Origin of the sequence: Pseudomonas sp. SCT (genome assembly GCF_003864275.1) — a bacterium.
GTDB lineage: Bacteria > Pseudomonadota > Gammaproteobacteria > Pseudomonadales > Pseudomonadaceae > Stutzerimonas > Stutzerimonas stutzeri_AE.
This window is the reverse complement of the sequence record NZ_BDJA01000001.1, coordinates 336868-394538: the sequence shown is the minus strand read 5'-3', so window position 1 is coordinate 394538 and position 57671 is coordinate 336868. Positions and strand designations below refer to the sequence as shown.

The following is a 57671-nucleotide window of genomic DNA, read 5'->3' as shown; positions in this document are numbered from 1 at the left end:
ACGCGCGATCGCGGTGCTTTTCGCCGGTACGCGAGGTGATCATGACGATCGGCAGATCCTTCAGGCGTTCATCGTGACGTACCAGCGTGGCAACTTCGAAGCCGTCCATGCGTGGCATTTCGATGTCCAGCAGCATGATGTCCGGCTTGCGCTCCTGCAGTTGCGTAATGGCATCCACACCGTCCTTGGCAGTCAGCACGTTCATGCCGTTGCGCTCCAGTAGGCGACTGGTGACCTTGCGCACGGTGACCGAATCATCGACCACCATGACCAGTGTCGGCCGCTCGCTTTCCACCTCGACCGGCTCATGAGTCTGATCGAACAAGCGCGGCTGTTGCAGCTGAGTGAGTTGATACGCATGCAGCACACGAATGGTCGCCAGCAGGTCGAGAATCACCACCACGCGACCGTCGCCGAGGATCGTCGCACCGGAGATCCCGTGGACGCCGGCGAACTGCGGGCCGAGGCTCTTCACCACGATCTCGCGAGAGCCGGCAAGGCTGTCGACCTGCACCGCAACGCTGTGCTCCTTCGAACGAACCAGGATCACCGGCAAGGGCAGGCTCTGCCCGACCAACTTCGGCTTCTGCCCGTTGTTCAAGAGATCGCCGAGATAACGCAGCTCGTATGCCTGCCCGGCATATTCGAAGCGTGGCGCGTCCGGCTGGTAGTAGGCCTCCAGCTCGTAGGGCGAGACACGCACGATACCTTCGATGGTATTCAGCGGAATCGCATAGAGATCCTCGCCGGAATACACCATCAGCGCCCGGTTGACGGACACCGTGAACGGCAGGCGAATCAGGAAGCGCGTGCCCTGGCCGAGGGTCGACTCGATGGTCATCGAGCCGCCGAGTTGCTTGACCTCCGAGTGCACCACGTCCATGCCCACGCCACGCCCGGATATCTGGGTAACACGCTCCGCCGTAGAGAAACCGGCTTCCAGGATGAACTGCAGAATCTCGTGCTCGGTAAGGTCGCTATCGGCCACCATCAAACCGCGTTCGATCGCCTTGCGCCGTACCGCGTCCAGATTGATACCGGCGCCGTCATCGGCCAGCGTCAGGACGATATCGCCCCCCTCGCGCGCTAGATCCAGGCGGATGGTACCCTGCTCGGGCTTGCCGACAGCCCGACGGCGCTCCACCGACTCGATGCCATGGTCGACGGCGTTACGCAGCATGTGCTCCAGCGGCGCGACGATTCGCTCGAGTACGCTGCGGTCCATTTCACCGGTGGCATTGCCGACCATGAATTCGACCTGTTTGCCGAGCTCACCCGCAACCTGCCGCACGATACGCCGCAGACGCGGAACCAGCCGCTCGAACGGCACCATGCGGGTACGCATGAGGCCTTCCTGAAGCTCGGTATTGACCCGCGCCTGCTGCAGCAGCAGGGTTTCGGCGTCGCGGTTACGCGCAGCCAGGGTTTCTTTCAGGTCGAGCAAGTCGGACGCCGACTCGAACAGTGCGCGCGAGAGCTGCTGCAACTGTGAGTGGCGGTCCATTTCCAACGGATCGAAATCGTCATAACCGGCGCGTTCGGCCTCGGCCTGATAACGGCTGAGGATCTGCGCCTGGGTTTCAGTATCCAAACGACGCAGTTGGTCGCGCACCCGCTCGATGGTCGCTTCCATCTCACCGAGGGTGAAACCCACGTCACTGACCTGCTGCTCGACCCGCCCGCGGAAGATCGATGTCTCACCGGCCAGGTTGACCAGACCTTCCAACAGTTCTGCAGGAACCTTGACCAACTCCTGCGGCGCGCGGCGCGCTGCCGCCTCCTGGGCTGCCAGCTGTGCACGTCGAATAAACGGCAACACCTTGGCCGGGCTGCTGCTCGGCGCGGGCTGGGTGCTGGCTGCGACGATCGGCTGCGCCCACATCAGCGGCTCGCTCGGCAGTTGCGGTTCGAGGTCCTGCGCTTCTGGCTGCGACACTTCGCTGCTATCGCTGCGTGTCTCACCGTCACTCGCCAGGTTCGCGCGAAGCTGCTCGACATCTTTCAGCAGCGCGTCGTAACCCTGCTGGACATCGAGGAACAGACTGTCCGGCCAGGGAGCGCCTTGCTGCTGAGCCTCACCAAGCATCTGCTCCAGATCATGGGCCATGTTGCCCAGGTCAGTCTGCCCAGCCAGGCGCGCTCCGCCCTTCAACGTGTGCAGCACGCGCAGCATGTCAGCCAGGGGCGCTGCGTCTTCACGGCCGGCATCCCAACGACCGAGTGCCGACTCCATTTCCTCCAGCAGATCATCGGCTTCCTCGACGAAAATATCGAGGATTTCAGCTTCGGCGGACTGCTGTGCATCGTCCTGAGCCGCCTTCAGCGAAACGCTGCTGGGAATGCTCAACTGCTCTTCGGGGTTATTGCGAAAACGCCGGATCGTTTCGATCAGGGCTTCACCGCTAGGAACTGGCTGGTGGGCACGCACGGCTTCGAGCATTTCCGCCAGGCGGTCCTGACAGGCCTGCAGCAAGCCGAACAACTCAGGACTGGCACGGTAGTTACCTGCACACAAGCCTTCGTAGAGGAACTCGAGTTCATGGGACAGATCGCCGATTTCGCGGATATCCGCCATCCGCGCGCCGCCTTTGAGGGTATGCAGATCCCGCTGCAGCGCCTCGAGCTCGAAGCTGTTATCGACGTCCGCCATCCACCGCTGCAAACCACCTGCAGCGCTTTCGATGAGATCGAAACCTTCTTCGAGGAATATCTCCACCAGCTCGGGATCACGCTCGACGTCGGTCTGTACCGGACTCGAAATGTCGTCGAACGACGCCGGCGTCTCCGCCACGTCTGGAAGGCTGAATTCGATTTCGTCGAGGTCTTCGACGAGCGGAGCATCGACAGCGTTAATTTCTTCCGCTACGGCTTGCCCCTGCGCCTCAGGTAAATCGTCCTCGCTTTCCACCAGCGAAATATCAAGCGAGTCCGAGGAAAGCGGCTCGTCCTGCGGCTGGTCGGTCTGGTATTCGATCGTGAGCAGTTCTTCGTTCAGGATCGGGTCATCGGCAGGGAGGGGCTGACTGGCGTCGTCCTCCTCCACAGACTCGAATACCGGCAGGACGCCTTGGCGAAAGGCTTGCATCGATTCGATCAGCGCATCGGCGCAACTCATGGGCGTTTCGCGCTGCAACTGCTCTAGCTGCAATGCCAGGTGGTCATGGCTTCGCTGTAGCAGAGTCGCGAGTTCTTGCGAATGGACGTAGCGACCGTCAGAAAGCCCTTCGTAAAGCGATTCCAGCTCATGCGCCAAATCGCCGATGGGGCGAATGGCAGCCATGCGGGCACCACCTTTGAGGGTATGAAGATCCCGCAGCAGAGCCGATAGAGCCATTTGATTGGCTGGGTCAGCAAGCCAGCGATCAAGCGCATGGCCAGCGCTCTCCATCAGATCGACCGCTTCGTCGAGGAAAATCTCGACCATCTCATGGTCCAGCTCGTCCTGCGCCTCGTCAGCGGGCGCATCTTCCATCGGCCAAGCTTCGGCTTCGGCTTCGGCTTCGGCCGGCAACAGTGTCAGTGGCGCTTCGATCGCTACTGCAACCTGATCCGGCTCGACTGATCGCTCAAAGGGTTGCTCCAGCGACAACGGATCAATGGCTTCGGCAAGCAGCGCCTCAAGCCGCGCGACCAGTTCCGACTGTTCGCTGACCTGCAGCGCGGCAGCGACCTGGTCCATCATGCCGACCAGTGCCTCGTGCCCTTGTTCGACATCGTCGAAGAATCGTTCACTGACCGCCAGCCGACCCTCCTCCACCACGGCGTACAAACGCAGCAGCACCTGACACAGCGCCTCCATCTGCGGCAGATCGGCCATCTTCGCGCCCTGCCCGAGCGTCGTCAGCTCCTGTAGCAGCGCCGATAGCTCCTGACGCTCGGCCGGATGCTCGCGCCAGCTGCGCAGCAAATCTTCAGCATCCAGCAGGATATCCATGCCTTCGGAGAGGAACAGCGCAATCATGTTCGGATCGCGAGTCTCACCCGCATCGTTGTGCTGACGGGCACCGGCTTCCACCAGCCTTGCCTGATGCAGCGCATGGACCTTGAGCAGAAATTCGGCGGCACCCTCGATCGGCGCCAACGGCTCATGGTCGAGATTGGTCAGCCCTTTGCGCAGCAGCAGCTCGGCTTCATGCAACAGTTCAGCTTCAGCCAGATCCATCTGAATCAGGTTGGTTTTGAACTCCTTGGCCATCTTCTCCAGCGGCGTTGCAATCTCCGCGACCGGCAGAATGCCGGCCATGTGCGCACTGCCCTTGAGCGTATGCAATGCGCGCTGCAGCGCATCGGTAACCGGCTGAGGGAGTCGCTGAGCGCAATCGGCAAGGAAACTGACCAGCGTAGTCAAATGCGCCTCGGCTTCGTTGCGGAAGATTTCCAGCAACTGAGGGTCGAGTGCGTCATCGTCGGCCGAGAAGGTCTCTGGGGACGAGTCTTCCGCTGGCGTCGCAGGCATCACCGCAGGCTGTGACAGCATCGCCGGCTGCCCCTTTGCCAGCGCATGCGCAGCCGCCGCCAGTTGATCGACATCGTCACGCTGACGCTGTGCCTTGGCCGCAAACTCATCGACCAAGGCAGGCATCAGCGCGATGACTCCGGTCACCACCTGCTTGACTGGATCGGTGACCTGGATGCTGCGATCCAGAACACGGTTGAGCAGATTCTCGATAGACCAGGCAAGCTCGCCAATGATCAGCGCACGCACCATTCGCCCACTGCCTTTGAGCGTATGGAAGGCTCGGCGGACTTCACCCAGCACCTCCTTATCTTCAGTATCGGCAAACCAGCGTGGCAACTGTTCGCCAATGGTCTCCAGTACCTCGGCAGCTTCCTCGATGAAAACCTCAAGCAGATCCTCGTCGACCGGCTCCTCGTCGTCGGGTGGCGGCAAGAGGCTGGGAGGGACATCCTGGGCTGGTGGATTTATGGCTGCGACCGGTGCCGCCATGACCTGTTCCAGGCTGAGCGCGGGCTCGGTCTTAGCAACCGACGAAGGCTCAGCTTCGCAATATTCCGGCAGCGTCACGTCAGGTAGATCGAGCTCGGCGACCTGTGCCTCGCTCCAGTCACTCAGGACGGGCTCATCATCCATGGGCAGCGGCCCAGGCGCCTGGACGTCGTCAGGCAGGCTGAAGATGATTTCTTCATCATCAGGCAGCTCTTCCAGCGTCCATTCGGAGCCGGTTTCAGTTTCTTCGTCGACGACGTCGGGGTGCGCATCAACTCCAAACAGTGCGTGCGGCTCGCTCGCAAGCTCGGGCTGTGTAACAGGCTGAAACTCATCCTGAGCGGCCGGGGCAAACTCGAACTCATCCAGAGCCGGCTCTTCGGGTAGCACTTCTATTTCATCCAGCGGTTCGACCAGATCGGCCACCACCGGCGCAGCCTCAGCGCCAACAGACCGTGCACTTCCAAGCGAATAGCCAAGGTTCTGCAGGCTTTCTTCCGCCACATCCAGAATCAGGTCACCTTGGGTACCGCAATCCTCGGACAGGCGCTCGAGGTAATACTCGACGCTGGTAATTGCATCAGCCAGGGTATCCAGACTCTGCCAATCTGGTACAGCCTTGCGGGCCAGGAGCTGGTCCTGGATATAACCATTGCACGCCTGCAGCAACGCTGCGGCGCGCTCCAGAGGGATCATCGCCAGACCGCCACGAACCTGCGTCAGCAACTCCGGCACCCGTGCAAGATGCTCATGGTTCCACTGGGACGCGATGAATTCGATGATCGCGTCCTTGGCCTGCTCCAGGCCATTACGCGCCTCACGAATCACCAGCTGGTGGATCTGAGCGACATCGGTGGTCGGCAGGTGGCTGGCTTCGTTGCGTTCCTCAACCGGGCCTCCAACCATGCCGGCCAAGGTAGCTTCTACGTACAGCAGGGCTCCGGCGATATCCATCAGCACAGCGTCATCAGGCGCCTGCCTACCCTGTGCGACGGACTGCACGAGGACGATCTGGTCGAGCACGATCTTGCGTGGTTGTGCGAAGCCAAGAACAGCCAAGGTGTCGGCGATCTGCTTGAGCGGCACTTCAAGGCTGGCGAGATCGCCAATGATCTTGCGATCGCTGCGCACGAACAGATCAAGACTGTCCTTCACTCGCACCAGTTCTTCACAAAGCGCAGCCACCACCGAGCGCATCGCACCGCGGTCCGGGCCTGCCAGTTGGGCACGCTCCTGATCGACCACGGCACTGTCCGGCAGAGCTTCGTCGAGGCGATATTGCTGCTTGAGCGACTGGATACGCGGCGTCTGCCCCGGCGCCTTGGCGACGTAGAACAGCAGGTTCTTGATCAGTTCATCGGGAGCAGCCTGATTCAGGCCATCGGCACCTTCCTCGACCAGCCGCTTGAGCTGCTTGTCGACCTGGCGCAACAGGGTGCGGACCGAAGTCCCGTGGCTTACCTCTCCGCTGGCCAGGCCCTCGACCATACCTGACGCGATCTGCCATAACGCTTCCAGTGGCGCATCCTTGCAGAGCACTTCCAATCGCGCGAACACCCGGGCCATGTAGCCCAGGTTGGTCGGCAAGTCCTGATTACGGATCACTCCGACCAGAGCTACCTGCAGCATCTGCCGCAACTTGCGCAGCAGCGCCGGCAGCTCATTGGTGCGCAGACGTTCGACCGATTCCTGGGGCAGCGCTGGAGCTCGCCCGGAAAGGTCAGGGGAAAAAAGACTGGTTTCGGAAAGAAGCTTCTCGCCGCGAGCGGCACGAAGATCGTTTAGCAGCGGGAGGACCACCATCGGCAGGTCGCGCCGGGCGCTCTGAATGCGATCCAGATAGACAGGCAACTGCAGGATCGCCTGCATCATGACCTCGAGCGCTTCGCCCTGGTTCGTGACGCGGCCCTCCAACAGCGCGCGGGCCAGCTGCTCCATTTCCTCGGCGAGCAAGGCTGCACCAAAGAACTCGACCATCTGCAGAGTGCCATGGACCTGGTGCACGTAGGTCAGGCAAAAGCGCATCCGAGTTGGGTCCTGAGGGTTCTCGACGAACGCCTCCAAGGCCTGACGCGCCTGCTTAAGCGTCTCGGCAATTTCGCCTTTCACCCACTCCAGGGCGACATAATCGTGCCGATCACCCATAGCGACTCCGCTCATAAACTTTTCCGGGTAAAAGCCAGAACCTGATCGTTGGCCACCGGAAGCAATTCCGGATGCTGCCAACCAACCACTTCACCTACGCCAATCACCAGTAATCCCCCCGGGGCCAGGCAATCCGCCAGGCGATTGAGGATTTCTCGGCGACGCCAGCGGCGGAAGTAGATCAGCAAGTTCTGACAAAAAATGACGTCCATGCCGGACACTGGCGAGTTGGCCAGCTCCAGCACATTGAGCCTGGCAAAGCACACACGCGCAGCCAGACCGGGAATGATTTGAAAACGGGCATCGGGCAGCGGTAGGAAATAGCGCTCACGCAGCGGCGTCTCGACCTGCTCCAGTTTGCGAGCGCCGTAGATTCCGGCACGGGACTTGGCCAGGGCGCTCAGACTGATATCGGTTCCGGTAACGCCGAAGCCACCATTGAACTCCCGTCCGGCCAGTACCTCCGCAGTCGCCATGGCCAGCGAAAAGGTTTCTTCGCCGCTAGCGCAACCTACACTCCACAAGGCCAGGGGTCGCTCGAGCGTGCTCTGCTCCACGCGCTGCCGTAGATAGGCGTCGAGTAGTTCAAAAGAAGCAGGGTGCCGAAAGAAACGTGTTTCCTGCACGGTCAACCTGTCCATGAGCGTCGACCACTCAACCGCACCACGGGGACCAGAGGTGACCTGCCGGTAATAGCTGGCGTAGTCGGGAGCACCAACCTCGCGCATGCGAGCACTCAGATTGGTCTGCAGGAAGCTGCGCCTGCGTTCGCTAACGACCATGCCGGAGCGCTCTTCGAGGAGCGTCTGCCAGTCATGGAACTCCGTCGGCGACATATCGGCCAAGGGCTCCAATGCCCAGTCAAACCTCGGCTGCATGCCCTGCCCCTCGCTCGTGATCATCGGCGGCAGCCATTAAATGACTGCCGCACCCTCAAATCAGGCCTGATCCGGAGCATCCGGCAGGGTAAAGCCGGAAACGGAATGGCGCATCTCGTTGGCCATCTTGGCCAAATTACCGATGCTTTTCGCCGTTGCGGTAGTACCCGATGAGGTCTGCGAGGTGATCTCCTGGATCACGTTCATGGTGTTGGAGATGTGACCAGCCGACGAAGCCTGCTGGCGGGCCGCGTTGGAGATGTTCTGGATCAGCGCCGCAAGCGTCTTGGATACCTTTTCGATCTCTTCCAGCGCCACACCGGCGTCCTGCGCCAGACGCGCACCGCGCACTACTTCCGAGGTGGTCTGTTCCATCGAGATGACCGCCTCGTTGGTGTCGGTCTGAATGGTCTTCACCAGCGCCTCGATCTGCTTGGTCGCGGCCGAAGAACGCTCTGCAAGGCGCTGAACTTCGTCGGCTACCACCGCGAAGCCTCGACCTGCGTCGCCAGCCATGGATGCCTGGATTGCCGCGTTAAGTGCGAGGATGTTGGTCTGGTCAGCAATGTCGTTAATCAGGCTAACGATGTCACCGATCTCCTGAGACGATTCACCAAGACGCTTGATTCGCTTGGAGGTGTCCTGAATCTGCTCGCGGATATTGTCCATGCCGGTGATGGTGTTGTGCACCACCTCATTACCCTTGTTGGCGATTGCTACGGAGCGCTCCGCTACCGCCGAGGACTCCGCGGCGTTGGCCGATACCTGGTCAATGGAAACGGCCATTTCGTTGATTGCCGCGGAGGCGCCGGCGATCTCTTGGGCCTGATGTTCGGAGGCCTCAGCAAGATGCATGGCTGTCGCCTGGGTTTCCTGGGCTGCACCCGAGACCTGAACCGCGGTCTGGTTAATGGTGGCTACCAGTTCGCGCAGCTGGTCGATGGAGTAGTTGATCGAGTCAGCGATCGCACCGGTGAAGTCTTCGGTTACCGTGGCGGCTACTGTCAGGTCACCGTCAGCGAGATCGCCGATTTCGTCGAGCAGTCGCAGAATCGCGGCCTGGTTACGCTCGTTTTTCTCCGCAGTTTCGCTAAGGCGGCGACGCGCCTCCTGAACCATCACCAGACCGATCAGGATGATGGAAGCCAGCGCCAGGGCACCGAGCACATAACCAAGAATGGTGTTCAGGTAACGGGCATCGGCACGGTTCTGCAGGCCTTGAGACAGCGCGGAGGTCTTGTCCAGCAGGGTCTGAGAGACTTCGAAGATACTGTTCGCCGACTCGCGCACTTGGAACAGCTCGGGTGACGTTTCGAGAATCTCATCCACCGAGCCAGATACGAACTGGAAGAGTTCGGCAATCTCGGAGAGACGATCCCGTGCCTCGTCATCGGCTACAGCGGTGATACCCATGGCGACGTTGCCTTCGATCATCGCGTTCAATACGCGACCGAACAAACTGGCATCACGGCCGAACATATCCGCCGCCTGAACCGAGTCCTGGTCACCGGAAAGGACCTTGTTTACCGAGCCGAGAATACGTTCGGCCAGCAACGACTGGCGCTGGGCCACCGAAACCTGAGCAGCTGGCGCACCACTTTCCAACAGAATATCGACGACTTCCTCGTACTCGACCTGCAGCTGGGGAATGGTTTCGGCCAGAGTACTGGCGACCTGGTGCAACGAAAGTACGGTCTGTTCGCTGGATAGGATGGCGTCGGTATCTCGACGCAGCGTGTTCCAGTCCTGCTCCACCGCGTTGACTTCCGTGCGCAGCGACTCAGGCACGGCGGGTAGGCCGATGCTTTCGTTGCCTTGCGCCAGATAGCCCCAACGCTGGTTGAAGTCGTTACGGGCCTGCTTCAGAGAAGCGAACGCGTCCTGGGTGCCCGTTGCCGCTTCCACGGCATCCTTGGCGATCTGCTGGGACAGTACGCGCAGCTCTCCCGCGTGAGCAATATATTCGTTGTCGTGATCCGCCTGCGTATTGACGTACGCGAAGTTCGCGAACAGCAATACGATCGAAACGACCAACACGACGAACAAACCGGTGGTCAGCGTGTTGCTGCGCACCCCGCTCAGTAGAGCATTAGCATTTATTTTGATCATTATCCGGCCCCCGCCTGGACCCCCGTGCGCTTCCATCCAAGAACCAAAAGGCCGACCTCGGTCGACCCACCTACAACTAAAAAGCGACGTCTAAAAACGCCTGATGCGTCGCCAGCGCGTGCGGGCTGAAGACCAGCCAGGGCTGCTCGCGCTGAAACACACCATGAATAAATGGCTGAATCGATGCTTCGATCGGAGGCAACTCCTCCGAAAAAGCTTCTACCGGGAAGTGTTGCATGCCGAAGACTTCGTCAACGGTAAGGCCGGCAAACACTTCCTGATGATCGACCACCAGCACCCTGCGCTGCTTGCGCAAAGGTGAAAGCTCCAAGCCGAAATAGCCGCAAAGATCCATCACCGGCAATAGCCTGCCGCGGACATTTGCCACCCCCTTGACCCAGCTCTTGACGCCCGGAAGCAGGGTGTAACGAGGCTCATGAAGAATTTCGCCGACCTCGCCCATTGGAGCGACGAACAAACGCCCTCCCATTCGGAAGCCGACCCCCCCCCAGGTCTGTACGGCTTCCTGTTGAGAAGGCAGGCCCGCCGCGTACCGGCGGCATCGCTTATCTAGCTCCAGCAGCTGCTGAAACGGCGTTTGCATGTCAGCCATGCTGGCCACGTCCCTTTGTCCGAGTGTTGGCTACCCCGGCGTCAGCCCGCCAGAACGGCATTCAGGGTTTTCAGCAATGTGGCTTCGTCCACCGGCTTGGTCAGGTAATCCTTCGCCCCTTGGCGCTTGCCCCAGACCTTATCGGTTTCCTGATCCTTGGTGGTAACGATGATCACCGGAATGTGACTGGTTTCAGAATCTTTGGTCAGCTGACGCGTGGCCTGGAAACCATTCAGCCCCGGCATGACGATATCCATCAGCACGGCGTCCGGTTTTTCCTGGCGCGCCAGCGCAACGCCGTCGGCACCGTTCTCGGCTTTCAGCACCACATGGCCGTGCTTCTCCAGCATGGCGGTGAGCTTGTACATTTCGGTCGGCGAATCATCAACAATCAGAACGCGAGCCATGATTTCTCCATAGGAAGGCTTCAGCGGCAAACAATGCCGAACTTCAGGATGCTTGCTCCACCGGCGCGAAGTCAGGGACATGAGCCTTGATCGCACCGAGCAGCTCTTCTTTGCTGAACGGCTTGGTGAGGTATTGATCGGAGCCGACAATACGCCCTTTCGCCTTGTCGAACAGGCCATCTTTGGAAGACAGCATGATGACTGGCGTCGACTTGAAGGAGCTGTTGTTCTTGATCAATGCGCAGGTCTGATATCCGTCCAGCCTGGGCATCATAATATCGACGAAGATGATGCGGGGATGAGTATCCGCAATCTTGGCGAGCGCATCGAAACCGTCAACTGCGGTGATCACATCGCATCCTACTTTCTTCAGCAGGGTTTCAGCGGTGCGACGAATCGTTTTCGAATCGTCGATCACCATGACCTTCAAGCCCTCGGAGTGCTGTTCCATTTCGCCCTACCATCGCCTCGGTGAGTCGTAGTTTATCGTTATGTCAGTGCGCCGGAGGCCCTGCCACCGATGGGCTGCACCCAATCGCCGGACCTTTTTAGCACACTCCTCATGCACGCGCTATCAACCGGAAAAGCATCCGGATTTTCCTTGACCCAGTGCACAACCACGGCCAATCTGCAGCGACATTTTGAGCCACTGGCGGCCCGCTGCCGCCCACTGCCGGAGAACACCTCATGACCGTTCGCGTCGGGATCATCATGGACCCTATCGCGCAGATCGCCTTCAAGAAGGACAGCTCGCTGGCCATGCTGCTGGCGGCTCAGGCGCGCGGCTGGACACTGTTCTATATGGAGCAACGCGACCTTTATCAGCTCGGCGACCAGGCTCGTGCACGCATGTGCCCGCTACGGGTATTCAACGACCCGCAGCACTGGTTCGAGACGGATGAGGAAATCGACGCAGCCCTAGCTGACCTGGACGTGATCCTCATGCGCAAGGATCCGCCCTTCAACAGCGAGTACATCTACGCAACCTATCTGCTGGAGCTGGCGGAAAAGGCCGGAACGCTGGTAGTCAATCGCCCGCAGAGCCTGCGCGACTGCAACGAGAAATTTTTCGCCACGCAATTTCCGCAATGCACGCCTCCCACACTGGTCAGTCGGCGCTCGGACATTCTCCGCGAGTTCGCCCGCGAGCACCGTGACATCATTCTCAAACCCCTCGACGAGATGGGCGGTGCCTCGATCTTCCGTCATCGCGAAGGCGACCCCAACCTGTCCGTCATTCTCGAAGTGCTGACCGAACACGGCAGCAGGCAGATCATGGCGCAGCGCTACGTCCCGGCTATCAAGGACGGCGACAAACGCATCCTGATGATCGACGGCGAGCCGATTCCGTATTGCTTGGCACGAATTCCCGCAGCGGGTGAAACGCGTGGCAATCTCGCCGCGGGCGGCCGAGGTGTGGCACAACCGCTATCCGATCGTGATCGTGAGATCGCAGCAATCGTCGGCCCGGAGTTGCGTAAGCGCGGCCTGCTGTTTGTCGGCCTGGACGTAATCGGCGACTACCTCACCGAAATCAACATCACCAGCCCCACCTGCATCCGCGAAATCGACAACGCCTTCGATACCCGAATCGGCGAGCGCCTCATGGACGCGATCGCGGGCAAGCTGCAAGCTTGAACCAGCTAACAGCTTTGAGCTTGGAGCTTGCGGCTCCCAGCTCAAAGCCGGCAGACTGCGCGGCACTTCGAGCCGACCCGACCTGCGATGAACGCCGCTATCCGCCAACCTGCGCCTGAAACCACCCGAGTCCGCCCGGCGGACCGGCTCGGCTTCACGCTTTTTTTAGCTGCCGCATTGCACCTGGCCCTTATTCTCGGCCTGGGCTTCACGCTGTCCGAACCGAAACAGATCAGCAAGACGCTGGAAATCACTCTGTCAACGTTCAAGAGCGAGGAAAAGCCCAAGGAAGCAGACTTTCTCGCTCAGGACAACCAGCAGGGCAGCGGCACGCTGGAGCACAAGGCGTCGCCAAAGACCACCGAGCAGGCGCCTTTTCAGGACACCGAGGTGCGCAAGGTGACGCCACCGGCAGCACCACCGCGCAGCACGCAACCGGAACCGGCGAAAACAGTCGTCACCACCCGCAGCCGGCAGCCGGACAAGGCTGATACCAAGCAGCAGACCCAGCCGCAGCCCGAGCCGCAGGCCGCTCCGGCGTTCGACAGCTCTCAGCTGAGTGCCGAAATCGCCAGCCTCGAAGCTGAGCTGGCACATGACGTCGAGCGCTACGCCAAACGGCCGAGGGTCAGCCGGCAGAATAGCGCTGCCACCATGCGCGATATCAGCGCCTGGTATCGCGATGAATGGCGCAAGAAGGTCGAGCGCATTGGCAATCTCAACTACCCGGACGAAGCGCGTCGCCAGCAGATCTACGGCAGCCTGCGCATGCTGGTGACCATCAACCGTGACGGCACCGTACAAGAGTTGCGCGTGATCGAGTCCTCCGGGCAGCCGGTGCTCGACGAAGCCGCGCTACGAATCGTGCGTCTGGCCGCGCCCTTCGCGCCGTTTACCGGGGAACTGGCGCAGAAATTCGATCAGGTCGAGATCATTCGCACCTGGCGCTTCGAGCGCGGCGACAAGCTTTCCAGCCGCTGACCATCGCTGGACCAACCGTCGCACCTGTAGCCGGAAAGCAGAGCAACGCTTAAGCTAGCGCGCATGAAAAGCACCGCGCCCAGTTACCTCAAGCATCACTTTCTGATCGCCATGCCGCAGATGGCCGATCCGAACTTTGCCCAAACGCTGATCTACCTCATCGAGCACGGCGCAGAGGGCGCCATGGGCCTGATCATCAATCGACCGAACGGACTCAGTCTGGCCGATGTGCTGGAACAGCTGCGCCCAGACGAACCGATTCCATCGCTGTGCCAGAACCTGCCGATCTTTTCCGGCGGCCCGGTGCAGACAGACCGCGGTTTCGTCCTGCATTCTGCCGATCAGCAATTTCAGGCCACGCTGGCGCTCGGTCCGCTCGGCATGTCCACGTCACAGGACGTGCTGTTCGCCATCGCCGATGGCCAAGGCCCCGCCCGGCATTTCATCGCCCTGGGCTACGCCGGCTGGGAAGCCGGGCAGCTGGAGGCCGAACTGGCTGACAACACCTGGCTCAGTTGCCCGGCGAGCACGGAAATCCTCTTCGATCTGCCCTATGACCAGCGCCTGAACGCAGCGGCCGCATCGCTGGGCGTCGACCTGCGCCTGCTCAGCACCCAGGTCGGCCACGCATGAGCGCGCCTCGATTGCTACTCGGCTTCGATTACGGCACCAAACAGATCGGCGTTGCCGTCGGCCAGATGATCACCGGGCAGGCGCGCGAACTCTGCGTGCTCAAGGCGCAGAATGGCGTGCCGGACTGGCAGCAGATCGAGGCCTTGATGCGTGAGTGGCAGCCGGATGCGCTGGTCGTCGGCCTGCCCCTTAATATGGATGGTACGCCAAGCGACATGAGTGCCCGAGCCGAAAAGTTTGCGCGCCGGCTCCATGGACGCTTCAACCTGCCGGTACACACCCACGACGAGCGCCTGACCACGTTCGAAGCCAAAGGCGAGCGCCTGCGCCAAGGCCAGCATGGCGGCTACCGCGACCGCCCGGTGGATGCCCTGGCCGCAGCTCTACTACTGGAAGGCTGGCTGAGCGATCACCCCGCCGCCTGATCCGGACCCTGAAGGAGATCTCATGATCCTGCCCAACCCCGAACAGCTGCTGCCCGAGATGGTCGCCGCACTGAAGCAGTACCTGAGCGACCGTGACATCCAGGAGCCACGTTTCATCGGCATTCGTACCGGCGGCGTCTGGGTCGCCCAGGCGATCCTAGCGGCGCGAGCGCAGAACGAACCGCTCGGCATCCTCGACGTCTCCTTTTATCGCGATGACTTCACCCAGAAGGGTTTGCACCCCCAGGTTCAGCCATCGGAACTGCCATTCGAGATCGAAGGGCAGCACCTGGTTCTGATCGACGATGTGCTGATGACCGGCCGCACCATCCGAGCCGCGCTCAACGAACTGTTCGATTACGGTCGCCCCGCCAGCGTGACGCTGGTCTGCCTGCTCGACCTGAACGCCCGCGAACTGCCGATTCGCCCAGACGTAGTCGGCGCCACTCTGTCGTTGGCGCCGGAGCAGCGCATCAAGCTGATCGGGCCGGAGCCCCTGGCCCTCGAGCAACAGACGGAAACCAGCCCCTCCTGAGCGAGTCGGTAGCTTCCGCACTACAGTCCATCTCTAGCCGACCACCGAGATCCTGCGATGACGCCCACCGACGCCAAGCGCCCGCTACAGCTGAACGACCAAGGCCAGCTGCGCCACTTCCTCTCCCTCGACGGCCTGCCCCGCGAGCTGCTAACGGAGATCCTCGACACCGCGGACTCATTCCTCGAAGTCGGCGCTCGGGCCGTGAAGAAGGTTCCGCTGTTGCGCGGCAAGACGGTCTGCAATGTGTTCTTCGAGAACTCCACACGCACCCGCACGACCTTCGAACTGGCGGCCCAGCGCTTGTCGGCAGACGTGATCACGTTGAACGTGTCGACCTCCTCCACCAGCAAGGGCGAGACCCTGACCGACACCTTGCGCAACCTGGAAGCCATGGCCGCGGACATGTTCGTGGTGCGCCACGCCGATTCTGGTGCCGCGCACTTCATCGCCGAGCATGTCAGCCCCCAGGTCGCGGTCATCAATGGCGGCGACGGGCGCCATGCACACCCGACCCAGGGCATGCTCGACATGCTCACCATCCGCCGGCACAAAGGCAGCTTCGAGAACATCTCGGTCGCCATCGTCGGCGACATCCTGCACTCGCGGGTGGCGCGCTCGAACATGCTGGCGCTGAAGACGCTTGGCTGCCCGGATATCCGCGTCATCGCACCGAAAACCCTGCTTCCCGAGGGCATCGAACAGTACGGCGTGCGCGTGTTCACCGACATGAACGAAGGCCTGCGTGACGTCGATGTGGTGATCATGCTGCGCCTGCAGCGTGAGCGCATGCAGGGCGGCCTGCTGCCCAGCGAAGGCGAGTTCTACAAACTCTATGGCCTGAACACTCAGCGCCTGGCGCTCGCCAAGCCCGACGCCATCGTCATGCACCCTGGCCCGATCAACCGCGGCGTGGAAATCGAGTCCGCGGTGGCAGACGGCCCGCAATCGGTGATCCTCAACCAGGTCACTTACGGCATCGCCATCCGCATGGCAGTGCTGTCCATGGCAATGAGCGGGCAGACTGCGCAGCGCCAGATCGATTCCGAATCCGTATCCGTATCCGAGGAGCAGCAGTGATGGTGGCAATTCGAATCCTCGGCGCGCGCGTGATCGACCCCGTCAGCGGGCGTGACGAAGTCGCCGATATTTTCCTGCAACATGGCAAGATCGCCGCCATCGGCCAGGCCCCGGCTGGTTTCGAAGCGCAACGGACGATCGATGGCCAGGGACTGATCGCCGCACCCGGCCTGGTCGATCTCGCCGTGGCGCTGCGCGAGCCTGGCTACAGCCGCAAGGGCAGCATTGCCAGCGAGACCCTCGCAGCAGCGGCCGGCGGCATCACCAGCCTGTGCTGCCCGCCGCAGACGCGCCCGGTCCTGGACACTGCGGCAGTCACCGAGCTGATCCTCGATCGTGCCCGCGAGTCGGGCCACGCCAAGGTATTTCCCATCGGTGCGCTGACGCGCAATCTGGCTGGCGAGCAGCTGTCGGAACTGGTCGCGTTGCGCGAAGCCGGCTGCGTCGCTTTCGGTAACGGCCTCACCGAATTTGCCAGCAATCGCAACCTGCGCCGCGCCCTGGAATATGCCGCCACCTTCGATCTGACGGTGATCTTCCACTCTCAGGACCGCGACCTGGCCGAAGGTGGGCTTGCCCACGAAGGCGCCACCGCCAGTTTCCTCGGCCTGTCGGGAATCCCCGAAACCGCGGAGACCGTAGCGCTGGCGCGCAATCTGCTACTGGTGGAAAAGTCCGGCGTTCGCGCTCATTTCGCCCAGCTGACCAGCGCCCGTGGCGCGGAAATGATCGCTCAGGCACAGGCTCGCGGCCTGCCGGTAACCGCCGACGTGGCGATGTATCAGCTGATCCTCACCGACGAAGCGCTGCATGGATTCTCCAGCCTGTATCACGTACAGCCGCCACTGCGCAGCGCAGCGGATCGCGATGGTCTGCGCGAGGCGGTCAAGGCCGGCGTGATCTCGGCGATTTCCAGCCATCACCAGCCACACGAAACCGACGCCAAGCTGGCCCCGTTCGGCGAAACCGAACCGGGTATCAGCAGTGCCGAAATCCTGCTGCCACTGGCACTGACATTGGTGGACGACGGCCTGCTCGACCTGCCGACCCTGCTGGCGCGCCTGACCAGCGGCCCCGCCGCCGCGCTGCAACTGCCCGCCGGCAGGCTGCAGGCCGGTCAGGCCGCCGACCTGGTGCTGTTCGATCGACACAGCTCGACCCTGGTTGGCGAGCGCTGGTATTCCAAAGGCCGCAATTGCCCGTTCATGGGCCACTGCCTGCCGGGCTCGGTGCGCTACACCATCGTCGACGGCCACGTCAGCTTCGAAGGCTGAAGCGCCAGATCTGTGCAGGCTGGACATCGATACGTCCATGCCTGCCAGAAGTTTCTGCCCTACTCCTTCAGCTCCGCGCCAGGTTGCGCTCGGATATCTGCGAATTCAGCGTCCAGAAGTCGTAAAGCACACCGATGAAAAACAAACCGCCGGTGAACAGGTAAATAATCCCCGTGATCCACTTGCCCTGATACATGCGGTGTACGCCGAACACACCGAGAAAGGTCAGCAGTATCCAGCCGACCGTGTAGTCGATGGGCCCCGGCTGGAAGCGCATGTCCGCTTCACGATCCATCGATGGAATCAGAAACAGGTCGATGATCCAGCCGACGAAAAACAGGCCGAGGGTGAAGAACCAGATGGTGCCGGTGATGGGTTTGCCGTAGTAGAAGCGATGGGAACCGAGAAAACCGAATATCCACAGGAGATAGCCGATCAGCGTGCTATGGGTGTTCTGCTGCATCCGAACCTCGATGTGCGCTTGATGAGTGATGTCCAGCTTATCCGATAATGCGCCTGAACCGCCCCGCCAGACGGCCCTTGATGCAATGCATCGACGTGATACTGTATATACGAACAGTATCACGGTCACCGTCATGCAATTGATCGACAAACTCAGCGTGCTTGCCGACGCCGCCAAGTACGACGTCTCCTGTGCCAGTAGCGGCGCACCGAAGCGCAGCTCGAAGGGCAAGAGCGGGTTGGGCGCTACCAATGGCATGGGCATCTGTCACAGCTTCACGCCGGATGGGCGCTGCGTGGCGCTGCTGAAGATCCTGCTGACCAACTTCTGCCTGTACGACTGCCAATACTGCGTCAATCGCCGCTCCAGCGATGTGCCGCGGGCGCGCTTCACGCCCGAGGAAGTGGTCAGCCTGACGCTCGACTTCTACCGGCGCAACTGCATCAGCGGCCTGTTCCTCAGCTCCGGCATCATCCGCTCGGCGGACTACACCATGGAACAGCTGGTGCGGGTTGCCAGGCTGCTGCGTGAGGAGCACGAGTTTCGCGGTTACATCCACCTCAAGACCATTCCCGACGCCGACCCGCTGCTGATTGCCGAAGCCGGCCGCTACGCCGATCGGCTCAGCGTGAATATCGAGCTGCCAACCGAAACCAGCCTGATCCGCCTGGCACCGGAAAAGCAGGTGCTGACCATCAAACAGACCATGCACACCATTCACCAGGGCGAAACCGAAGCCAGCGCGGAGAAGCGCGCGCCGCGCTTCGCACCCGCCGGGCAGAGCACGCAGATGATCGTTGGCGCCGACAACACCGACGACAGCACCATCCTGCACACCGCCCAGTCGCTGTACGGCAGCTATCGCCTGCGCCGGGTCTACTATTCGGCCTTCAGCCCGATTCCGCACAGCCCCAACACCGTGCCCTTCGCGGCACCACCGCTGATGCGTGAGCACCGGCTGTATCAGGCCGACTTCCTTATGCGGGGCTACGGCTTCAAGGCCGGCGAACTCCTCGCTGGCCCAGGCAACCTCGCGCTGGATATCGATCCGAAGCTGGCCTGGGCGCTGGCCCATCGCGACCAGTTTCCAGTGGATCTTAACCGCGCCGAACCGACGATGATCGCGCGCATTCCCGGAATCGGCATGCTCAGCGCGAAACGGCTGGTGGATCTGCGCCGGCAGAAGCGCATCCGCTTCGAGGATCTGACCCGTCTACGCTGCTCGCTCGAGAAAGCCAAACCCTTCGTCATCACTCAGGATTACCGGCCAAGCCTGGCAGGGCAGGAGTCGGCCATGCTGCGCCAGCACCTGCGCGACACGCCCGCACAACTGGCGCTCTGGTAATGCTCACGGTGCGCTTCGATGGAAGCTTCCAGGAGTGGCGAAGTCGCGCTCGGACGCTGCTGCAGAGCCACGTCGCACCACATGAAGTGAACTGGGCCAGCGACGATGAATCGACGGGGTTGTTCGACGATCCTTCGCCTGCACCGTCAACGGAATGCGGACAGCGGATTCGCGTCCCGAGGCAACTGCTGGACGAGCTCGAAATGGCGGCGCGCTATCGCACCGAGCAGCGCTGGAGCCTGCTGTATCGCGTGCTTTGGCGGGTCGCCCAAGGCGATTCAAGTGCGCGAATGGTCGGCGACATCGATGGCAGCGAGCTACATGGTCGAATCAAGGCAGTCCGCCGTGAGGCCCATCATCTGCATGCCTTTCTGCGCTTCAGCCCACTGCAGACCAGTGATGGACCGCAGCACGTCGCCTGGTTCGAGCCCGCGCACGACGTACTGCCCTGGGCGGCCGGGCATTTCGCCGAACGGATGGGTGGCAACCGCTGGCTGATCGCGACCCCGGAAGAAGCGGTTTGCTGGGATGGCCAGGAGATGTATTACATCCGACCCTGCCCACCTCAGTGGCGGCAGCTGGCGCAGAACGCCGCGGACCCGGGCGGCGAGCTATGGAAGGCATATTACGAAAGCACCTTCAACCCGGCCCGCTTGAACCGCGGCGTACTGGAGAGCAACCTGCCAGTGCGTTTCTGGAAGAATCTGCCCGAAGGCATGTTGATCCCGCAGTTGATGAGTCGCGCGCGGGCCGGTGCGCAGCGTGACGGCCAGGCCGAGCGCGTCGCCGCGAGAAGCGGAAAGCGCATCGGCCGTGAGGCAAAACCGGCCGACTAGCGGAAGCTGCGGCCCGGATCGTCGTCGCTGACCTCGAGGCTCAGGCCCTGCGACACGCTGGTCAGATGTTCGCCATCGGTTTCCGACCCCAGCTTGATCAGCAGCCGCAGGTCGTTGGCCGAATCGGCGTGCAGCAACGCATCTTCGTAGGTGATCTCGCCCTGCACATAGAGGTTGTACAGCGCCTGGTCGAAGGTCTGCATACCCAGCTCGGTGGAACGCTTCATCAGCGACTTGAGCTCATGCACCTCGCCCTTGCGGATCAGATCGGCCGCCAGCGGCGTATTGATCAGCACCTCGATCACCGCACGGCGCCCCTTGCCGTCAGGCGTCGGCACCAGCTGCTGGGCGACGATGGCCTTGAGGTTGAGCGACAGATCCATCCACACCTGGTTGTGCCGGTCAGGCGGGAAGAAGTTGATGATGCGATCCAGCGCCTGGTTGGCGTTGTTGGCGTGCAGGGTCGCCAGGCACAGGTGACCGGTTTCGGCGAACGCTACGGCGTAGTCCATGGTTTCACGGGTGCGGATCTCGCCGATGAGGATCACGTCCGGCGCCTGGCGCAGGGTGTTCTTCAAGGCCACCTCGAACGAGCTGGTGTCGATACCGACCTCGCGCTGGGTGACGATGCAGCTCTGATGCTGGTGGATGAATTCGATCGGGTCTTCGATGGAGATGATGTGCCCGCTGGAATTCTTGTTGCGGTAGCCGATCATCGAGGCCAGCGAGGTCGACTTGCCGGTACCGGTGGCACCGACGAACAGCACCAGCCCGCGCTTGGTCATCGACAGCTTCTTGAGGACGTCCGGCAGCTTGAGTTCTTCGATGGTCGGAATGTTGGTTTCGATACGCCGCAGCACCATGCCGGCGAGGTTGCGCTGGTAGAAGGCGCTGACCCGGAAACGGCCGATACCGCGGGCGCTGATGGCGAAGTTGCTCTCGTGGTTCTCGGTGAACTCGCGGCGCTGCTGCTCGTTCATCACGCCGTGCACGGTCTCGCGGGTCATTTCCGGCGACATCGCCGTCTTGCTCACCGGCATGATCTTGCCGTTGACCTTCATCGAAGGCGGTACGCCTGCCGTGATGAACAGATCGGAGCCGCCCTTTTCCACCATCAGGCGCAGAAGTTTCTCGAATTCCATCGTTTTACTCGCAATCGTGGCAAGCGCCGCGTCGGGCGGCGCCAGGGGTTGTCAGGCGTTTAGAAGTTCTCTGGCTGCTTGGCCTTTTCCTTCGCGCTGTCTCGCGAGATAAGCCCTTTGGCGAGCAGTCCCTTGAGGCATGAGTCGAGGGTCTGCATGCCCAGCGAGCCACCGGTCTGGATCGAGGAATACATCTGCGCCACCTTGTCCTCGCGGATCAGGTTACGGATCGCCGGCGTGCCGATCATGATCTCGTGAGCCGCCACACGGCCGCCGCCGACCTTCTTCAGCAGCGTCTGCGAGATCACCGCCTGCAGCGATTCGGAAAGCATCGAGCGGACCATGGACTTCTCTTCGGCCGGGAACACGTCGACCACGCGGTCGATGGTCTTCGCCGCTGAGGTGGTGTGCAGGGTGCCGAACACCAGGTGACCGGTTTCCGCAGCGGTCAGCGCCAGGCGGATGGTTTCCAGGTCGCGCATTTCGCCGACGAGAATGATGTCCGGGTCTTCACGCAGTGCCGAACGCAGCGCCTCGGAGAAGCCCAGGGTGTCGCGATGGACCTCACGCTGGTTGACCAGGCACTTCTTCGACTCGTGGACGAATTCGATGGGGTCTTCGATGGTGAGGATGTGGTGATACTTGGTGTTATTCAGGTAATCGAGCATCGCCGCCAGAGTGGTCGACTTGCCCGAACCGGTCGGCCCGGTGACCAGTACCAGCCCGCGCGGCACATCGGTGATCTTGCGGAACACCTCGCCCATTCCCAGGTCTTCCATTGTCAGCACCTTGGAGGGAATGGTCCGGAACACCGCGCCGGAACCACGGTTCTGGTTGAAGGCGTTGACCCGGAAGCGCGCCACGCCCGGCACTTCGAAGGAGAAGTCGGTTTCGAGGAACTCCTCGAAATCCTTGCGCTGCTTGTCGTTCATGATGTCGTAGATCAGCGCATGCACCTGCTTGTGGTCCATGGCCGGCAGGTTGATGCGCCGCACGTCGCCATCGACGCGGATCATCGGCGGCAGGCCGGCGGAAAGGTGCAAATCCGACGCACCCTGCTTGGCACTGAAGGCCAGCAGTTCTGTGATATCCATGGGACTCCCCAATTACAAGCAAGCAGGTAGAATGCCGCGCAGACCCCAAGGCGGCGGGCGCAAGTAATGTCCACGATAGAGAAGAATATTGCAAAGGTCGCAGCGCGCATCCGTGAGGCGGCGCAAGCTGTGGATCGCGACCCGGCCACGGTCGGGCTGCTGGCAGTGAGCAAGACCCAGCCGGCCGCCGCCATTCGCGAAGCTGCGGCTGGCGGCATCCTCGATTTCGGCGAGAACTATCTGCAGGAAGCGCTGGACAAGCAGGCCGAGCTGAGCGACCTGTCGCTGGCCTGGCATTTCATCGGTCCCATCCAGTCGAACAAGACCAAATCCATCGCCGAGCGCTTCGACTGGGTGCACTCGGTGGATCGCCTGAAGATCGCCCAGCGCCTGTCCGATCAACGTCCAGCCGAACTACCACCGCTGAATATATGCCTGCAGGTGAATGTCAGCGGCGAGGCGAGCAAGTCCGGCTGCGCGCCAGAAGAGTTGCTACAGCTGGCGCAGGCCGTCGCCGCGATGCCGCAGCTGCGCCTGCGTGGCCTGATGTGCATTCCCGCACCGAGCGAAGACCCCGCCGAGCAGCGCGCCGCCTTCGCCCGCCTGCGCGCATTGCGCGATGAACTGCCACTGACGCTGGATACGCTGTCCATGGGCATGAGCCAGGATCTCGAAGCGGCGATCGCCGAAGGCGCGACCTGGGTCCGCATCGGTACCGCACTGTTCGGTGCTCGTGATTACGGGCGCCCTCAATAAAGGAATTGCTATGATCTCTCCCCGCATCGCCTTCATCGGCGCCGGCAACATGGCCGCCAGCCTGATCGGCGGGCTGCGCGCCCAAGGTGTCGCCGCTGAAGCCATCCGCGCCAGCGATCCAGGCGCCGAGCAGCGCGCGAAGATCAGCGCCGAGCATGGCATCCAGACCTTCGCGCAAAACGCCGACGCGCTGGCCGGCGCCGATGTGGTGGTGCTTTCGGTCAAACCTCAGGTCATGCAGAGCGTCTGCCGCGATCTGGTTCCCCATCTGGATCACGCCCCCTTGATCGTCTCGATCGCCGCTGGCATCAGCTGCGACAGCTTGCAGCGCTGGCTGGGGCCGCGTCCGCAGGCGATCGTGCGCTGCATGCCGAACACCCCGGCATTGCTGCGCCAAGGAGTAAGCGGCCTCTTCGCCAATGCCCAGGTCAGCGCCGAGCAAAAGCAGCAGGCCGAGCAACTGCTGTCGGCCGTCGGCATTGCGCTGTGGCTCGAAGAGGAACGCCTGATCGACGCAGTGACGGCAGTTTCCGGTAGCGGCCCGGCCTATTTCTTCCTGCTGATCGAAGCGATGACCGCCGCCGGCGAGCAGCTCGGGCTGCCCCGCGATACCGCCGCGCAACTGACCATGCAAACCGCGCTGGGCGCAGCGCGCATGGCTTGCGAAAGCGATGTCGATGCCGCCGAACTGCGGCGTCGCGTCACCTCGCCGAACGGAACCACCGAAGCGGCGATCAAAGCCTTCCAGGCCGGCGGCTTCGAGCGACTGGTGCAGCAGGCGCTAAACGCCGCCGCACAACGCTCGGCCGAGCTGGCCGAACAACTGGGCCAATAAGGAGCATTCATGTCCCAACTCTCGCAAGCCCTGATCCTCGTCATCCAGACCTTGGGCAGCCTTTACCTGCTGATCGTGCTGCTGCGCTTCATCCTGCAACTGGTACGCGCCGACTTTTACAACCCGCTGAGCCAGTTCATCGTCAAGGCGACCCATCCGCTGCTGCGGCCGATGCGCCGCATCATTCCGAGCATGGGCACGCTGGACCTTTCCTCGCTGATCCTGGCGCTGATCGTGCAGATGGTGCTGATGACGCTGATTCTGCTGATCGCCTACGGCACCACCGGCAATCCGTTGCTGCTGTTGGTCTGGGCGCTGATCGGCATCACCGGCCTGTTCCTCAACATCTTCTTCTGGGCGCTGATCATCAGCGTCATCCTGTCCTGGGTAGCACCCGGCAGCCACAACCCGGGAGCACAGCTGGTCAGCCAACTCTGCGAACCGGTCCTGGCGCCGTTCCGCCGCCTGCTGCCGAACCTCGGCGGGCTGGATATCTCGCCGATCTTCGCTTTCCTGACGATCAAGCTGCTGGACATGCTGGTGGTGAACAACCTGGCCACCATGACCCACATGCCCAACATCCTGCGCATGCTTATCTGAGACGCCGTTCATGCTTTGCTGCCAAAGCGGCACCGAGGAGCAAAAAGCGCCTCGGAATGCCGCACGGCAGTACGTAGACTGCACTTTCTCGGCTGTTTCCATCCAGTCTCGTACTCAGCTGCGGGGTATGAACGAGGACATCGGCTCGAACTTGAGCCGATCATGACCGTCCATGCCGTGATCGTGGCCGCTCGGTCACGCCAGGCTTCGATTGAATTGACCTTGCACCGACGGGTCCGATAATTCGCCGAACACACTTCCAGGAGTTGGATGAGCATGGAACGCCTCGATCGACAAGTGGACGCCTACGTCACCTGGAAGCGCGACCTCATTCGCGAGATCACCCGTTATCGCAGTTGGCTGGCGCACAACCGGCTCAGCAGCGAGGCCGTAGAAGCGCGCCTGGAGCGAGCGCTGCGGGTGTTACGCACCGATCACATCACCCTGGCGTTCGTCGGCGAGTATTCGCGCGGCAAGACCGAGCTGATCAACAGCCTGTTCTTCTCCAACTACGGTCAGCGCATCCTGCCTTCGCGGGCGGGCCGCACCACCATGTGCCCCACCGAACTGCTGTTCGATCCGCGTTCGGAACGCTCCTACATCCGCCTGCTGCCCATCGAGTCGCGCCTGGAAGACACCAGCATCGCGCAGCTCAAGCGCACACCGCGCCTCTGGCTGAACCTGCCACTCGATCCGCACGACCCTGAAAGCATGGCTGAAGCCTTCGCCCAGGTGGCGCTGACCAAAGCCATGCCGGTGGAGCAGGCGATCCAGCTGGGTTTCGACCCAGCCAGCCTGGAAAGCGCCGGTAGCGCCGACACCGTGCTGGTGCCGGCCTGGCGGCACGCCATGGTCAACTTCGATCATCCCCTGCTGCGCCAGGGCCTGCGCATTCTCGACACGCCCGGGCTGAACGCGCTAGGCAGCGAACCGGAACTGACCCTGTCGATGCTGCCCAACGCTCAGGCGATCATTTTCCTGCTCTCCGCCGACACCGGCGTTACCGCCAGCGATATGCAGATCTGGCAGCAGCATATCCGTCAGCTTGACGAAGACACCCAGAGCAGCCTGTTCGCCGTGCTCAACAAGATTGATGTGCTCTGGGACGATGTCGCCGGCGAAACCTTCGTCCAGAAGGCTATCGAAGACATTCGCGCAACCACAGCACAGCAGCTCGGCATCGACTGTGCCGACGTACTGCCGCTGTCGGCCAAGCAAGCGCTGATGGCGAAGATCCGCGGCGACCAGGTACTGCTCGAACGCAGTCAACTGGAGCAGCTGGAGCAGCTGCTCAGCCAGCGCATCCTGGCGCAGAAAGAGCGCTTGCTGGAAGACCAGGTGGTGCTTCAGGTGCTGGCGCTGGTGCAGAACAGCCAACACGCGCTCAAGCTACGTCTGGAAAAGGTCATCGAACAGCGCGACGTGCTGGCCAGTCATCAGGAAGGCAGCGGGCAGATGCTGCTGGAACTCACCGCGCGCACCCGGCATGACCACAATCGTCATCACAAGCGCCTGCTGGACCTGAAGACCAATCAGCGCCTACTGCAACGCCAGGGCGAGCTGCTGCGCGCAGCCATCCGTGCAGAACGTCTTGAAGAACACCTGACGCGACTGCGGCGAAGCCTGACCGGTAGCCTGACCACGCTGGGCATCAACCTGGCCATCCTGCACTTCTTCCGCTCGGTGGAGCAGGACCTGGGCATCCTCGAACAGGAGGCCGAGCGCGCCAACAAGATGGTTTCGGCGATCTACCGCCGGCACAGCGAAGAAAACCCGTTGAATGGCATCGACCCACCGCTGTTCCAGCTGCTGCCCTACCAGCGCGAGCTACGCAGCCTGCAAGGCAAGGCCGACCAGTTCCGTCTGCAGCTCAAGACGCTGCTCACCGAGCAGCGCACGCTGACCCGGCGTTTCTTCGCCACCCTGGTGCAGGAAGTCATCGGCATGCACCAGCGGCTGCGTCAGGAAGCCGAGCAATGGGCTGGCGACGCGCTGACGCCACTGCTGCAGTTTTCGCTGGAGCACAAGCAGCAGCTGGAAACACACATTCTGCGGCTCAAGAGCCTCGCCCAGGAAAGCCAACAGAACAGCCAGCGCGGGCAGCTGCTGACCCGCTACAGCGGCGAACTGGAGCAACAACTGGCACAAGCCGCGGAAATGCTGCGCGCACTGCGTCGGCCAGCACCGCTGCGACGCCAAGGCAAAGTGGTCAGCCTGGCCAGCGTTCAGAGCAGTTGATCCGCTTGCCATTTCCGCCGCGCAAGCGTCGAAATGGCAAGCGACCCGCCCGCCGTTGCATTTCAGGATGAATTGCAGCGCGCTTACCTTTAGACTTTGCCGCCTTCTTCAAGCAAGAGCCAGGGTCGATGCCCACTGCAATTCCCGCCGATTCCGTTGGCCTGGTGAGTCCGCAGATCGCGCACTTTGCCGAGCCATTGACACTCGCCTGCGGCCGCACGCTGGCCGATTACCAGCTGATCTACGAAACCTATGGTGAGCTGAACGCCGCACGCAGCAACGCCGTGCTGATCTGCCATGCGCTGTCCGGTCATCATCATGCCGCCGGCTATCACAGCGAGGACGACCGCAAGCCCGGCTGGTGGGATTCGTGTATCGGCCCGGGCAAGGCCATCGATACCCATCGCTTCTTCGTCGTCAGCCTGAACAATCTTGGCGGCTGCAACGGCTCGACGGGCCCGAGCAGCACCAACCCGGCCAGCGGCAAGCCCTACGGCGCCGATTTCCCGGTGGTCACCGTGGAAGACTGGGTACACAGCCAGGCACGCCTGGCCGATCGGCTCGGCATCGCCCAGTGGGCAGCGGTGGTCGGTGGCAGCCTGGGCGGCATGCAGGCGCTGCAATGGACCATCAGCTACCCCGAGCGCGTGCGTCACTGCCTGGCCATCGCCTCGGCGCCCAAGCTGTCGGCGCAGAACATCGCCTTCAACGAAGTCGCGCGCCAGGCGATTCTCTCCGACCCCGAGTTCCACGGCGGGCATTTCCAGGAGATGGGCGTGATTCCCAAGCGCGGCCTGATGCTGGCGCGCATGGTCGGCCACATCACCTACCTGTCCGATGACGCCATGGGCACCAAATTCGGCCGTGGGCTGAAGAGCGAGAAGCTCAACTACGACTTCAACAGCGTCGAGTTTCAGGTCGAAAGCTATCTGCGCTATCAGGGCGAGGAATTTTCCGGGCGCTTCGACGCCAATACCTACCTGCTGATGACCAAGGCGCTGGACTACTTCGACCCGGCGGCGGCCAAGGATGATGATCTGGCCAAGACTTTCGAGGTCGCCAAGGCGGATTTCTGCGTGATGTCCTTCACCACCGACTGGCGTTTCTCGCCGGAGCGCTCGCGGGAAATCGTCGATGCCCTGCTCGCCGCTCGCAAGAACGTCTGCTACCTGGAGATCGATGCACCGCAGGGCCACGATGCGTTCCTGATCCCCAATCCCCGCTACCTGCAAGCCTTCCGCGGTTACATGAACCGCATAGCCGTATAAGGAACGAAGATGCGCGCCGATCTGGACATCATCCAAGACTGGATCCCGGCCGGCAGCCGAGTCCTCGACCTCGGCTGCGGCAACGGCGAGCTGCTGGCCTGGCTGCGCGACCACAAACAGGTCAGCGGCTACGGACTGGAGATCGACCCGGACAACATCGCCGCCTGCATCGACAAGGGCGTCAATGTCATCGAGCAGAACCTCGACCTGGGCCTGGGCAACTTCGCCAGCGACAGCTTCGACATGGTGGTGATGACCCAGGCGTTGCAGGCCGTGCACTACCCCGACCAGCTGATGAAGGAAATGCTGCGCGTCGGCCGCCAGTGCATCATCACCTTCCCCAATTTCGGCCACTGGCGTTGCCGCTGGTACCTGGCGAGCAAGGGCCGCATGCCGGTGTCGGAGTTCCTCCCCTACACTTGGTACAACACGCCGAACATTCACTTCTGCACGTTCGAGGACTTCGAGCGGCTGTGCCAGGAAAGCGGTGCCAGGGTGCTCGAGCGCTTGGCAGTGGACCGCGACCACCGGCATGGCTGGGCCAGTCGACTATGGCCGAATCTGCTGGGCGAAATCGGCATCTACCGCGTCACCGGGCCGTCCCGCTGAGCGGCTTCAACGCTGGAGGTAAGCTTATGAAACACGTCCTGATCGGCCTTTTGGCCGCGCTCCTCACATTGCCGGCACTAGCTGAACGCAAGCACAGCGTCGGCGAATACGACATCCACTACATCGCCTTCAACTCCGGCTTTCTGCAGCCGGATATCGCCGCTGCGGCAGGGCTGGTACGGAGCAAGACCCAGGGTGTGGTCAATGTCTCGGTGCTCAAGGGCGGCAAGCCGGTCGCCGCGCAGGTCAGCGGCGAGGTGAAGAACCTGCTCGGCCAGGACCGCGCGCTGAGCTTCAAGCAGCTCAAGGAAGGCGACGAGGCGATCTACTACCTCGCCCAGTTTCCGTTCGATTCCCAGGAAACCCTGCGCTTTCGCCTCACCGTACAGCCGAGCGGGGCTGAGCCAATCAGCTTCGACTTCAACCAGGAATTCTTTCCCGACCGATGATGCCTTTTTCCGAACTGGTGCTGGCCAGTCATAACGCCGGCAAACTCAAGGAACTCCAGGCCATGCTCGGCAACGCCGTGCGCGTGCGTTCGGTTGCCGAGTTCAGCGATATCGAGCCTGAGGAAACCGGCCTGTCGTTCATCGAGAATGCCATTCTCAAAGCGCGTAACGCGGCCCGGCTGTCCGGCTTGCCCGCGCTTGCTGACGACTCCGGTCTGGCGGTCGATGCCCTGGGCGGCGCACCGGGCATCTACTCGGCGCGCTATGCCGACGGACAGGGCGACGCGGCCAACAATGCCAAGCTGTTGCAAGTCTTGCGCGACGTGCCGGATGCCGAGCGCGGCGCACAGTTCGTCTGCGCCCTGGCGTTGGTGCGGCACGCTGACGACCCGCTGCCGATCATCTGCGAGGGCCTCTGGCAGGGTCGCATCCTGCATGCGGCGCGCGGTGAACATGGTTTCGGCTACGACCCGCTGTTCTGGGTGCCGGAATGTGAGTGCTCCAGTGCCGAGCTGCCGGCTGCACAGAAAAACCAGCTCAGCCACCGTGCACGTGCCATGGCCCTGCTCAAGCAGCGGCTGGGGATATGAAAGCAGCACACCCAGCAATCCCGGCCAGTAACGGTGATAGCAGCATTACGCGAGGGGCCGGCTTCGTGCTGCCGCCGCTGGCGGCCTATGTTCATATCCCCTGGTGCGTGCGCAAGTGCCCCTACTGTGACTTCAACTCCCATACGGCCGGCCCCGAGCTGCCCGAGGAGGCCTACGTCGCCGCGCTGCTGGCCGACCTGCGGGATGACCTCGAGCATGTCCAGGGTCGCCGACTGAGCTCGATCTTCTTCGGCGGCGGCACGCCAAGCCTGTTTTCCGCCCACGCACTGGCTGCGATCGTCGACGGCCTGGAGCATCTGGTCGGTTTCGCCGACGACATCGAGATCACCCTGGAAGCCAACCCCGGGACCTTCGAGCAGGCCAAGTTCCGCGACTATCGCCAACTCGGCATCAACCGGCTGTCCATCGGTGTGCAGAGTTTCCAGGCCGACAAACTCAAGGCGCTCGGGCGCATCCATGACGGCGATGAAGCCATTCGCGCCGCCGACATGGCCCGTGCCGCCGGCTTCGAAAACTTCAACCTCGACCTCATGCATGGCCTGCCGGACCAGAGTCTGGAGGACGCGCTGAGCGACCTGCGCATCGCCATCGCGCAGCAGCCGACACACCTGTCCTGGTATCAGCTGACGCTGGAGCCAAACACGGTGTTCTGGAACCAGCCGCCGCAGCTGCCCGAAGACGACATCCTCTGGGACATTCAGGAAGCCGGCCAGGCGCTGCTCGCCGAACACGGCTATCGCCAGTACGAGACCTCGGCTTACGCGCAACCGGGGCGGCAGGCACGGCACAACCTGAATTACTGGACCTTCGGCGATTTCCTCGGCATCGGCGCCGGGGCCCACGCCAAACTCAGCCACGCCGACGGCTGCATCCTGCGCAGCTGGAAGACCCGCCTGCCCAAGGACTACCTGGACCCGGCAAAGGCCTTTCGTGCCGGTGAAAAGCAGCTCACGGCCGATGAGTTGCCCTTCGAATTCCTGATGAATGTGCTGCGCCTCACCGACGGCGTACCGGCCATGCTGTTCACTCAGCGCACCGGGCTACCACTGGACCTGCTCGCCAAGCCAAGGCGCGAGGCCGAAGCCCGCGGCCTTCTGGCGGCTGACCCTGAGCGCCTGGTGGCGACGCCCAAAGGCCAGCTGTTTCTCAATGACCTGCTACAGAGCTTCCTGCCTTAAGGACACCGCATGGATTTGCTACTCGACCTGATCGTCACGCTGTCGCGCTGGAGCCGCAGCCACCTGTCCGATATTTCGCTAGCGTTGATGGCGACGCTGTTCGTGCTGTTCGGCCCGGCGCTCAACGCCTGGGTGAAGAACACCGTGAGCAACCTCAACTTCTTCCTGCGCACGCTGATCTTCGTGCTGGTCTGCGCGGTGGGCTATGGCTTGGCGATCGTCTTCCTCACGCCGTGGATGACCCAGGGACTGGCGCACCTGAACAACTACAGCCTGGCACCGGTACTGCTGCTGATCTTCTTCCTCATCGGCGTGATCGCCGACCGCAACTAGCCCCGTTCGTCGCGCAGAAAGCGCTCGAGGTCGACGGGCTCGCCTGACCGGATGCGCAGCTGTCGGCGCAAATCCTCAAACAGCGGGTCGTACAGGCGGTGAAAACCGAACACGACATCCGAACGCACAGGCGCGCCGTGCTGGCGCAGGCACTGACGGATCTTCTGCAGGAAATTGCAGGCGACGTCCCGATGCATCCGAAATTGCTCGTCTACTACTATCTGGCCGACCTCGCCGCGTAGGTGGAAGTACGCCCAGCGTGGCACCGCCACGCCATCTTCCACTCGATAATCAAGCAACAAGCGATAAGCAGGTCGGTCCGCCGAAGGCAGGTCGCGTACCTGCAGATGGCCAGGCCTGAACACAAACGCCTCCTCTGCTACCCCACGAGACATGCCGTCTGGCTGCATTTTCAACACCTTTCACGACAGTTCGGGCTAATCATCCCAGCAACTAACCGGTGACGGCTTGAGCGAAATCATTACGTAGCGGTTCGCCCGGTACTTTAATCCAGCCAGTGCCACGAACTTCCTGGAGATAGCCATGGCCGCAAATTCGAAGCAACTCAAGCTAGGAGCATTGGTAGCGCTCGTCGTGGGCTCGATGATTGGCGGCGGGATCTTCTCCCTGCCGCAGAACATGGCCGCCAGCGCCAGCGCCGGCGGGATTCTGATCGGCTGGGCGATCACGGCCGTGGGCATGCTGACCCTGGCGTTCGTCTTCCAGAGCCTGGCCAACCGCAAGCCGGAGCTGGACGCCGGCGTCTACGCCTACGCCAAGGCGGGTTTCGGCGACTATATGGGCTTCTCTTCGGCATGGGGTTACTGGATCAGCGCCTGGATCGGCAACGTCAGTTACTTCGTGCTGCTGTTCAGCACTCTGGGCTACTTCGTGCCGATGTTCGGCGAGGGCAACACCCTGCCGGCGGTGATCGGTGCATCGCTGGTGCTGTGGGGTGTGCATTTCCTCGTGCTGCGCGGCATACGCGAAGCAGCCTTCATCAATCTTGTCACCACGATCGCCAAGATCGTGCCGCTGATCCTGTTCATCGTGATCACAGCGGTGGCGTTCCGCCTGGAGGTGTTCACCGCCGACTTCTGGGGTCGCGGCAACATCGAGCTAGGCGGTGTCATGCAGCAGGTGCGCAACATGATGCTGGTGACGGTGTGGGTATTCATCGGCATCGAAGGCGCCAGCATCTTCTCGGCCCGCGCCGAACGGCGCAGCGATGTCGGCCGCGCTACGGTGATCGGCTTCTGCAGCGTGCTGGCCTTGCTGGTGCTGGTGAACGTGTTGTCGATGGGCATCATGAGCCAGGCCGAGCTGGCGGGCCTGAAGAACCCGTCCATGGCGGGCGTGCTGGAACAGGTCGTCGGGCGCTGGGGAGCCGTACTGATCAGCGTCGGGCTGGTGGTTTCCCTCGCGGGCGCCCTGCTGTCCTGGACGCTGCTGTGCGCCGAGATTCTCTTCGCCGCGGCGCGCGATCACACCATGCCGCAGTTCCTGCGCAAGGAGAACGCCAAGCACGTTCCGGTCAACGCGCTGTGGCTGTCCAACGGGCTGATCCAGCTGTTCCTGATCATCACCCTGTTCAACGCCTCGACCTATCTGAGCCTGCTCTACCTCGCCACCTCGATGATCCTGGTGCCCTACTTCTGGTCGGCCGCCTATGGACTGCTGCTTGGTCTGCGTGGCGAAGGATATGAGGGCGCCCCCGGCGAGCGCCGCAAGGATCTGCTGAATGCAGCCATCGCCACGCTCTATGCGATGTGGCTGGTGTACGCCGGTGGCATGCAGTACGTACTGCTGTCGGCGCTGCTCTACGCCCCCGGGGTGCTGTTCTTCGCCAAGGCCAAGCATGAGCTCGGGCAGCCGGTCTTTACCGCCATCGAGAGGCTGATTTTCGCGGCGGTGCTGATAGGTGCGGCGATCGCCGCCTATGGGCTCTATGACGGGTTCCTTTCGCTCTGAGCGATAACCCTGCCGTATCCACTGGCCACGATCACGAGTCGTGGCCAGTCACCGAAGCACCAACAGGTGCGACGACCAAGGAGGCATTAAATGATGTTGCAATCACCGAAGCTGGGCGTTCACTCCGAGGCAGGCAAGCTGCGCAAGGTAATGGTCTGCTCGCCGGGCCTGGCCCATCAGCGCCTGACTCCCAGCAACTGCGACGAGCTGCTGTTCGATGACGTGCTCTGGGTGAGCCAGGCCAAACGCGACCACTTCGACTTCGTCAGCAAGATGCGCGAGCGCGGCGTCGAGGTGCTGGAGATGCACAACCTGTTGACCGAGACGCTGAGCGATCCGGAAGCGTTGAAATGGCTCCTCGACCGCAAGATCACCGCCAACCAGGTCGGACTCGGCCTGCAGGGCGAAGTACGCAGCTGGCTGGAAGGCCTGGAGCGACGCCAGCTGGCGGAGTTCCTCATCGGCGGCGTATCCGGCAGCGATCTGCCTGGCAGCGAAGGTGGCGAGATTGTCCGCATGTTCCGCGACTACCTGGGCCACTCGAGCTTCATCCTGCCGCCGTTGCCGAACACCCTGTTCACCCGTGACACCACCTGCTGGATCTACGGCGGCGTTTCGCTCAACCCGATGCACTGGACCGCGCGGCGTCAGGAAACCCTGCTCACTGCCGCCATCTACCGCTTCCACCCACAGTTCCGCGACCAGGATTTCAAGGTCTGGTACGGCGACCCCGAGCTCGATCATGGCCTGGCCACACTGGAAGGCGGGGATGTGATGCCGATCGGCAAGGGGGTGGTGCTGATCGGCATGGGTGAGCGCAGCTCGCGGCAGGCGATCGGCCAGTTGGCCCAGTCGCTGTTCCGCCACGGCGCCGCCGAGCGGGTGATCGTCGCCGGCCTGCCCCGCTCCCGCTCGGCCATGCACCTGGATACGGTGTTCAGCTTCTGTGATCGCGACCTGGTGACCATCTTCCCGGAGGTGGTGCACGGCATTACCGCCTTCAGCCTGCGGCCCGATGAGCGCAAGCCGGACGGCATCGATCTGCGCCGCGAGCAAGCGCCGTTTCTCGACGTCGTGGCCGAGGCGCTCGGCCTGTCGGCGCTGCGGGTAGTGGAAACCGGTGGCGACAGCTATGAAGTTGAACGTGAGCAGTGGGACGACGGCAACAACGTGGTCGCCCTTGAGCCAGGCGTCGTGATCGGCTACGACCGCAACACCTTCACCAACACCATGCTGCGCAAGGCCGGGGTCGAGGTCATCACCATCAGCGCCAGCGAGCTGGGCCGTGGCCGCGGCGGCGGGCATTGCATGACCTGCCCGATCATCCGCGACGCCATCGACTACTGACAGCACGGGGCGGCGTGCTCCCACGCCGCCCCGCGAAAAGAGGAAGCGAATCATGCCGTTCAATACGCACAACCGCAGCCTGCTCAGCCTGATGCACCACAGCGAGCGCGAGTTGCGCTACCTGCTCGATCTGTCCCGCGATCTCAAGCGCGCCAAGTACACCGGTACCGAGCGCCAGCACCTCAAGGGCAAGAACATCGCGCTGATCTTCGAGAAGACCTCGACGCGCACCCGCTGCGCCTTTGAGGTCGCCGCCTACGACCAGGGCGCCAACGTCACCTATATCGACCCCAACTCCTCGCAGATCGGCCACAAGGAGAGCATGAAGGACACCGCGCGGGTACTCGGGCGCATGTACGACGCGATCGAGTACCGTGGCTTCAAGCAGGAGATCGTCGAGGAGCTCGCGCGCTATGCCGGCGTTCCGGTATTCAACGGCCTGACCGACGAGTATCACCCGACCCAGATGATTGCCGACGTCATGACCATGCGCGAACACAGCGACAAGCCGCTGCAGCAGATCAGCTACGCCTACCTCGGTGACGCGCGCAACAACATGGGTAACTCGCTGCTGCTGATCGGCGCCAAGCTCGGCATGGATGTGCGCATCGCCGCACCTCGCGCACTCTGGCCGAGTGCGGAACACGTCGCCGCCTGCGAGGCATTCGCCAAGGCCAGCGGCGCACGCCTGACGCTCACCGAAGACCCACGGGCCGCCGTGCAAGGCGTCGACTTCGTCCATACCGATGTATGGGTGTCGATGGGCGAACCGCTGGAAGCCTGGGCCGAGCGAATCCAGCTGCTGCTGCCCTACCAAGTGAACCCGCCGCTGATGCAGGCAACCGGCAATCCGCGCTGCAAGTTCATGCACTGCCTGCCGGCGTTTCACAACTGCGAGACCAAGATCGGCAAGGAGATCGCCGCCAGCTATCCGCATCTGGCCAATGGCATCGAAGTGACCGAGGAGGTGTTCGAGTCGCCGGCCTGTATCGCCTTCGAGCAGGCCGAGAATCGCATGCACACGATCAAGGCAATCCTCGTCTCGACGCTGGCCGGCATCTGAGCCGCACATCTGATTCGGAGAAACGCAGCATGCGTATCGTCATAGCCCTGGGCGGCAACGCCCTGCTTCGTCGCGGGGAGCCTTTGAGTGCGGACAACCAGCGCGAGAATGTCCGAACCGCCTGCATGCAGATCGCCCGCATCGCGGCGGGAAACGAACTGGTGGTGGCCCACGGCAACGGCCCCCAGGTCGGACTGCTGGCTCTGCAGGGAGCCTCCTACAAGGATGTACCCGTCTACCCACTGGATGTGCTCGGTGCCGAAACCGAAGGCATGATCGGCTACATCATCGAACAGGAGCTGGGCAACCTGCTGCCGTTCGAGGTGCCCATGGCTACCCTGCTGACTCAGGTTGAGGTCGACCCCGAGGATCCAGCGTTCAAGCAGCCCAGCAAGCCGATTGGCCCGGTTTACAGCCGCGAAGAAGCCGAGCGCCTGGCAGAGGAAAAAGGCTGGACCATCGCAGCGGATGGCGACCGGTTTCGTCGGGTGGTGCCCAGTCCGCGACCGAAGCGCATTTTCGAGATCAGGCCGATCGGCTGGCTGTTGGATAAAGGCAGCGTGGTGATCTGCGCCGGCGGCGGAGGCATCCCGACGGTATATGACCAGAGCGGTCGACTGCAGGGGGTCGAGGCGGTGATCGACAAGGACCTGTGCTCGGCACTGCTTGCCGAGCAGCTGAAGGCGGACCTGCTGGTGATCGCGACCGATGTCGACGGCGCCTACCTGGACTGGGGCACGCCGCAGCAGCGGCGCATCAGCGAGGCGCATCCCGACCAGCTGCAATCCCGTGGCTTTGCCGCCGGCTCCATGGGACCCAAGGTTCAAGCGGCCTGCGAGTTCGCGCGCAACACCGGCAACGTCGCGGTGATCGGCTCGCTGGAACAGATCGAGGCCATCATCAAGGGCCAGGCCGGCACACGGGTGAGCCTTGAAGCCGCAGGACTCGTATAGCAGATGAACAAAGGGCGCCATCGGCGCCCTTTGCATTGACCTGCACTAACTCAGTTGCCGCGACGCAGCGCCTGCGGCGAGAAATCGCGTGGTCCGAGCTTCACATCGAAATCGTACATCGGCTCGTTGTTGTCCAGGCCGTCGACGAAGTAGTTGCCATCCTTCAGGTGATAGAGCGTTTCCAGCGTGCTGTTGAACATCGGCACGTCGTAGTAGCTGATCGGATGGCTTTCCTGCAGGCCGATCAGCTGGCCTTTCTCGTCATACAGATCGACCGCCAGGATCGCCCAGCTGTCCTCGTCGATGTAGAAGCGGCGTTTGTCGTACAGATGACTGAAGCCCTTGCGCAGCGTGGCCTCGACCACCCAGACGCGGTGCAGCTCGTAGCGCAGCAGGTCGGGACTCAGGGTACGTGACTGAACGATGGTGTCGTAGGCAACGCCCTTCTGGTGCACGGCGTAGCTGTTGTAGGGCATGAGCATTTCGCGCTTGCCGATCAGCTGCCAGTCGTAGCGGTCCGGAGCGCCGTTGAAGGAGTCCACCACATCCGCAGTGGCCAGGCCGCTGGTATCCGGCTGCAGGGAATCGTAGGCCAGCGATGGCAGACGGCGTACACGGCGATCATCGGGGCTGTAGCGCCAGGCCTTGCGCGTCGTCAGCACCTGGTCGATCGGGTCCTGCACCACCAGTGCAGTGCCGGACAGCTTGGCCGGCGCGGTCACGCGGTACTTGTAGTACAGCACGGTGTTGTCCAGATCACCGTAGGTCATCCCCTCGCGGTTGTAGACGTAGTACACGTGGCGGTCGCGCTTGATGTAGTTGGCCCGGCCACCGATCACCACCGCCTGGTTGTTGATCATGTGGCTCTGGTCACCCTTGTAATGCAGGATATGGTTCCAGATGACCTCGATGCCGCTCTGCGGGATCGGGAAGGGAATCCCGGCCGCAGCACCCTGGATGCCGTTGCCGTTGGCGATCAGTTCGGCGCTCACCGCGTTGTAGCGAGTGGCATCGTAGATGCGCTGCGGCACCGAAGCACTGCGACGGGTCGGGAAGACGCGCAGGTGGTAATCCGGATAGCGCTCCAGTAGAGCCTTCATGCCTTCTGAAAGCCGATCGCCGTGTTCGCCCAGATTGTTGCGATCGACACGGTAGAGCACCGAGTCGCCCGCAAATGGATCGGGGTGGTGCATGCCCGGCTCGTAACCGGACGGCGGCGCCACGCCACCGGTCCAGGGCGGAATGGTTCCAGCCGGATTGCCGGCACGCTCCGCTCCCAACGGTGTCAGGTCCTGCCCCAGCCGCGCTGCCTGAGTGCTGTCTACCTTCGCCTGGACCGGCAAAGCGGCACAGGCCGCCAACAACAGAATTCCGATCTTTCCGTACATCGTCTACTCCCCCATTGCGCACGACGCTGGGCACCGCTTGGCTAGCCCGGCTGTCGGCGTTGCATTGTTATACGGTGTGGGCAGGCATGCCTTCCTGGCAGGTGCTCGTCCCTGGCCGCTGCTGCGGCTCTAGAATGGATGTGGCGCAAGCGTCCCACCGGCCGGGCTCTTCGATGAAGGCAGGCGGCGGGCGCCGTTATAGCGGTGCAGCTTGCCGCAGTCTCGCTCAGTCGATGCGCTGGAACTTCAGATCCCATACGCCATGGCCGAGCCGCTCACCACGGCGTTCGAACTTGGTTACCGGCCGCTCTGCCGGACGCGGCACGCAGCGCCCGTCCTCAGCCAGATTGCGATAGCCCGGGGCGACATTCATCACCTCGAGCATGTACTCGGCATAGGGTTCCCAGTCGGTCGCCATATGCAGCACGCCGCCAACCTTCAACTTGCTGCGTATCAGCTCGGCGAAGGCCGGCTGCACGATGCGGCGCTTGTGGTGGCGGCTCTTGTGCCATGGGTCCGGAAAGAACAGCAGCACGCGGTCCAGACTGGCATCGGCCACGCAATCGCGCAGCACCTCCAAGGCGTCGCAACTGTAGACCCTCACGTTGTTCAATTTCTGTGACAGAAGTCCGCTCAGCAACGCGCCGACGCCGGGTTTATGCACTTCCACGCCGATGAAATCCTGATCCGGCGCCGCTGCGGCCATTTCCAGCGTGGAGTGGCCCATGCCGAAACCGATTTCGAAGGTGCGCGGCGCGCTGCGGCCGAACACCTCGTCGAAATCGCGCAGACCGTCCTCCAGCGCCAGACCGAACTTCGGCCAGCCTTGCTCCAGACCACGCTGCTGGCCTTCGGTCATGCGCCCGGCACGCATCACGAAACTCTTGATGGTACGGCGGTGCTCGGTTTGCTGCTCTTCGGCCGCGGGGTTCTGCTCTGTCATGGTCTACCTGCGAGAAATAAAAAAGCCGGCCCCAGACGCAAGGTCAGGGCCGGCCACGAATCGTTTCAGCGAATCAGCCCATCCAGCGGCGACGAGGCGCTGGCATAGAGCTTCTTCGGCATGCGACCGGCGAGATAGGCCAGGCGACCCGCCTCAATGGCGTACTTCATCGCTTCGGCCATCAGCACCGGATTCTGCGCATGGGCGATGGCGCTGTTCATCAGCACCGCTTCGCAGCCCAGCTCCATGGCGATGGTCGCGTCCGAGGCGGTACCGACCCCGGCATCCACCAGCACCGGCACGGTGGCTTCCTCGAGGATGATGCGCAGGTTGTACGGGTTGCAGATGCCCAATCCGGTGCCGATCAGACCGGCCAGCGGCATCACCGCGATGCAGCCCATCTCGGCCAGCTGACGGGCGATGATCGGATCGTCGCTGGTGTACACCATGACGTCGAAACCATCCTTGACCAGCACCTCGGCCGCCTTCAGCGTTTCGATCACGTTGGGAAACAGGGTCTTCTGGTCGGCCAGCACTTCCAGCTTGACCAGCTTGTGACCGTCGAGCAGTTCGCGCGCCAGGCGGCAAGTGCGCACCGCATCCTCGGCGGTGAAGCAGCCGGCGGTGTTCGGCAGGATGGTGTAGCGCTCCGGGCTGATCACGTCGAGCAGGTTGGGCTCGCCAGGATTCTGACCGATGTTGGTGCGGCGCACCGCGACGGTAACGATCTCGGCACCGGAGGCCTCGATGGCCGCGCGGGTTTCTTCGAGGTCCTTGTACTTGCCGGTGCCTACCAGCAGGCGCGATTGATAGGTGCGACCGGCCAGGATGAAGGGCTTGTCGTTCGGAACTGGGCGCATGGGAAATCCTCGTTCGGACTTGATACAGCGGGCTGGGGCCGTATAGGCGGCATATTCGGGACAGGTGTTACCGGCTAGCCGCCGCCGATGGCATGTACCACCTCGACGTGATCGCCTTCGCTGAGCGCGGTCGACGCGTGTGCACTACGCGGCACGATGTCTCGGTTGAGTTCGACAGCCAGGCGGCGGCCACTCAGTTCGAGACGGACCAGCAGGTCGGCGACCGTTTCGCCGGCTGGCAGCTCATAGGGTTCGCCATTCAACTGAATCTGCATGCTGTTCGCCGCCATTGCGAAAAGGGGACGGCATTCTAGCCCGAATCACCCACGCGACCAACGCGAAGGCCGCGGCCGTTCGTCCCGGTCAGCCGCGTATGCGCCAGCCGGCCAGCGCCAGGCATAGCCAGCCTGCGAGGAAGGCCGTGCCACCTATCGGCGTGATCATGCCCAGCTTGCCGATCCCGCTCAGCGTCAACAGATAAAGGCTGCCAGAAAACAACAGGATGCCTGCGGTGAACAGCGCACCGACCGCGTTCAGCAGCCGGCCAGGACGCAACAACGCCAACAGCGCAACGCCGAACAGCGCCAGCGCATGAATCAGCTGGTACTGCACGCCCGTCTGGAAAACGGCGAGATAGGCAGGGCTGAGCTGGTCCCTGAGGCCGTGCGAAGCGAACGCGCCAAGCGCGACACCGGTGAAACCGAACAGGGCAGCCAGCACGAGATAACAACGAATCATTGCCTTTTCCGGTCGATGGCCCAAGCGGCCGTTATAATGCCCGCTCTTTTCGCCGACGACCAAGTGACATGTTGCGAAACCTGCTGCTGCGCCTGTCCAAACTGCTGCTCTGGCTGATCGGTCTATCGGTGCTGCTGGTACTGCTGTTCCGCTGGGTGCCACCGCCATTCACCGCTTTGATGATCGAGCGCAAGATCGAGTCGTGGCGCACAGGTGAAACTATCGACCTGACGCGAGATTGGCGTCCCTGGCGCGAGCTGCCGGACGATCTGAAGATGGCCGTGATCGCCGCCGAGGATCAGAAATTCGCCGACCACTGGGGCTTCGATGTCGCCGCGATCCGTGCCGCCCTTAGCCACAATGAGCGCGGTGGTTCGCTGCGCGGTGCGAGCACCCTGAGTCAGCAGGTGGCGAAGAACCTGTTCCTCTGGTCGGGTCGTAGCTGGCCACGCAAGGCCCTGGAAGCCTGGTTCACGGGACTGATCGAGCTGTTGTGGCCGAAGCAGCGCATCCTCGAGGTGTATCTCAATAGCGTCGAGTGGGGCGATGGCATCTTCGGCGCGCAGGCCGCGGCGCAGCATCACTTCGGCACTGGCGCGCCGTACCTGTCGACCCGCCAGGCCAGCCTGCTGGCTGCGGTGCTGCCCAACCCACGACAATGGAGCGCTGGCAAGCCGAGCAGCTATGTGAACAATCGCGCGGCGTGGATTCGCCAGCAGATGCGCCAGCTGGGTGGCAGCCACTACCTGCAGCGAATCAAACCCGACCACCCGGACTGGTGGCCAAGCTGGCTGTAAGCCGGCATACAAGACGACTGGCGCAGCAGGATGCGGCTCCACCGGTGCAAAACGTACCGCCCGCTCGCCCAGTGCGATGGGGTTTGACTGTGCAGTATTCGATCGGACCCAAGAGCAACGATGAACACATATCTCGTCCGGCTGAGCCTGGGCTATTTCAGCCTGGCCATGCTGTGGATCCTGCTTGGCGACACGCTGGTTAATCATCTGGCCGCGGGCGACAGCCAGGCCTGGCAAATGGGCAAGGGAGCCCTGTTCGTGGCGCTGACCAGCGCGCTGATATTTCTGCTCGGCCGCCAGCACTTTCGCCGCTTCGATGAGCAACAGCGCGCCCAGCATGTGCAGGAAACCAGCCTGAAGCAGGCAGCTGCGGTATTCGACAGCACCCAGGAAGGCGTGCTGGTGACCGATCCCAGGCAGCGCATCGTGCACGTCAATCCGGCCTTCAGCCGTATCACCGGTTACAGCACGGAGGAAGTGCTCGGGCAGACGCCGAAACTCTTCGCCTCGGGCAAGCACGACGCAGAGTTCTATCAGCAGATGTGGCTGGCACTAAAGGACAAGGGTGAGTGGAGCGGCGAAATCTGGAACCGCCGCAAAAATGGCGAGGTGTACCCGCAATGGCAGAACCTGCGCTGCATTCATGACAATCAGGGCCAGCTCAGCCATTACGTGGCCGTGTTCTCCGACCTCTCGGCGCTGAAGCGCTCCCGCGAAGAACTCGACCAGCTCGCCCACTACGATCCGCTGGTCAACCTGCCGAACCGCCTGCTGTTTACCGAACGCGCCAAGCAGGACCTCGAGCGCGCGCGCGCCCACAAACGCAGCGGCGCGCTGCTGCTGATCGATCTCGACCATTTCAAGGACATCAACGAGAGCCTTGGCCACAGCCTGGGCGATGCCTTGTTGCAGGCCGTGAGCACGCGCCTGAGCGAGCACCTGGAAAAAGGCATGACACTCGGCCGGCTCGGTGGCGACGAATTCGCCCTGCTCTGCGAAGGCTACGGCGCCGAAAAGGCCACCGCGCTGGCATTACGCATCCTCGACCGCCTCAACGAGCCTTTTCATATTGGTGATCAGGAACTGTTCAGCAGCGCGAGCATCGGCATCGTGCTCTACCCCTATCCGACTGACGTGCAGAATGCCGAGCAGCTGATGCGCAATGCCGACTCGGCGCTGTTCAAGGCCAAGAGCAGCGGCCGCTCGACCTATGCGTTCTACTCCGAGGAACTGACCAGCCAGGCGCGTCAGCGTGTCGAGCTGGTAACGGCACTGCGACAGGCGCTGGAGCAGGGCCAGCTGCGTCTGCATTACCAGCCGATCTACGACCTGCGGCAGGGCACGATCAGCGGTTTCGAAGCCCTGGTGCGTTGGCAGCACCCGGAAAAAGGCTTGATCGCACCGGGAGTCTTCATCCCGATTGCCGAGGAAACCGGACTCATCAGCGCCATCGACCACTGGGTGCTGGAGCAGGCCTGCAACCAGGCGCGCGAGTGGCTCGGCCAGGGCCATCCGCTCGGATTCATCGCGGTGAACATTTCCAGCCGGCTGTTCGGCAACGGCGAACTCGATCTGCAGGTCGCCACCATTCTCGCCAGAAGCGGCCTGGAGGCTCGCCATCTGGAGCTGGAAATCACCGAAAGCGCGGTGATGCAGGACCCTGATGCCGCGCTGGAGCTGCTGCAGCGCCTGCGCGCACTCGGCGTGCAGCTGGCGATCGACGACTTCGGCACCGGCTATTCGTCCCTTCAGCGCCTCAAGCGCATGAATGTGCATAAGCTGAAGATCGATCAGGGCTTCGTCCGCGGCCTGCCCGACGACCGCGACGACGCAGCCATCACCCGCTCAGTCATCGGCCTGGCGCACAACCTGGGCCTGAAAGTAGTTGCCGAAGGCATCGAGACCGCCGAGCAGGCGGCATTCCTGCTTGCGCAGAACTGCGACTACGGCCAGGGCTATGGCTTTGCCCGTCCACAACCTGCCGATGCGATCGACTGGAGCCCAAGCGAACTCTGCCATGGCCAGGCCTGCCGCTCATCCGGACGGTGATGACAGGCATATATCAATAGGCCATTAGCGGAGTTAAGCTGACACAACTTTCCGGACGAACCTGCCTACCGCACCCGCCAGAAACGACGGCGTTACGGCATACTGGCCCACTTCAGTGACGGACCAGCAGCGGCTGGCTAACCTGCCACTCAACCGATCCACGCACAGCACACCGCAGTGAAGGCATGAGCGATCCCGTGAATCAGCAAAGACCGATCCAGGGTCTCCGGCAGCTCTTCAGCCGACGCAACGGCATCGCCTGGGCGATGCTGCTATTCACCCTGTTGGTGCAACTGGTGGTCTGGCACAACCTGCGCAGCAGCGAGAATCGCGCCGCCGAGCAGCAGTTCGAGATGCTCAGCGAGAAGGTCACCGAAGCGATTCGCAAACGCCTGCGCGACCACGAGCAGATCCTCTTGGGCGGAGCGGGCCTGTTCGATGCCGTCGAGCAGGTCAGCCGCGAGCAATGGCATGCATATGTCGAACGCTTGCTGCTACCGGACCGTTACCCCGGTATCCAGGGGGTGGGGTTCACCCAGGCCATTCCAGCCGCCTCGCGGGACGCGCATGTTGCGCGCATTCGCGCGCAGGGCTTTCCGGATTACGACATCTACCCGCCCGGCCCACGCGACTTCTATACCTCGATCATCTTTCTCGAGCCCTTCGTCGGCCGCAACCTGGCAGCCTTCGGCTACGACATGTATTCCGAGCCGACCCGCCGGCGTGCCATGCGCCGCGCCGCGCAGCTAGGCGAAACGAGCATCACCGGCAAGGTGACGCTTATGCAGGAGACCCACGGCAAGGTGCAGGCCGGTGTACTGCTTTATGTACCGGTGTATCAGCCAGGCGCGTCGCTGCTGACGCCGAAGCAGCGCATGCAGGCGCTGATCGGCTTCGTCTACAGCCCCTATCGGGTCGAAGACCTGATGCGCGGCATACTGCGCGCCGCCGATCTGCCACTGGCGTTGCATATCTATGCCAGCGACGGCGAACAGGTCGAACAGCTGATCTATGCATCCAGGGAAACCGTCAGTCCTGACCACTCGCGTTACAGCCAGGTTCAGCAGCTGAATCTTTACGGGCAGACCTGGACACTGCGCCTGGACAGCCTGCCGGAGTTCGACAACCGCTTCCACTCCAACGAGGCATTGGTCATGGCGCTGGGGCTTGGCCTCAGCCTGCTGGTGTTCTTCCTGACCTCGTCGCTGGCGCTGCGTCACAGCCGAGCACAGGCGATGGCCGAGGAGATGACCCGACACATCCGCCAGAGCAGACACGACCTGCGCTTGAGCGAGGAGCGCCTGTCACTGGCGCTCAAAGGAAGTAACGATGGCCTTTGGGATCTCGATCTGGATGCCGGCAGCATGTACGCCTCGCCCCGCGCCTGGGAGATTCTCGGTTATCGCCCCAACGAACTGACCTGCGACCTCAAGCTGTGGGAACGCGTGACGGTTGCCGAAGACCTGGCGCAGCAGAAGGCGCGCCTGGCGCAAACCATGCTCTCCAATGTCGATCACTTCACCACCGAACTGCGCCTGCAGCACAAGCACGGCCATGTCGTACCCGTGTTGCTGCGCGGCTACATCCAGCGCGATGCACAGGGCATGGCGCAACGCATCAGCGGCACGCTGATGGACCTGACCGAACGCAAGCGCGTCGAGCAGATGAAGAACGACTTCGTGTCCACGGTCAGCCATGAGTTGCGCACCCCACTGACCTCCATCAGCGGCGCGCTTGGCCTGATTGTCGGCGGCGCGCTCGGCAGCGCACCTGCGTCCATGCAACAGATGCTCGAGATCGCCTACCGCAACAGCCTGCGCCTGGGCCATCTGATCAACGACCTGCTGGACATGGAGAAGATCGCCGCCGGCAAGATGTCCTTCGAACTGCGCGAACACTCCCTCGGCGATCTGCTCGAGGAATCACTGGCAAGCAATCAGGCGCTGTGCGAGCAGCACGGCATCCGTTGCAGCCTCGATCACCCGGTCGACGTGCTCGTCTGGGTAGACGGTATGCGCCTGCAACAGGTTCTCGGCAATTTCCTGTCCAATGCCGTCAAGTTCACCCCGCAGGGTGGCGAGATCCGCCTGCACAGCAGTCTGCGTGGACCACGGGTACGCATCAGCGTCACCGACCAGGGCCCGGGCATTCCCGAGGCGTTTCGCTCGCGCGTATTCGAGAAGTTCGCCCAGGCAGACGCATCCGATAGCCGGCAGAAGTCCGGTACCGGTCTCGGCCTTGCGATTACCAAGGAGCTGATCGAGCGCATGGGTGGTACGGTCGGCTTCGATTGCCCTTCCGGCCAGGGCACCACCTTCTGGTGCGAGCTTCCGATTCAGCAATTGGCCAGCGAAACAGACAGCCGCGACGACCTGCCGCGCATCCTGGTAGTCGAGGACGAGCCGGACACCGGGCGCCTGCTGCATATGATGCTGCGCGAAGGCGGTTACGGCGTGGAGCGCGTCCAGAGCCTGCACCAGGCTCGAGAAAAGCTCGCTGCTGGCCGTTACGAGGCCATGACGCTCGACCTGCACCTTCCCGACGGCAGCGGCATGCAGCTGATCGATGAGCTGCGCGAAAAGCCGGCCATGCAGAACCTGCCTATCGTCGTCATTTCCGCGGCGCATCAGTTCGACCAGGCGCAGTTCCCCGAGCGGATCGTCTGGCTGCACAAGCCGATCACCAACGTCCAGCTGCTGACGGCAGTAGAGAAAGCGCGAGACAACGTTCGCCAAGCCAATAACGGGAAGGCCTAGGCAGGCGGCAGCCGTGGTGAACGGCGGGCAACAAAAAACGCGGGAGCCAATGGCATCCCGCGTTTCGCTTTTCTACGCTGCCGCGCGTCAGGCCTGAATCGAGCCCTTGAGTTTGTTCATCGCATTCTTTTCCAGCTGACGAATGCGCTCGGCCGACACGTTGTACTTGGCCGCCAGGTCATGCAGGGTGGCCTTGTCCTCGTTCAGCCAGCGCTGCTGGAGAATGTCCCGGCTGCGCTCATCAAGACCCTCGAGCGCCGTATGCAGACTGGAAGTGGAGCTGTCGCTCCAGTCGGCATCTTCCAGCTGACGGGCCGGGTCGTAGCGATGATCTTCCAGATAATGCGCCGGCGACTGGTACGCGCTGTCGTCGTCGGCATCAGCCGCCGGATCGAAGGCCATGTCGTGGCCGGTCAGACGGCTTTCCATCTCGCGCACTTCATGCGGCTCGACGCCCAGGCTATCAGCCACGGCGGTCACTTCATCGTTGTTCAGCCAGGCCAGACGCTTCTTCTGGCTGCGCAGATTGAAGAACAGCTTGCGCTGCGCCTTGGTGGTCGCGACCTTGACGATGCGCCAGTTGCGCAGGATGAACTCGTGAATCTCGGCGCGAATCCAGTGCACGGCGAACGACACCAACCGCACGCCCATCTCCGGATTGAAACGCTTGACCGCCTTCATCAGGCCGACATTGCCTTCCTGGATAAGGTCGGCCTGGGCCAGTCCGTAGCCGGAATAGCTGCGAGCGATATGAACGACGAAACGCAGGTGCGCCAGCACCATTTGCCGGGCTGCTTCGAGATCCTGATGATAAAAGAGGCGCCCGGCCAGCTCGCGCTCCTGCTCGACGGTGAGCAGCGGGAGGCTGTTCACGGTCTGCACGTAGGCCTCGAGATTGGCTCCCGGGACTAGCGCTTGAACAGGTTGCAGAGTAGTTGTCATGCAGTACCTCCAATGACGAAGCTGCAGCAGTTTAGCATTGCCGCATGAGACTGCAAGCCTGTGGAAAAGTTCCACAGGAGACCAGTCAAGTCATTGTTATTAAAAGAGTTTTTTATCGCGGAGCAAGCTCGCTGAGGTGCCTCGCAACAGCCAGCCAGGCGCCTATGTATCCGAGCAGCACCGCACCGATCACCAGCGACAGTGCATCACCAGCCGGAACGCCTTCCAGACCGAAATCGCTGCCGTAGAGACCGGCCAGACTCACCACCGCCTCGTTCAGCCAACCCAAGCCGTAAGCCAGCAGCAGCCAGGCGATCAGCCCCGCGCCCAGCCCGTAAATGGCGCCCATGTAAAGGAAAGGCCGGCGCACGTAACCGTCGGTGCCGCCGACCAGCTTGACCACCTCGATCTCGGTGCGGCGGTTCTCGATATGCAGGCGAATGGTGTTGCCGATCACCAGCAGCAGCGTGGCGATCAGCAACAGGGTCAGACCGAAGACGAAGCGGTCGCCGAGCTTGAGAATCGCCGTCAGACGTTCGACCCAGAGCAGATCCAGCTGGGCCTGCTGCACGCCAGGCAGCTCGGCCAGCTGCAGGCGTAGCGCTTCGAGCTTGTCCTTGTCGACTTCATTGGGCGTCACCACGATCACGCCCGGCAGCGGATTCTCCGGCAGTTCCTTGAGCGCTTCGCCGAGTCCGGAAAGCTGCTGAAACTCTTCCAGAGCCTGCTCACGGCTGACCCAGTCCGCTGTTGCCACATCGGGCATGTCGGTGACCTCGTCGCGCAAGCGCTCACCCGCACCTGCGTCCACATCCAGTTGCATGAACAGGGAAATCTGCGCTGCGCGCTGCCAGGAGCCGCCAAGCCGCTCGACATTGTCCAGCAGCAACGCCAGGCCCATCGGCAGGCTCAGCGCCACGGCCATCACCAGGCAGGTGAAGAAGCTGCCGATCGGCTGCTTGAGCAGACGACCGAGGCTGTCGACCAGGCTGGCCCGGTGGCTTTCCAGCCAGGCGTGGAACAACGTCTTGAAGTCCGGCTCGTCACTATGCGGTTGCTCGGGCTTCTTCACCGAGCCACCGACACGCTCGGCCGTGCTCGGGGTGGTCTTGGGATTGCGTTCGCTGCTCATCGGCTGGCCTCCCCGTCACCGATCAGGCGACCGCGCTGCAGGGTCAGCATGCGATGACGCATCCGCGCGATCAGCGCCAGGTCGTGACTAGCGATCAGCACGGTGGTGCCGAGGCGATTGATGTCTTCGAAAACGCCCATGATCTCCGCCGCCAGCCGCGGGTCGAGGTTGCCGGTAGGCTCGTCCGCCAGCAGCAGGGCCGGGCGATGTACCACGGCGCGGGCGATACCGACACGCTGCTGCTGACCGGTGGAAAGATCGGCCGGGTACTGCAGCGCCTTGTCCTTTAGGCTGACGCGCTCCAGCGCGGTCATCACCCGCTGGCCGATCTCGCGCTTGTTGAGCCCGAGAATCTGCAGCGGCAGGGCGACGTTATCGAACACGGTTCGATCGAACAGCAGCTGATGGTTCTGGAACACCACGCCGATCTGCCGGCGCAGGAAAGGAATCTGCGAATTGGTGATCCGCGACAGATCCTGCCCGGCCAGCAGCAGCTTGCCGCTGGTAGGGCGCTCCATAGCCAGCAGCAGGCGCAGCAGTGTGCTTTTACCGGCGCCGGAGTGGCCGGTGACGAAGAGGAATTCGCCGCGACGCACCTGGAAGGAAAGCTCATGCAACCCGACGTGGCCGTTGGGGTAGCGTTTGCCGACCTGTTCAAAACGGATCATGCGTCTTCCCGCTGGGCGAAAAGCGCTTTGACGAAGGCATCGGCCTCGAAGGTGCGCAGATCGTCGATCCCCTCGCCCACACCGATGTAACGGATCGGCGTGCCGAACTGCTTGGCCAGGGCGAAGATGACCCCGCCCTTGGCGGTACCGTCGAGCTTGGTCAGCACCAGGCCGGTCAACTCGACCGACTGATTGAACTGCCGGGTCTGGTTGATGGCGTTCTGGCCGGTGCCGGCGTCGAGCACCAGCAGCACTTCATGGGGAGCGGAATCGTCGAGCTTGCCCATCACCCGACGGACCTTCTTCAGCTCCTCCATCAGGTTGTCCTTGGTATGCAGACGGCCCGCGGTGTCAGCAATCAGCACGTCAATGCCACGCGCCTTGGCGGCCTGCACGGCATCGAAGATCACCGAGGCGGAGTCAGCGCCGGTGTGCTGGGCGATCACCGGAATGCTGTTGCGCTCGCCCCATACCTGCAGCTGCTCGACCGCCGCGGCGCGGAAGGTGTCGCCGGCGGCGAGCATGACTTTCTTGCCTTCGAGCTGCAGCTTCTTGGCCAGCTTGCCGATGGTGGTGGTCTTGCCGACGCCATTAACGCCAACCACAAGGATCACGTAGGGGCGCTTGCCGCTGTCGACCACGAGCGGTTGCTCGACAGGCTTGAGCAGGCCAGCGAGCTCTTCCTGCAGTGCCGTGTAGAGCGCGCCGCTGTCGGCCAGCTCCTTGCGCGACACACGCCGGGTGAGGTTCTGCATGATCGCGGTGGTCGCCTCGACACCGACGTCGGCGGTGAGCAAACGGGTTTCCAGCTCGTCGAGCAGGTCGTCGTCGATGGCCTTCTTGCCGAGAAACAGGCTGGCCATGCCTTCGCCGATACTGGAGCTGGTCTTGGACAGACCCTGCTTGAGGCGCGCGAAGAAGCCGAGCTTGGCCGGCGCTTGGGCGGGTGCAGCCGCCACTACCGGCACAGGTGCAATTACCGGCTCTGGCTCTGGCTCTGGCTCTGGCTCTGGCTCTGGCTCTGGGAGTATTTCGGCTTCGACTGCCCGCTCGGACAATACCGCAGGGGCATCGATTACCGGCTGTGCGATTTCGGCCTCAGGCTGCTCGGCATGCGGCAGGCTGTCTTCCTGCGGCTCGGCGGCGGGCTGCTCGGCCACCGGCTGCTGCGGCTTCTTGCGCAGCCAGCCGAACAGGCCTTTCTTTTCACCGGGCTCGGCCGGCGTCTTCTTGTCGTCGTTGGAACCAAACATGGAGAAGGTATTCTCAAGGGTGCGATACGCCGGCAGCCACGCTGCCGGCCAAACGGGCTCTATCCTAGCACCTCGCAAAGCGGGTGCGCTAAGCACGGACTCCTCTATCAGGGCCGGTTAAGCAGCGGATATCCCGGCTTTGCCTGATCCGCACGCACCAGTACCATGGCTGCCGTGTTGCCGCCCTGCCAGTCTGCCGTGGCGGACACCAACTGGACGAGTCCCGACTATGCCTCTGATTTTACGCCGCGCCGCCGCCCTGCTGCTCGGAGCGCTTTATCTGCCCCTGCTGGCAGCAGCAGACAACCAGCCAACCCACGAGTTCTTCCTCGACAACGGGCTGAAAGTGATCGTTCGCGAGGACCATCGCGCCCCCGTGGTGGTGTCACAGCTCTGGTACAAGGTTGGCTCCAGCTACGAGACGGCCGGCCAGACCGGCCTCTCCCACGCCCTCGAGCACATGATGTTCAAGGGCAGCCGCAAGCTCGATGCCGGCGAAGCCTCGCGCATCCTTCGCGAGCTTGGCGCCGAGGAAAATGCCTTCACCAGCGACGACTACACCGCCTACTACCAGGTCCTGGCACGCGACCGCCTGGCCGTGGCCTTCGAACTCGAAGCCGATCGCCTGGCCAGCCTCAAGCTGCCGCCGGAAGAGTTCGCCCGCGAGATCGAGGTGATCAAGGAAGAACGTCGCCTGCGCACGGACGACAAGCCCAGCTCGCTGGCCTATGAGCGCTTCAAGACCATCGCCTACCCAGCCAGCGGCTACCGCAACCCGACCATTGGCTGGATGGCCGACCTCAACCGCATGCAGGCTGACGAGCTGCGCGCCTGGTACGAACAGTGGTACGCACCGAACAACGCTACCCTGGTGGTGGTCGGCGACGTGACCGCCGATGAGGTCCGCGGGCTGGCCGAGCGCTTCTTCGGCGCCATCGAGAAACGTGAAGTACCGGCAGCCAAGCGCCCGCTGGAACTGGCCGAACCGGGCGAACGGCGCCTCAGGCTGCACGTGAAGACGCAGCTGCCGACGCTGATGATGGCCTTCAATACGCCGAGCCTGGCGACCGAGGAAAACGCCCGCCAGGTCCATGCGCTGCGGTTGATCTCTGCCCTGCTCGACGGCGGCTACAGCGCGCGCCTGCCAGAGCGGCTGGAGCGCGGCGAAGAATTGGTCACCAGCGCCTCGGCCTGGTACGACGCCTACGCCCGCGGCGACAGCCTGTTCGTCTTGAGCGCCGCGCCGAACATGCAGAAGGGCCGTACGCTGGAAGAAGTCGAAGCCGGCCTGTGGCAGGAGCTGGAGGCACTCAAGCAGACAGCACCCTCGGCGGACGAACTCGAGCGCGTGCGTGCTCAGGTCATCGCCGGCCTGGTCTACGAGCGTGACTCCATCACCCAGCAGGCCACCACCATCGGCAAGCTGGAAACCGTCGGGCTTTCCTGGCGCCTGATGGACGAGGAGCTGAACGCCTTGGAAGCCGTCACGCCCGAAGACATCCAGCAGGCCGCCAGCACCTACTTCACCCGCTCCCGCCTGAGCGTCGCCCATGTTCTGCCCGAGGAAGCCCGTGATGAATGATTTCAGTGCCCTGCGCAATGGCCTGCTCGGCCTGCTGCTGGTGGCCAGTTTCGGGCTTGCGGGCTGCGATGAAGGCTCCAAGGCCCTGCCCCAACCCGGCGAACCGGTGAAGCAGGACGTCGCGCGCGAAGCCGCCCAGCCGGCCGTGCCGACAGAGGAACCCGCAACGTCTGAGAAGCCACGCCTGGAGTCGCTTGCCGAGCTCGGCGACCAACCGCTCGCCCGGCGCAAGCTGGACATCCAGAGCTGGCAAACCGCTGAGGGCGCCAAGGTACTGTTCGTCGAGGCTCGCGAGCTGCCGATGTTCGACTTGCGCCTGACCTTTTCCGCTGGCAGCAGCCAGGATGGCGAAGTACCCGGCCTGGCGCTGCTGACCAACGCCATGCTCAACGAGGGTGTCGAGGGCAAGGATGTCAGCGCCATCGCCCGCGGCTTCGAAGGCCTCGGCGCCGACTTCGGCAACGGTTCCTACCGCGACATGGCGGTGGTCAGCCTGCGCAGCCTGAGCGCGCCGGACAAGCGTGAGCCGGCCCTGGCGCTGTTCAATCAGGTCATCGGGCAGCCGACCTTCCCAGCCGACTCGCTGCAACGGATCAAGAACCAGCTGCTCGCCGGCTTCGAATTCCAGAAGCAGAACCCCGGCAAGCTGGCCAGTCTGGAGCTGTTCGAGCAGCTCTATGGCGACCACCCCTACGCGCACCCGAGCGAAGGCACGCCAGAGTCGGTGCCTGGGATCAGCGTCGAGCAGCTACGCGAATTCCACGCCCGCGCCTATGCAGCAGGCAATGCGGTGATCGCGCTGGTCGGCGACCTTTCCCGTGAAGAAGCCGAAGCACTCGCTGCCGAAGTTTCCGCAGCCCTGCCGGAAGGCCCAGCGCTGCCCGCAACGCCGACGCCCAAGGCACCCGTGGCCGGCAAGCACCATATCGACTTCCCGTCCAACCAGAGCCACCTGATGCTGGCCCAGCTCGGCATCCCGCGCGGTCACCCGGACTACGCAGCGCTGTACCTGGGCAATCAGATCCTCGGTGGTGGCGGTTTCGGTACGCGGCTGATGGAAGAGGTGCGCGAGAAGCGCGGCCTGACCTACGGCATCTATTCCGGCTTCAGCCCGATGCGCGCCGAAGGGCCATTCATGATCAGCATGCAGACCCGTGCCGAACTCACCGACGGTGCGCTGGAACTGGTGCAGCAGCTGGTCCGCGACTATCTCGCCGAGGGCCCCAGCGAGGCCGAACTGCAGCGCAGCAAACGCGAAATCGCCGGCAGCTTCCCGCTGTCCACCGCCAGCAACGCCGACATCGTCGGTCAGCTGGGCAGCATCGGCTTTTACGACCTGCCGCTGACCTACCTGGAGGATTTCATGGGCGAGGTGCAGGCGCTGACCGTCGAACAGGTCAAGACGGCGATGAACAAACACCTGCAGGAAGATGCCTTCGTCATCGTCACCGCCGGCCCCAGCGTCGAACAACAACCGCTGCCGCCGCCCACCGATAAACCAGTCGAACAGCCCAGCGGCGTTCCGGAGCACTGATGGCCAATCCACCCATTCGACCCGGTGCCCACGGCGGCCAGGGCCAGTTGCGCATCATCGGCGGCGAATGGCGCTCGCGCCGTTTCAGCTTCCCCGATGCCGAGGGCCTGCGGCCGACGCCGGACCGGGTGCGCGAAACCCTGTTCAACTGGATCGCCCCGTACCTCTCCGGCGCGCGGGTGCTCGACCCGTTCACCGGCAGTGGCGCGATCTATCTCGAGGCGCTGTCACGCGGCGCCAGCATGGCCCTGGCGCTGGACGTCAATGCCAACGCCATCGCCAGCTTGCGCAAGCATCTGGATACGCTCAACTGCGGCCATGGCCAGTTGCTGCAGAGCGATGCCCTGCGCTACCTGGATACGCAGTCGCCGACACCCTTCGACCTGGTATTCCTCGACCCGCCATTCAACAAGAACCTGCTGCAGCCGGCCTGCGAGCTGCTGGAAACGAAAGGCTGGCTGGCCGAACACGCCTGGATCTACACGGAAAGCGAAGCGGTGCCCTCCAGCCTCGGCCTGCCAGGCAACTGGCGACTGCACCGGGAAAAGAAAGCCGGCAAGGTGCATTACGCGCTATGGGAGCGCAGCGTGCCGTCCGGCTCCGCCTCGAGCTGAAGCCGAAGGCCTCAATAGAAATCGACGGTCTGACCGTTGCAATCGAAGGCGAGAAAGCGGCCGATATTGCCGGTCTCGATGGCGCTGACCATCATCTTCAGCGGCTGCTCGGCGTCATCGGCGTTCGGCGTGATGCCGCCCTGCCCCGGCAGCGCGGCGGCGAACAGCAGGTCCCAGGCCACCCCGGTGCGCGCGGATTCGTCGCGCAACGCCGCGAAGTCGCTCAGCTCCTCGGGCAGCTTGTCGACGCAGAGCACCGGCTTCAGCGAGCCGCCGGCGTTTTCCTCGAAGCGCTGGCGCTCGGCCTCGGTGGCATCGTCCGGCAGTTCGGCACTGACGAAAACGAACAGCAGCCGCTGAGGTTCGCGCTCCTCGCGCGCAGCGGCCAGCAGTTGATCGAAGGGGGTTGGCATCATGGGCAGGGTTCCGGATAAGACTATCGCGTCACTGTCCACCGCTTAAGCGGTCCTGACCATATCCCTAAAGGCATAAGTCGCCGAGCGGCAGGCACCATTCAAGGCCTGCATCGTGCTTTTCTTCCTGGCGCCGACGCTCTAACGTCAGGCCAAACAGAGGAACCCGAGCGATCGTGCCCGACACCTTCCAACCCGCCTGGTGGCTCCCCGGAGCGCACCTGCAGACCCTATGGAACCCGTTCTTTCGCAAGCCGCCGCGTCTTGAGCGCCAGCGCGAACGGCTGTGGCTGGCCGATGGCGACTTCATCGACCTGGACTGGCACGGCCCGCATGAAGCAACGGCGCCACTGGTGCTGGTGTTGCACGGGCTGACCGGCTCATCGAATTCGCTTTACGTGCTTGGACTGCAGCAGCAGCTGGCGGCGCGCGGCTGGGCCAGCGTTGCCATCAACTGGCGCGGTTGCTCGGGCGAGCCCAACCTGCTGCCGCGCGCCTATCATTCCGGCGCCAGCGACGATCTCGCCGAAGTGATCGGGCATCTGCAGGCATCCCGGCCGCTGGCGCCGCTGTATGCGGTGGGTTACTCGCTAGGAGGCAACGTACTGCTCAAGTATCTCGGCGAAACGGCAGCCAGTAGTCCGCTGCGCAAAGCGGTGGCAGTGTCCGTGCCGTTCCGCCTGGACCAGTGCGCCGACCGTATCGGCCTCGGCTTCTCCCGCATCTACCAGGCGCATTTCATGAAAGCGATGGTCGCCTATGTGAAGGACAAGCAACAGCGCTTCCAGCGCGAGGGCCTGCAGGAGCACCTCGGTGCGCTGCAGAGCCTCGGGCCACTGCACGGCATGCGTACCTTCTGGGACTTCGATGGCCGCTTCACCGCGCCACTGCATGGCTACAGCGACGCCCAGGACTACTACCGCCGCGCCTCCAGCCGCTACTACCTGCCGACGATCACGACGCCAACCCTGCTGATCCAGGCCGAGGACGATCCTTTCGTATTCCGCCACAGCGTGCCGGATGCGGCCGAGCTGTCCGCCACCACGACCCTCGAACTGCACCCCCGCGGCGGGCATGTCGGCTTTATCGAAGGCTCGCCACGGCGGCCGCGATACTACCTGGAGCAGCGGATTCCGCAGTGGCTGGCGGAAACGCCCTGACATCGAACAGCTTCAGCCGTCCGGCATTTGCAACAGCGGCTCCAGCGCAACGAAATACTCCCACTGTAACGCCGCTACCGCCTCGCGAGCCGCCGGCGCGACGAAGCCGCTTTCCAGAGCGAGGACCTGATAGATACCGCGGCGTAGTTGCAGCTGGTCCAGCTGCTCCGTGCCAGCGCTGACCGTGCCAAGGAAACGCACCCAGGACGTGAGAATGATCCAGGCATTGAGCGCCAGAGCCTCGGCCTGGGCGTCGTCCATCATCAGAATGCCGGCCGCGACGAATCCCTGGTAAATCGCCTGCGCATGCTGAAGGCAACGAGCAGCGAACACCTGATAGCGCTGCGCAAGCTCGAGATTCGCAGCCAGCAGCCCCTCCAGATCCCGATGCAGAAAGCGGTAGTCCCACATCGCACCGAGCAGTGCCTCGAGATACACCGCCTTGTCCTGGACCTGCATCGGTCGCTGCAGCGGCAGCTGCAGAAACCCATCGACCCTCGCCTCGTAGCGCATGAACAACTCGGCCACGATCGCCTGCTTGTTGGGGAAGTGGTAATAGAGATTTCCCGGCGAGATGCCGAGGTGGGCGGCGATGTGGTTGGTCGTGACGTTCCGCTCGCCCTCGGCGTTGAACAGCTCCAGGCTGGCTTCGATGATGCGGTCACGGGTCTTGGTGCGGGGTGCCATGAGGCAGCGGTTCTCGGCGGCGAAACGAAGAAAGCAACGGTACACGCCGGCAGGCAGGTAAGCACGTTTCGTTGACAGTTTAGAGCAATTACTCTAGAAATCTTCCAGCCAAGACTATCCGGAGCTTCCATGTCTGCCGACATCCCCCAAGCGCTTGCCACCATGGAGGCCTTGTTCCAGCGTCAGCGCTCAGCGTTTCTCGCCGCGCCCATGCCCTCAGAGGAAGACCGGGTACGCTGGTTGGACGCCCTGCGCGACGTGCTGGCAACCCACCAGCCGGCGCTGATCGAAGCGATCAGCGCCGATTTCGGTCATCGCTCGGCCGACGAAACCCTGCTGGCGGAAATCATGCCCAGCCTGCACGGCATCCGCGACGCCTGTCGCCACCTGCGCCGTTGGATGAAACCCTCGCGCCGGCGTGTCGGCCTGGCCTTCCAACCGGCCAGCGCTCGGGTGGTCTATCAGCCGCTGGGCGTCGTCGGCATCATCGTGCCGTGGAACTACCCGCTCTATCTCGCCATCGGACCGCTGATCGGCGCTCTGGCGGCGGGCAATCGGGTAATGCTGAAGATGAGCGAGTCGACGCCGGCCACCGGCCAGCTGCTCAGGGCTCTGCTGGCGCAGATATTTCCCGAGGAGCAGGTGGCGGTGGTACTCGGTGACGTAGAGGTGGGACGCGCCTTCGCCCGGCTACCCTTCGACCACCTGCTGTTCACCGGCGCAACCCATATCGGCCGCGACGTGATGCGTGCGGCGGCCGAGAACCTCACACCGGTGACACTCGAACTCGGCGGCAAGTCGCCGGCCATCGTCTCGGCCAGCGTTCCATTGACCGACGCCGCCGAACGCATCGCCTTCGGCAAGTGCATGAACGCCGGGCAGACCTGTGTCGCGCCAGACTATGTGCTGGTGCCGCAGGATCGCATCGAAGGCTTCGTTACGGCTTACCGCGAGGCCGTACAGCGCCTGTATCCGAGCCTCGCGGACAATCCCGACTACAGCGCGATCATCAACGATCGCCAGCTGGCGCGGCTGCAGGACTACCTGGACGATGCCCAGGCCAAGGGCGCGCGAATCATGCCGCTGTTTGCCGAAGCACAGCAGCGACGCATGCCCCATTGCCTGTTGCTCGAGGTCAACGAGCACATGCGGGTGATGCACGAGGAGATCTTCGGCCCGCTGCTGCCGGTCGTGCCCTACGGCGACCTGGATGAAGCACTGGCGTACGTCAACGCGCGGCCGCGGCCGCTGGCGCTGTACTACTTCGGCTATGACCGCGCTGAACAGCAGCGCGTAGTGGAAAAGACCCACTCCGGCGGGGTGTGCCTGAACGACACCCTGCTGCATGTCGCGCAGGATGACCTGCCGTTCGGTGGCATCGGCCCTTCAGGCATGGGG

General features: G+C 62.9%; 52 protein-coding genes (2 of these 52 only partly in view). 31 read left to right on the top strand and 21 right to left on the bottom strand.

Features of this window, described 5'->3' with window-relative positions; all coding sequences use genetic code 11:
- The 6 genes from BHD08_RS01880 to pilG all read right to left on the bottom strand — a co-directional run.
- Positions 1-7093, bottom strand: the 5' portion of a protein-coding gene (locus BHD08_RS01880; RefSeq protein ID WP_125020947.1) for an Hpt domain-containing protein. 92 nt of this gene lie to the left of the window's left edge; the window shows 7093 of its 7185 coding nt (coding positions 1-7093); the start codon lies at positions 7091-7093; its stop codon lies beyond the left edge, outside the window.
- Positions 7094-7104: 11 nt separating this feature from the next.
- Complete coding sequence (locus tag BHD08_RS01875) at positions 7105-7971, bottom strand: CheR family methyltransferase (protein ID WP_125020946.1); 867 nt, start codon at positions 7969-7971, stop codon at positions 7105-7107.
- 60 nt (positions 7972-8031) lie between these two features.
- Entirely contained in the window at positions 8032-10080 is a 2049-nt protein-coding gene (locus BHD08_RS01870; RefSeq protein WP_125020621.1) for a methyl-accepting chemotaxis protein, read from the bottom strand.
- A 76-nt stretch (positions 10081-10156) separates the two neighbouring features.
- A complete protein-coding gene (locus BHD08_RS01865) occupies positions 10157-10693 on the bottom strand; it encodes a chemotaxis protein CheW (protein WP_125020620.1) in 537 nt (178 codons plus the stop codon).
- Positions 10694-10734: 41 nt separating this feature from the next.
- On the bottom strand, positions 10735-11100 hold the full coding sequence (gene pilH / locus BHD08_RS01860; protein WP_003297216.1) for a twitching motility response regulator PilH: 366 nt from the start codon (positions 11098-11100) through the stop codon (positions 10735-10737).
- 43 nt (positions 11101-11143) lie between these two features.
- Entirely contained in the window at positions 11144-11551 is a 408-nt protein-coding gene (gene pilG / locus BHD08_RS01855) for a twitching motility response regulator PilG (protein WP_003282729.1), read from the bottom strand.
- A 236-nt stretch (positions 11552-11787) separates the two neighbouring features.
- Here pilG and gshB point away from each other — a divergent pair, with 236 nt between their 5' ends.
- The 7 genes from gshB to BHD08_RS01820 all read left to right on the top strand — a co-directional run bounded on the left by gshB (position 11788) and on the right by BHD08_RS01820 (position 17666).
- On the top strand, positions 11788-12738 hold the full coding sequence (gene gshB / locus BHD08_RS01850) for a glutathione synthase (protein WP_125020619.1): 951 nt from the start codon (positions 11788-11790) through the stop codon (positions 12736-12738).
- An 87-nt stretch (positions 12739-12825) separates the two neighbouring features.
- Positions 12826-13719, top strand: a complete 894-nt coding sequence (locus tag BHD08_RS01845) for an energy transducer TonB (protein ID WP_125020618.1) — start codon at positions 12826-12828, stop codon at positions 13717-13719.
- A 63-nt stretch (positions 13720-13782) separates the two neighbouring features.
- On the top strand, positions 13783-14352 hold the full coding sequence (locus tag BHD08_RS01840) for a YqgE/AlgH family protein (RefSeq protein WP_125020617.1): 570 nt from the start codon (positions 13783-13785) through the stop codon (positions 14350-14352).
- Positions 14349-14777: a Holliday junction resolvase RuvX gene (ruvX, locus tag BHD08_RS01835; protein ID WP_015275301.1), complete on the top strand. Its 429-nt coding sequence runs from the start codon at positions 14349-14351 to the stop codon at positions 14775-14777. The genes BHD08_RS01840 and ruvX overlap by 4 nt, the downstream gene beginning before the upstream one ends.
- A gap of 22 nt (positions 14778-14799) precedes the next feature.
- On the top strand, positions 14800-15312 hold the full coding sequence (pyrR, locus tag BHD08_RS01830) for a bifunctional pyr operon transcriptional regulator/uracil phosphoribosyltransferase PyrR (RefSeq protein ID WP_015275300.1): 513 nt from the start codon (positions 14800-14802) through the stop codon (positions 15310-15312).
- A 57-nt stretch (positions 15313-15369) separates the two neighbouring features.
- Complete coding sequence (locus BHD08_RS01825) at positions 15370-16392, top strand: aspartate carbamoyltransferase catalytic subunit (RefSeq protein ID WP_125020616.1); 1023 nt, start codon at positions 15370-15372, stop codon at positions 16390-16392.
- 2 nt (positions 16393-16394) lie between these two features.
- On the top strand, positions 16395-17666 hold the full coding sequence (locus tag BHD08_RS01820) for a dihydroorotase (protein WP_177412631.1): 1272 nt from the start codon (positions 16395-16397) through the stop codon (positions 17664-17666).
- A gap of 67 nt (positions 17667-17733) precedes the next feature.
- Here BHD08_RS01820 and BHD08_RS01815 read toward each other — a convergent pair whose 3' ends face one another.
- Positions 17734-18129, bottom strand: coding sequence for a TM2 domain-containing protein (locus tag BHD08_RS01815; protein WP_125020614.1), 396 nt, complete (start codon positions 18127-18129; stop codon positions 17734-17736).
- A gap of 133 nt (positions 18130-18262) precedes the next feature.
- Between BHD08_RS01815 and BHD08_RS01810 the strand changes: the two genes are divergently transcribed.
- Together BHD08_RS01810 and BHD08_RS01805 are read left to right on the top strand one after the other, a co-directional pair.
- Positions 18263-19474 carry a putative DNA modification/repair radical SAM protein gene (locus BHD08_RS01810; protein WP_125020613.1) on the top strand — a complete coding sequence of 404 codons (1212 nt, stop codon included), beginning with the start codon at positions 18263-18265 and terminating at the stop codon, positions 19472-19474.
- Positions 19474-20310: a TIGR03915 family putative DNA repair protein gene (locus BHD08_RS01805; RefSeq protein WP_125020612.1), complete on the top strand. Its 837-nt coding sequence runs from the start codon at positions 19474-19476 to the stop codon at positions 20308-20310. The genes BHD08_RS01810 and BHD08_RS01805 overlap by 1 nt, the downstream gene beginning before the upstream one ends.
- On the opposite strand, the gene BHD08_RS01800 is transcribed toward BHD08_RS01805, so the two are convergent.
- Entirely contained in the window at positions 20307-21452 is a 1146-nt protein-coding gene (locus tag BHD08_RS01800; protein ID WP_125020611.1) for a PilT/PilU family type 4a pilus ATPase, read from the bottom strand. The genes BHD08_RS01805 and BHD08_RS01800 overlap by 4 nt on opposite strands.
- Positions 21453-21511: 59 nt before the next feature.
- Positions 21512-22546 carry a type IV pilus twitching motility protein PilT gene (gene pilT / locus BHD08_RS01795; RefSeq protein ID WP_003303153.1) on the bottom strand — a complete coding sequence of 345 codons (1035 nt, stop codon included), beginning with the start codon at positions 22544-22546 and terminating at the stop codon, positions 21512-21514.
- A gap of 66 nt (positions 22547-22612) precedes the next feature.
- Between pilT and BHD08_RS01790 the strand changes: the two genes are divergently transcribed.
- The 10 genes from BHD08_RS01790 (at position 22613) to BHD08_RS01745 (ending at position 31423) form a co-directional block, all read left to right on the top strand.
- The gene (locus tag BHD08_RS01790; RefSeq protein WP_015275294.1) at positions 22613-23302 is read left to right on the top strand and encodes a YggS family pyridoxal phosphate-dependent enzyme; all 690 of its coding nucleotides are present in this window, start codon (positions 22613-22615) and stop codon (positions 23300-23302) included.
- Between the two features lie 10 nt (positions 23303-23312).
- Positions 23313-24137, top strand: coding sequence for a pyrroline-5-carboxylate reductase (gene proC, locus BHD08_RS01785; RefSeq protein ID WP_015275293.1), 825 nt, complete (start codon positions 23313-23315; stop codon positions 24135-24137).
- A 9-nt stretch (positions 24138-24146) separates the two neighbouring features.
- Positions 24147-24737, top strand: coding sequence for a YggT family protein (locus tag BHD08_RS01780; protein ID WP_015275292.1), 591 nt, complete (start codon positions 24147-24149; stop codon positions 24735-24737).
- A 270-nt stretch (positions 24738-25007) separates the two neighbouring features.
- Entirely contained in the window at positions 25008-26975 is a 1968-nt protein-coding gene (locus BHD08_RS01775; RefSeq protein ID WP_125020610.1) for a dynamin-like GTPase family protein, read from the top strand.
- A 128-nt stretch (positions 26976-27103) separates the two neighbouring features.
- Entirely contained in the window at positions 27104-28243 is a 1140-nt protein-coding gene (locus BHD08_RS01770; protein ID WP_125020609.1) for a homoserine O-acetyltransferase, read from the top strand.
- 9 nt (positions 28244-28252) lie between these two features.
- Positions 28253-28852 carry a methionine biosynthesis protein MetW gene (gene metW, locus BHD08_RS01765; protein ID WP_015275289.1) on the top strand — a complete coding sequence of 200 codons (600 nt, stop codon included), beginning with the start codon at positions 28253-28255 and terminating at the stop codon, positions 28850-28852.
- A 26-nt stretch (positions 28853-28878) separates the two neighbouring features.
- Entirely contained in the window at positions 28879-29301 is a 423-nt protein-coding gene (locus tag BHD08_RS01760) for a DUF4426 domain-containing protein (protein WP_015275288.1), read from the top strand.
- Positions 29298-29891, top strand: coding sequence for an RdgB/HAM1 family non-canonical purine NTP pyrophosphatase (gene rdgB, locus BHD08_RS01755; RefSeq protein WP_125020608.1), 594 nt, complete (start codon positions 29298-29300; stop codon positions 29889-29891). Before BHD08_RS01760 ends, rdgB begins: the two co-directional genes overlap by 4 nt.
- Positions 29888-31090, top strand: coding sequence for a radical SAM family heme chaperone HemW (hemW, locus tag BHD08_RS01750; RefSeq protein ID WP_125020607.1), 1203 nt, complete (start codon positions 29888-29890; stop codon positions 31088-31090). Before rdgB ends, hemW begins: the two co-directional genes overlap by 4 nt.
- 9 nt (positions 31091-31099) lie before the next feature.
- Positions 31100-31423, top strand: coding sequence for a DUF3392 domain-containing protein (locus BHD08_RS01745; protein WP_015275285.1), 324 nt, complete (start codon positions 31100-31102; stop codon positions 31421-31423).
- On the opposite strand, the gene BHD08_RS01740 is transcribed toward BHD08_RS01745, so the two are convergent.
- Positions 31420-31833: a DUF5064 family protein gene (locus tag BHD08_RS01740; protein ID WP_256678594.1), complete on the bottom strand. Its 414-nt coding sequence runs from the start codon at positions 31831-31833 to the stop codon at positions 31420-31422. The genes BHD08_RS01745 and BHD08_RS01740 overlap by 4 nt on opposite strands.
- A gap of 133 nt (positions 31834-31966) precedes the next feature.
- Here BHD08_RS01740 and arcD point away from each other — a divergent pair, with 133 nt between their 5' ends.
- The 4 genes from arcD (at position 31967) to arcC (ending at position 36757) form a co-directional block, all read left to right on the top strand.
- Positions 31967-33394 carry an arginine-ornithine antiporter gene (gene arcD / locus BHD08_RS01735; RefSeq protein ID WP_125020606.1) on the top strand — a complete coding sequence of 476 codons (1428 nt, stop codon included), beginning with the start codon at positions 31967-31969 and terminating at the stop codon, positions 33392-33394.
- Positions 33395-33484: 90 nt separating this feature from the next.
- A complete protein-coding gene (gene arcA / locus BHD08_RS01730; RefSeq protein ID WP_125020605.1) occupies positions 33485-34741 on the top strand; it encodes an arginine deiminase in 1257 nt (418 codons plus the stop codon).
- 52 nt (positions 34742-34793) lie between these two features.
- On the top strand, positions 34794-35804 hold the full coding sequence (locus BHD08_RS01725; protein WP_125020604.1) for an ornithine carbamoyltransferase: 1011 nt from the start codon (positions 34794-34796) through the stop codon (positions 35802-35804).
- A 29-nt stretch (positions 35805-35833) separates the two neighbouring features.
- Positions 35834-36757 carry a carbamate kinase gene (gene arcC, locus BHD08_RS01720; protein WP_125020603.1) on the top strand — a complete coding sequence of 308 codons (924 nt, stop codon included), beginning with the start codon at positions 35834-35836 and terminating at the stop codon, positions 36755-36757.
- A gap of 50 nt (positions 36758-36807) precedes the next feature.
- Here the strand turns inward: arcC and BHD08_RS01715 are convergent, their stop codons facing one another.
- From BHD08_RS01715 to BHD08_RS01695, 5 genes are all read right to left on the bottom strand, one after another.
- Positions 36808-38145, bottom strand: coding sequence for a DUF1329 domain-containing protein (locus BHD08_RS01715; protein ID WP_125020602.1), 1338 nt, complete (start codon positions 38143-38145; stop codon positions 36808-36810).
- 226 nt (positions 38146-38371) lie between these two features.
- Positions 38372-39088, bottom strand: a complete 717-nt coding sequence (gene trmB / locus BHD08_RS01710) for a tRNA (guanosine(46)-N7)-methyltransferase TrmB (RefSeq protein WP_125020601.1) — start codon at positions 39086-39088, stop codon at positions 38372-38374.
- Between the two features lie 65 nt (positions 39089-39153).
- A complete protein-coding gene (locus tag BHD08_RS01705) occupies positions 39154-39948 on the bottom strand; it encodes a thiazole synthase (RefSeq protein WP_125020600.1) in 795 nt (264 codons plus the stop codon).
- A gap of 74 nt (positions 39949-40022) precedes the next feature.
- Complete coding sequence (gene thiS / locus BHD08_RS01700; protein ID WP_125020599.1) at positions 40023-40223, bottom strand: sulfur carrier protein ThiS; 201 nt, start codon at positions 40221-40223, stop codon at positions 40023-40025.
- Positions 40224-40311: 88 nt separating this feature from the next.
- Positions 40312-40686, bottom strand: a complete 375-nt coding sequence (locus BHD08_RS01695) for a DUF423 domain-containing protein (protein ID WP_125020598.1) — start codon at positions 40684-40686, stop codon at positions 40312-40314.
- Positions 40687-40754: 68 nt separating this feature from the next.
- On the opposite strand from BHD08_RS01695, the gene mtgA reads away from it, so the two are divergent.
- From mtgA to BHD08_RS01680, 3 genes are all read left to right on the top strand, one after another.
- On the top strand, positions 40755-41483 hold the full coding sequence (gene mtgA / locus BHD08_RS01690) for a monofunctional biosynthetic peptidoglycan transglycosylase (protein WP_125020597.1): 729 nt from the start codon (positions 40755-40757) through the stop codon (positions 41481-41483).
- Between the two features lie 120 nt (positions 41484-41603).
- Positions 41604-43532, top strand: coding sequence for a phosphodiesterase DibA (gene dibA, locus BHD08_RS01685; RefSeq protein ID WP_125020596.1), 1929 nt, complete (start codon positions 41604-41606; stop codon positions 43530-43532).
- A 185-nt stretch (positions 43533-43717) separates the two neighbouring features.
- Complete coding sequence (locus tag BHD08_RS01680) at positions 43718-46288, top strand: CHASE domain-containing protein (protein ID WP_125020595.1); 2571 nt, start codon at positions 43718-43720, stop codon at positions 46286-46288.
- A gap of 87 nt (positions 46289-46375) precedes the next feature.
- Here the strand turns inward: BHD08_RS01680 and rpoH are convergent, their stop codons facing one another.
- From rpoH to ftsY, 4 genes are all read right to left on the bottom strand, one after another.
- Positions 46376-47230: an RNA polymerase sigma factor RpoH gene (rpoH, locus tag BHD08_RS01675; RefSeq protein WP_015275271.1), complete on the bottom strand. Its 855-nt coding sequence runs from the start codon at positions 47228-47230 to the stop codon at positions 46376-46378.
- A 112-nt stretch (positions 47231-47342) separates the two neighbouring features.
- On the bottom strand, positions 47343-48362 hold the full coding sequence (gene ftsX, locus BHD08_RS01670) for a permease-like cell division protein FtsX (RefSeq protein ID WP_125020594.1): 1020 nt from the start codon (positions 48360-48362) through the stop codon (positions 47343-47345).
- Positions 48359-49030, bottom strand: a complete 672-nt coding sequence (gene ftsE / locus BHD08_RS01665; RefSeq protein ID WP_102824023.1) for a cell division ATP-binding protein FtsE — start codon at positions 49028-49030, stop codon at positions 48359-48361. Before ftsE ends, ftsX begins: the two co-directional genes overlap by 4 nt.
- Positions 49027-50283: a signal recognition particle-docking protein FtsY gene (ftsY, locus tag BHD08_RS01660; protein ID WP_125020593.1), complete on the bottom strand. Its 1257-nt coding sequence runs from the start codon at positions 50281-50283 to the stop codon at positions 49027-49029. The genes ftsE and ftsY overlap by 4 nt, the downstream gene beginning before the upstream one ends.
- A gap of 229 nt (positions 50284-50512) precedes the next feature.
- On the opposite strand from ftsY, the gene BHD08_RS01655 reads away from it, so the two are divergent.
- Genes BHD08_RS01655 through rsmD form a run of 3 tightly spaced genes read left to right on the top strand, consistent with a single transcriptional unit; the run spans position 50513 to position 54013 of the window.
- Positions 50513-51865 carry a pitrilysin family protein gene (locus BHD08_RS01655; RefSeq protein ID WP_125020592.1) on the top strand — a complete coding sequence of 451 codons (1353 nt, stop codon included), beginning with the start codon at positions 50513-50515 and terminating at the stop codon, positions 51863-51865.
- Positions 51858-53399: a pitrilysin family protein gene (locus BHD08_RS01650; protein ID WP_015275266.1), complete on the top strand. Its 1542-nt coding sequence runs from the start codon at positions 51858-51860 to the stop codon at positions 53397-53399. The genes BHD08_RS01655 and BHD08_RS01650 overlap by 8 nt, the downstream gene beginning before the upstream one ends.
- Positions 53399-54013, top strand: coding sequence for a 16S rRNA (guanine(966)-N(2))-methyltransferase RsmD (gene rsmD, locus BHD08_RS01645; RefSeq protein WP_015275265.1), 615 nt, complete (start codon positions 53399-53401; stop codon positions 54011-54013). Before BHD08_RS01650 ends, rsmD begins: the two co-directional genes overlap by 1 nt.
- Positions 54014-54024: 11 nt before the next feature.
- On the opposite strand, the gene BHD08_RS01640 is transcribed toward rsmD, so the two are convergent.
- On the bottom strand, positions 54025-54429 hold the full coding sequence (locus BHD08_RS01640) for a hypothetical protein (RefSeq protein ID WP_015275264.1): 405 nt from the start codon (positions 54427-54429) through the stop codon (positions 54025-54027).
- Positions 54430-54602: 173 nt separating this feature from the next.
- On the opposite strand from BHD08_RS01640, the gene BHD08_RS01635 reads away from it, so the two are divergent.
- Positions 54603-55586: a hydrolase gene (locus tag BHD08_RS01635; protein WP_125020591.1), complete on the top strand. Its 984-nt coding sequence runs from the start codon at positions 54603-54605 to the stop codon at positions 55584-55586.
- A 12-nt stretch (positions 55587-55598) separates the two neighbouring features.
- Here the strand turns inward: BHD08_RS01635 and BHD08_RS01630 are convergent, their stop codons facing one another.
- Positions 55599-56273: a TetR/AcrR family transcriptional regulator gene (locus BHD08_RS01630; RefSeq protein ID WP_125020590.1), complete on the bottom strand. Its 675-nt coding sequence runs from the start codon at positions 56271-56273 to the stop codon at positions 55599-55601.
- Positions 56274-56402: 129 nt separating this feature from the next.
- Between BHD08_RS01630 and BHD08_RS01625 the strand changes: the two genes are divergently transcribed.
- On the top strand, positions 56403-57671 hold the 5' portion of the coding sequence (locus tag BHD08_RS01625; protein WP_125020589.1) for a coniferyl aldehyde dehydrogenase. It continues 144 nt past the right edge of the window; 1269 of the gene's 1413 nt are visible here — the first part of the coding sequence; the start codon lies at positions 56403-56405; its stop codon lies beyond the right edge, outside the window.

Coding starts and splice junctions, on each gene's coding strand:
- BHD08_RS01705 (WP_125020600.1), bottom strand. CDS start 39,948: ATGCGCCCAGTTCCGAACGACAAGCCCTTCATCCTGGCCGGTCGCACC.
- BHD08_RS01760 (WP_015275288.1), top strand. CDS start 28,879: ATGAAACACGTCCTGATCGGCCTTTTGGCCGCGCTCCTCACATTGCCG.
- arcD (WP_125020606.1), top strand. CDS start 31,967: ATGGCCGCAAATTCGAAGCAACTCAAGCTAGGAGCATTGGTAGCGCTC.
- BHD08_RS01840 (WP_125020617.1), top strand. CDS start 13,783: ATGAAAAGCACCGCGCCCAGTTACCTCAAGCATCACTTTCTGATCGCC.
- ftsX (WP_125020594.1), bottom strand. CDS start 48,362: ATGAGCAGCGAACGCAATCCCAAGACCACCCCGAGCACGGCCGAGCGT.
- ruvX (WP_015275301.1), top strand. CDS start 14,349: ATGAGCGCGCCTCGATTGCTACTCGGCTTCGATTACGGCACCAAACAG.
- BHD08_RS01640 (WP_015275264.1), bottom strand. CDS start 54,429: ATGATGCCAACCCCCTTCGATCAACTGCTGGCCGCTGCGCGCGAGGAG.
- pilT (WP_003303153.1), bottom strand. CDS start 22,546: ATGGATATCACAGAACTGCTGGCCTTCAGTGCCAAGCAGGGTGCGTCG.
- BHD08_RS01790 (WP_015275294.1), top strand. CDS start 22,613: ATGTCCACGATAGAGAAGAATATTGCAAAGGTCGCAGCGCGCATCCGT.
- trmB (WP_125020601.1), bottom strand. CDS start 39,088: ATGACAGAGCAGAACCCCGCGGCCGAAGAGCAGCAAACCGAGCACCGC.
- ftsY (WP_125020593.1), bottom strand. CDS start 50,283: ATGTTTGGTTCCAACGACGACAAGAAGACGCCGGCCGAGCCCGGTGAA.
- BHD08_RS01715 (WP_125020602.1), bottom strand. CDS start 38,145: ATGTACGGAAAGATCGGAATTCTGTTGTTGGCGGCCTGTGCCGCTTTG.
- dibA (WP_125020596.1), top strand. CDS start 41,604: ATGAACACATATCTCGTCCGGCTGAGCCTGGGCTATTTCAGCCTGGCC.
- BHD08_RS01680 (WP_125020595.1), top strand. CDS start 43,718: ATGAGCGATCCCGTGAATCAGCAAAGACCGATCCAGGGTCTCCGGCAG.
- BHD08_RS01630 (WP_125020590.1), bottom strand. CDS start 56,273: ATGGCACCCCGCACCAAGACCCGTGACCGCATCATCGAAGCCAGCCTG.
- rpoH (WP_015275271.1), bottom strand. CDS start 47,230: ATGACAACTACTCTGCAACCTGTTCAAGCGCTAGTCCCGGGAGCCAAT.
- BHD08_RS01875 (WP_125020946.1), bottom strand. CDS start 7,971: ATGCAGCCGAGGTTTGACTGGGCATTGGAGCCCTTGGCCGATATGTCG.
- mtgA (WP_125020597.1), top strand. CDS start 40,755: ATGTTGCGAAACCTGCTGCTGCGCCTGTCCAAACTGCTGCTCTGGCTG.
- BHD08_RS01775 (WP_125020610.1), top strand. CDS start 25,008: ATGAGCATGGAACGCCTCGATCGACAAGTGGACGCCTACGTCACCTGG.
- rsmD (WP_015275265.1), top strand. CDS start 53,399: ATGGCCAATCCACCCATTCGACCCGGTGCCCACGGCGGCCAGGGCCAG.
- BHD08_RS01870 (WP_125020621.1), bottom strand. CDS start 10,080: ATGATCAAAATAAATGCTAATGCTCTACTGAGCGGGGTGCGCAGCAAC.
- BHD08_RS01865 (WP_125020620.1), bottom strand. CDS start 10,693: ATGGCTGACATGCAAACGCCGTTTCAGCAGCTGCTGGAGCTAGATAAG.
- arcC (WP_125020603.1), top strand. CDS start 35,834: ATGCGTATCGTCATAGCCCTGGGCGGCAACGCCCTGCTTCGTCGCGGG.
- BHD08_RS01745 (WP_015275285.1), top strand. CDS start 31,100: ATGGATTTGCTACTCGACCTGATCGTCACGCTGTCGCGCTGGAGCCGC.
- pilH (WP_003297216.1), bottom strand. CDS start 11,100: ATGGCTCGCGTTCTGATTGTTGATGATTCGCCGACCGAAATGTACAAG.
- gshB (WP_125020619.1), top strand. CDS start 11,788: ATGACCGTTCGCGTCGGGATCATCATGGACCCTATCGCGCAGATCGCC.
- BHD08_RS01780 (WP_015275292.1), top strand. CDS start 24,147: ATGTCCCAACTCTCGCAAGCCCTGATCCTCGTCATCCAGACCTTGGGC.
- pilG (WP_003282729.1), bottom strand. CDS start 11,551: ATGGAACAGCACTCCGAGGGCTTGAAGGTCATGGTGATCGACGATTCG.
- thiS (WP_125020599.1), bottom strand. CDS start 40,223: ATGCAGATTCAGTTGAATGGCGAACCCTATGAGCTGCCAGCCGGCGAA.
- rdgB (WP_125020608.1), top strand. CDS start 29,298: ATGATGCCTTTTTCCGAACTGGTGCTGGCCAGTCATAACGCCGGCAAA.
- BHD08_RS01770 (WP_125020609.1), top strand. CDS start 27,104: ATGCCCACTGCAATTCCCGCCGATTCCGTTGGCCTGGTGAGTCCGCAG.
- hemW (WP_125020607.1), top strand. CDS start 29,888: ATGAAAGCAGCACACCCAGCAATCCCGGCCAGTAACGGTGATAGCAGC.
- BHD08_RS01815 (WP_125020614.1), bottom strand. CDS start 18,129: ATGCAGCAGAACACCCATAGCACGCTGATCGGCTATCTCCTGTGGATA.
- BHD08_RS01805 (WP_125020612.1), top strand. CDS start 19,474: ATGCTCACGGTGCGCTTCGATGGAAGCTTCCAGGAGTGGCGAAGTCGC.
- BHD08_RS01725 (WP_125020604.1), top strand. CDS start 34,794: ATGCCGTTCAATACGCACAACCGCAGCCTGCTCAGCCTGATGCACCAC.
- BHD08_RS01650 (WP_015275266.1), top strand. CDS start 51,858: ATGAATGATTTCAGTGCCCTGCGCAATGGCCTGCTCGGCCTGCTGCTG.
- BHD08_RS01695 (WP_125020598.1), bottom strand. CDS start 40,686: ATGATTCGTTGTTATCTCGTGCTGGCTGCCCTGTTCGGTTTCACCGGT.
- BHD08_RS01800 (WP_125020611.1), bottom strand. CDS start 21,452: ATGGAATTCGAGAAACTTCTGCGCCTGATGGTGGAAAAGGGCGGCTCC.
- metW (WP_015275289.1), top strand. CDS start 28,253: ATGCGCGCCGATCTGGACATCATCCAAGACTGGATCCCGGCCGGCAGC.
- ftsE (WP_102824023.1), bottom strand. CDS start 49,030: ATGATCCGTTTTGAACAGGTCGGCAAACGCTACCCCAACGGCCACGTC.
- pyrR (WP_015275300.1), top strand. CDS start 14,800: ATGATCCTGCCCAACCCCGAACAGCTGCTGCCCGAGATGGTCGCCGCA.
- BHD08_RS01810 (WP_125020613.1), top strand. CDS start 18,263: ATGCAATTGATCGACAAACTCAGCGTGCTTGCCGACGCCGCCAAGTAC.
- arcA (WP_125020605.1), top strand. CDS start 33,485: ATGATGTTGCAATCACCGAAGCTGGGCGTTCACTCCGAGGCAGGCAAG.
- BHD08_RS01740 (WP_256678594.1), bottom strand. CDS start 31,833: ATGCAGCCAGACGGCATGTCTCGTGGGGTAGCAGAGGAGGCGTTTGTG.
- BHD08_RS01845 (WP_125020618.1), top strand. CDS start 12,826: ATGAACGCCGCTATCCGCCAACCTGCGCCTGAAACCACCCGAGTCCGC.
- BHD08_RS01825 (WP_125020616.1), top strand. CDS start 15,370: ATGACGCCCACCGACGCCAAGCGCCCGCTACAGCTGAACGACCAAGGC.
- BHD08_RS01655 (WP_125020592.1), top strand. CDS start 50,513: ATGCCTCTGATTTTACGCCGCGCCGCCGCCCTGCTGCTCGGAGCGCTT.
- proC (WP_015275293.1), top strand. CDS start 23,313: ATGATCTCTCCCCGCATCGCCTTCATCGGCGCCGGCAACATGGCCGCC.